This is a genomic window from Pseudovibrio sp. Ad13 (assembly GCF_001623225.1).
Lineage (GTDB): Bacteria > Pseudomonadota > Alphaproteobacteria > Rhizobiales > Stappiaceae > Pseudovibrio.
The window spans coordinates 113,560-171,230 of record NZ_LMCC01000011.1; the positions used below are offsets into that span (position 1 = coordinate 113,560).

Annotated in this window: 53 protein-coding genes (2 of these 53 only partly in view); 23 read left to right on the forward strand and 30 right to left on the reverse strand. The window is 51.7% G+C overall.

What is annotated here, in order from left to right:
* The 9 genes from PsAD13_RS12685 to PsAD13_RS12725 all read right to left on the reverse strand — a co-directional run.
* Positions 1-883, reverse strand: the 5' end (the start) of a protein-coding gene (locus tag PsAD13_RS12685; RefSeq protein WP_063318384.1) for an anthranilate synthase component I. The gene continues 1,280 nt to the left of window position 1, outside the view; only the first 883 of its 2,163 coding nucleotides appear in the window; its start codon is at positions 881-883; its stop codon lies off the left edge, out of view.
* 287 nt (positions 884-1,170) lie between these two features.
* A complete protein-coding gene (gene argE, locus PsAD13_RS12690) occupies positions 1,171-2,325 on the reverse strand; it encodes an acetylornithine deacetylase (RefSeq protein WP_063301882.1) in 1,155 nt (384 codons plus the stop codon).
* Between the two features lie 72 nt (positions 2,326-2,397).
* Entirely contained in the window at positions 2,398-3,330 is a 933-nt protein-coding gene (locus PsAD13_RS12695) for an ROK family protein (RefSeq protein ID WP_063288210.1), read from the reverse strand.
* 67 nt (positions 3,331-3,397) lie between these two features.
* Positions 3,398-4,096: a class II aldolase/adducin family protein gene (locus PsAD13_RS12700; protein WP_057465928.1), complete on the reverse strand. Its 699-nt coding sequence runs from the start codon at positions 4,094-4,096 to the stop codon at positions 3,398-3,400.
* A gap of 72 nt (positions 4,097-4,168) precedes the next feature.
* The gene (locus PsAD13_RS12705) at positions 4,169-5,806 is read right to left on the reverse strand and encodes a dipeptide ABC transporter ATP-binding protein (protein WP_063307166.1); all 1,638 of its coding nucleotides are present in this window, start codon (positions 5,804-5,806) and stop codon (positions 4,169-4,171) included.
* On the reverse strand, positions 5,803-6,687 hold the full coding sequence (locus PsAD13_RS12710; protein WP_063307167.1) for an ABC transporter permease: 885 nt from the start codon (positions 6,685-6,687) through the stop codon (positions 5,803-5,805). The genes PsAD13_RS12705 and PsAD13_RS12710 overlap by 4 nt, the downstream gene beginning before the upstream one ends.
* Positions 6,684-7,631: an ABC transporter permease gene (locus tag PsAD13_RS12715; RefSeq protein ID WP_063307168.1), complete on the reverse strand. Its 948-nt coding sequence runs from the start codon at positions 7,629-7,631 to the stop codon at positions 6,684-6,686. Before PsAD13_RS12715 ends, PsAD13_RS12710 begins: the two co-directional genes overlap by 4 nt.
* Before the next feature lie 197 nt (positions 7,632-7,828).
* A complete protein-coding gene (locus PsAD13_RS12720; RefSeq protein ID WP_063318385.1) occupies positions 7,829-9,340 on the reverse strand; it encodes an ABC transporter substrate-binding protein in 1,512 nt (503 codons plus the stop codon).
* 20 nt (positions 9,341-9,360) lie between these two features.
* Positions 9,361-10,674, reverse strand: coding sequence for an acetylornithine deacetylase/succinyl-diaminopimelate desuccinylase family protein (locus tag PsAD13_RS12725; protein ID WP_063307170.1), 1,314 nt, complete (start codon positions 10,672-10,674; stop codon positions 9,361-9,363).
* Positions 10,675-10,910: 236 nt separating this feature from the next.
* Here PsAD13_RS12725 and PsAD13_RS12730 point away from each other — a divergent pair, with 236 nt between their 5' ends.
* Together PsAD13_RS12730 and PsAD13_RS12735 are read left to right on the forward strand one after the other, a co-directional pair.
* Positions 10,911-12,314, forward strand: a complete 1,404-nt coding sequence (locus PsAD13_RS12730) for a mannose-1-phosphate guanylyltransferase/mannose-6-phosphate isomerase (protein ID WP_063318386.1) — start codon at positions 10,911-10,913, stop codon at positions 12,312-12,314.
* A gap of 109 nt (positions 12,315-12,423) precedes the next feature.
* The gene (locus PsAD13_RS12735; RefSeq protein ID WP_063318387.1) at positions 12,424-13,935 is read left to right on the forward strand and encodes a phosphomannomutase/phosphoglucomutase; all 1,512 of its coding nucleotides are present in this window, start codon (positions 12,424-12,426) and stop codon (positions 13,933-13,935) included.
* 86 nt (positions 13,936-14,021) lie between these two features.
* On the opposite strand, the gene PsAD13_RS12740 is transcribed toward PsAD13_RS12735, so the two are convergent.
* Positions 14,022-14,861: a hypothetical protein gene (locus PsAD13_RS12740; RefSeq protein ID WP_063318388.1), complete on the reverse strand. Its 840-nt coding sequence runs from the start codon at positions 14,859-14,861 to the stop codon at positions 14,022-14,024.
* A gap of 112 nt (positions 14,862-14,973) precedes the next feature.
* Positions 14,974-15,864: a LysR family transcriptional regulator gene (locus PsAD13_RS12745; RefSeq protein WP_063288218.1), complete on the reverse strand. Its 891-nt coding sequence runs from the start codon at positions 15,862-15,864 to the stop codon at positions 14,974-14,976.
* A 190-nt stretch (positions 15,865-16,054) separates the two neighbouring features.
* On the opposite strand from PsAD13_RS12745, the gene PsAD13_RS12750 reads away from it, so the two are divergent.
* Positions 16,055-17,554 (forward strand): CoA-acylating methylmalonate-semialdehyde dehydrogenase, encoded by a 1,500-nt coding sequence (locus PsAD13_RS12750; protein ID WP_057465938.1) that lies wholly within the window; start codon positions 16,055-16,057, stop codon positions 17,552-17,554.
* A 45-nt stretch (positions 17,555-17,599) separates the two neighbouring features.
* On the opposite strand, the gene PsAD13_RS12755 is transcribed toward PsAD13_RS12750, so the two are convergent.
* Positions 17,600-18,100, reverse strand: a complete 501-nt coding sequence (locus PsAD13_RS12755; RefSeq protein ID WP_208980737.1) for a hypothetical protein — start codon at positions 18,098-18,100, stop codon at positions 17,600-17,602.
* Positions 18,101-18,551: 451 nt separating this feature from the next.
* Here PsAD13_RS12755 and cydD point away from each other — a divergent pair, with 451 nt between their 5' ends.
* On the forward strand, positions 18,552-20,357 hold the full coding sequence (gene cydD, locus PsAD13_RS12760; protein WP_063318389.1) for a thiol reductant ABC exporter subunit CydD: 1,806 nt from the start codon (positions 18,552-18,554) through the stop codon (positions 20,355-20,357).
* Complete coding sequence (gene cydC / locus PsAD13_RS12765) at positions 20,354-22,093, forward strand: thiol reductant ABC exporter subunit CydC (protein ID WP_063318390.1); 1,740 nt, start codon at positions 20,354-20,356, stop codon at positions 22,091-22,093. The genes cydD and cydC overlap by 4 nt, the downstream gene beginning before the upstream one ends.
* Positions 22,094-22,190: 97 nt before the next feature.
* Here cydC and PsAD13_RS12770 read toward each other — a convergent pair whose 3' ends face one another.
* Together PsAD13_RS12770 and PsAD13_RS12775 are read right to left on the reverse strand one after the other, a co-directional pair.
* On the reverse strand, positions 22,191-23,312 hold the full coding sequence (locus PsAD13_RS12770) for a saccharopine dehydrogenase C-terminal domain-containing protein (protein ID WP_057465941.1): 1,122 nt from the start codon (positions 23,310-23,312) through the stop codon (positions 22,191-22,193).
* A 243-nt stretch (positions 23,313-23,555) separates the two neighbouring features.
* On the reverse strand, positions 23,556-24,035 hold the full coding sequence (locus PsAD13_RS12775; protein WP_057465942.1) for an Lrp/AsnC family transcriptional regulator: 480 nt from the start codon (positions 24,033-24,035) through the stop codon (positions 23,556-23,558).
* Positions 24,036-24,283: 248 nt separating this feature from the next.
* Between PsAD13_RS12775 and PsAD13_RS12780 the strand changes: the two genes are divergently transcribed.
* Positions 24,284-25,387, forward strand: a complete 1,104-nt coding sequence (locus PsAD13_RS12780; protein ID WP_063318391.1) for a zinc ABC transporter substrate-binding protein — start codon at positions 24,284-24,286, stop codon at positions 25,385-25,387.
* A 205-nt stretch (positions 25,388-25,592) separates the two neighbouring features.
* Here the strand turns inward: PsAD13_RS12780 and PsAD13_RS12785 are convergent, their stop codons facing one another.
* Complete coding sequence (locus PsAD13_RS12785) at positions 25,593-26,093, reverse strand: MarR family transcriptional regulator (protein ID WP_063288222.1); 501 nt, start codon at positions 26,091-26,093, stop codon at positions 25,593-25,595.
* 146 nt (positions 26,094-26,239) lie between these two features.
* On the opposite strand from PsAD13_RS12785, the gene PsAD13_RS12790 reads away from it, so the two are divergent.
* Complete coding sequence (locus PsAD13_RS12790) at positions 26,240-27,118, forward strand: DMT family transporter (RefSeq protein WP_063318392.1); 879 nt, start codon at positions 26,240-26,242, stop codon at positions 27,116-27,118.
* A 68-nt stretch (positions 27,119-27,186) separates the two neighbouring features.
* On the opposite strand, the gene PsAD13_RS12795 is transcribed toward PsAD13_RS12790, so the two are convergent.
* The 5 genes from PsAD13_RS12795 to PsAD13_RS12815 form a co-directional block, all read right to left on the reverse strand.
* A complete protein-coding gene (locus tag PsAD13_RS12795; protein ID WP_057465945.1) occupies positions 27,187-27,423 on the reverse strand; it encodes a hypothetical protein in 237 nt (78 codons plus the stop codon).
* 197 nt (positions 27,424-27,620) lie between these two features.
* A complete protein-coding gene (locus PsAD13_RS12800) occupies positions 27,621-29,111 on the reverse strand; it encodes a hypothetical protein (RefSeq protein WP_063318393.1) in 1,491 nt (496 codons plus the stop codon).
* Positions 29,112-29,413: 302 nt separating this feature from the next.
* Positions 29,414-30,901 carry an NAD(P)/FAD-dependent oxidoreductase gene (locus tag PsAD13_RS12805; RefSeq protein WP_063318451.1) on the reverse strand — a complete coding sequence of 496 codons (1,488 nt, stop codon included), beginning with the start codon at positions 30,899-30,901 and terminating at the stop codon, positions 29,414-29,416.
* Between the two features lie 11 nt (positions 30,902-30,912).
* Entirely contained in the window at positions 30,913-31,383 is a 471-nt protein-coding gene (locus tag PsAD13_RS12810) for a cupin domain-containing protein (protein ID WP_082830661.1), read from the reverse strand.
* A gap of 426 nt (positions 31,384-31,809) precedes the next feature.
* On the reverse strand, positions 31,810-32,094 hold the full coding sequence (locus PsAD13_RS12815; RefSeq protein ID WP_057465947.1) for a putative quinol monooxygenase: 285 nt from the start codon (positions 32,092-32,094) through the stop codon (positions 31,810-31,812).
* Between the two features lie 214 nt (positions 32,095-32,308).
* Here PsAD13_RS12815 and PsAD13_RS12820 point away from each other — a divergent pair, with 214 nt between their 5' ends.
* Positions 32,309-32,665, forward strand: a complete 357-nt coding sequence (locus PsAD13_RS12820) for a helix-turn-helix domain-containing protein (protein ID WP_057465948.1) — start codon at positions 32,309-32,311, stop codon at positions 32,663-32,665.
* Between the two features lie 101 nt (positions 32,666-32,766).
* Here PsAD13_RS12820 and PsAD13_RS12825 read toward each other — a convergent pair whose 3' ends face one another.
* Positions 32,767-33,012, reverse strand: coding sequence for a hypothetical protein (locus PsAD13_RS12825; RefSeq protein ID WP_057465949.1), 246 nt, complete (start codon positions 33,010-33,012; stop codon positions 32,767-32,769).
* A gap of 886 nt (positions 33,013-33,898) precedes the next feature.
* On the opposite strand from PsAD13_RS12825, the gene PsAD13_RS12830 reads away from it, so the two are divergent.
* Positions 33,899-37,543 (forward strand): Ig-like domain-containing protein, encoded by a 3,645-nt coding sequence (locus tag PsAD13_RS12830; RefSeq protein ID WP_193777050.1) that lies wholly within the window; start codon positions 33,899-33,901, stop codon positions 37,541-37,543.
* A gap of 130 nt (positions 37,544-37,673) precedes the next feature.
* Here PsAD13_RS12830 and PsAD13_RS12835 read toward each other — a convergent pair whose 3' ends face one another.
* The 4 genes from PsAD13_RS12835 to PsAD13_RS12850 all read right to left on the reverse strand — a co-directional run bounded on the left by PsAD13_RS12835 (position 37,674) and on the right by PsAD13_RS12850 (position 39,915).
* Positions 37,674-37,976 carry a pyocin activator PrtN family protein gene (locus tag PsAD13_RS12835; RefSeq protein ID WP_244272517.1) on the reverse strand — a complete coding sequence of 101 codons (303 nt, stop codon included), beginning with the start codon at positions 37,974-37,976 and terminating at the stop codon, positions 37,674-37,676.
* Positions 37,973-38,545 (reverse strand): hypothetical protein, encoded by a 573-nt coding sequence (locus PsAD13_RS12840; protein WP_063318395.1) that lies wholly within the window; start codon positions 38,543-38,545, stop codon positions 37,973-37,975. Before PsAD13_RS12840 ends, PsAD13_RS12835 begins: the two co-directional genes overlap by 4 nt.
* A gap of 2 nt (positions 38,546-38,547) precedes the next feature.
* Positions 38,548-38,832 (reverse strand): hypothetical protein, encoded by a 285-nt coding sequence (locus tag PsAD13_RS12845; RefSeq protein WP_063318396.1) that lies wholly within the window; start codon positions 38,830-38,832, stop codon positions 38,548-38,550.
* A gap of 768 nt (positions 38,833-39,600) precedes the next feature.
* Entirely contained in the window at positions 39,601-39,915 is a 315-nt protein-coding gene (locus tag PsAD13_RS12850; RefSeq protein WP_063303685.1) for a helix-turn-helix transcriptional regulator, read from the reverse strand.
* 89 nt (positions 39,916-40,004) lie between these two features.
* Between PsAD13_RS12850 and PsAD13_RS12855 the strand changes: the two genes are divergently transcribed.
* The 3 genes from PsAD13_RS12855 (at position 40,005) to PsAD13_RS12870 (ending at position 41,477) form a co-directional block, all read left to right on the forward strand.
* Complete coding sequence (locus PsAD13_RS12855; protein ID WP_063288235.1) at positions 40,005-40,259, forward strand: hypothetical protein; 255 nt, start codon at positions 40,005-40,007, stop codon at positions 40,257-40,259.
* Between the two features lie 208 nt (positions 40,260-40,467).
* On the forward strand, positions 40,468-40,962 hold the full coding sequence (locus PsAD13_RS12865; protein WP_063318399.1) for a hypothetical protein: 495 nt from the start codon (positions 40,468-40,470) through the stop codon (positions 40,960-40,962).
* Positions 40,959-41,477, forward strand: coding sequence for a hypothetical protein (locus PsAD13_RS12870; protein WP_063318400.1), 519 nt, complete (start codon positions 40,959-40,961; stop codon positions 41,475-41,477). The genes PsAD13_RS12865 and PsAD13_RS12870 overlap by 4 nt, the downstream gene beginning before the upstream one ends.
* A gap of 5 nt (positions 41,478-41,482) precedes the next feature.
* Here the strand turns inward: PsAD13_RS12870 and PsAD13_RS12875 are convergent, their stop codons facing one another.
* From PsAD13_RS12875 to PsAD13_RS28345, 3 genes are all read right to left on the reverse strand, one after another.
* Positions 41,483-42,763 carry a pentapeptide repeat-containing protein gene (locus PsAD13_RS12875; protein WP_063318401.1) on the reverse strand — a complete coding sequence of 427 codons (1,281 nt, stop codon included), beginning with the start codon at positions 42,761-42,763 and terminating at the stop codon, positions 41,483-41,485.
* 140 nt (positions 42,764-42,903) lie between these two features.
* Entirely contained in the window at positions 42,904-43,326 is a 423-nt protein-coding gene (locus PsAD13_RS12880; RefSeq protein ID WP_063318402.1) for a hypothetical protein, read from the reverse strand.
* Positions 43,327-44,109, reverse strand: coding sequence for a hypothetical protein (locus PsAD13_RS28345; protein WP_244275160.1), 783 nt, complete (start codon positions 44,107-44,109; stop codon positions 43,327-43,329). It abuts the gene before it with no gap.
* Positions 44,110-44,142: 33 nt separating this feature from the next.
* On the opposite strand from PsAD13_RS28345, the gene PsAD13_RS28350 reads away from it, so the two are divergent.
* From PsAD13_RS28350 to PsAD13_RS12900, 3 genes are read left to right on the forward strand one after another with little or no spacing between them, the layout of a single operon-like run.
* Positions 44,143-45,579, forward strand: a complete 1,437-nt coding sequence (locus PsAD13_RS28350; RefSeq protein ID WP_244275162.1) for a hypothetical protein — start codon at positions 44,143-44,145, stop codon at positions 45,577-45,579.
* Positions 45,567-46,334 (forward strand): Rha family transcriptional regulator, encoded by a 768-nt coding sequence (locus PsAD13_RS12895; RefSeq protein ID WP_063318405.1) that lies wholly within the window; start codon positions 45,567-45,569, stop codon positions 46,332-46,334. Before PsAD13_RS28350 ends, PsAD13_RS12895 begins: the two co-directional genes overlap by 13 nt.
* Positions 46,331-47,107: a BRO family protein gene (locus PsAD13_RS12900; RefSeq protein ID WP_063318406.1), complete on the forward strand. Its 777-nt coding sequence runs from the start codon at positions 46,331-46,333 to the stop codon at positions 47,105-47,107. Before PsAD13_RS12895 ends, PsAD13_RS12900 begins: the two co-directional genes overlap by 4 nt.
* 2 nt (positions 47,108-47,109) lie before the next feature.
* Here the strand turns inward: PsAD13_RS12900 and PsAD13_RS12905 are convergent, their stop codons facing one another.
* Together PsAD13_RS12905 and PsAD13_RS12910 are read right to left on the reverse strand one after the other, a co-directional pair.
* Complete coding sequence (locus PsAD13_RS12905; RefSeq protein ID WP_153040887.1) at positions 47,110-47,751, reverse strand: hypothetical protein; 642 nt, start codon at positions 47,749-47,751, stop codon at positions 47,110-47,112.
* Between the two features lie 222 nt (positions 47,752-47,973).
* A complete protein-coding gene (locus PsAD13_RS12910) occupies positions 47,974-48,858 on the reverse strand; it encodes a hypothetical protein (protein WP_063318408.1) in 885 nt (294 codons plus the stop codon).
* A 77-nt stretch (positions 48,859-48,935) separates the two neighbouring features.
* Between PsAD13_RS12910 and PsAD13_RS27605 the strand changes: the two genes are divergently transcribed.
* The 8 genes from PsAD13_RS27605 to PsAD13_RS12945 form a co-directional block, all read left to right on the forward strand.
* Positions 48,936-49,178 (forward strand): hypothetical protein, encoded by a 243-nt coding sequence (locus PsAD13_RS27605; protein WP_153040888.1) that lies wholly within the window; start codon positions 48,936-48,938, stop codon positions 49,176-49,178.
* Positions 49,178-50,317 (forward strand): CHC2 zinc finger domain-containing protein, encoded by a 1,140-nt coding sequence (locus tag PsAD13_RS12915; RefSeq protein ID WP_063318409.1) that lies wholly within the window; start codon positions 49,178-49,180, stop codon positions 50,315-50,317. Before PsAD13_RS27605 ends, PsAD13_RS12915 begins: the two co-directional genes overlap by 1 nt.
* Entirely contained in the window at positions 50,314-51,972 is a 1,659-nt protein-coding gene (locus PsAD13_RS12920) for a phage/plasmid primase, P4 family (protein ID WP_063318410.1), read from the forward strand. Before PsAD13_RS12915 ends, PsAD13_RS12920 begins: the two co-directional genes overlap by 4 nt.
* Before the next feature lie 312 nt (positions 51,973-52,284).
* A complete protein-coding gene (locus PsAD13_RS12925; protein ID WP_063288254.1) occupies positions 52,285-53,016 on the forward strand; it encodes a hypothetical protein in 732 nt (243 codons plus the stop codon).
* Positions 53,017-53,131: 115 nt separating this feature from the next.
* Positions 53,132-53,668: a phage tail protein gene (locus tag PsAD13_RS12930; protein WP_063318411.1), complete on the forward strand. Its 537-nt coding sequence runs from the start codon at positions 53,132-53,134 to the stop codon at positions 53,666-53,668.
* Positions 53,669-53,837: 169 nt separating this feature from the next.
* Entirely contained in the window at positions 53,838-54,521 is a 684-nt protein-coding gene (locus PsAD13_RS12935; RefSeq protein WP_063318412.1) for a hypothetical protein, read from the forward strand.
* 16 nt (positions 54,522-54,537) lie between these two features.
* Positions 54,538-56,592 (forward strand): terminase gpA endonuclease subunit, encoded by a 2,055-nt coding sequence (locus PsAD13_RS12940; RefSeq protein WP_063318413.1) that lies wholly within the window; start codon positions 54,538-54,540, stop codon positions 56,590-56,592.
* On the forward strand, positions 56,577-57,671 hold the 5' portion of the coding sequence (locus PsAD13_RS12945) for a phage portal protein (protein WP_063318414.1). 537 nt of this gene lie beyond the right edge of the window; the window shows 1,095 of its 1,632 coding nt (coding positions 1-1,095); its start codon is at positions 56,577-56,579; its stop codon lies off the right edge, out of view. Before PsAD13_RS12940 ends, PsAD13_RS12945 begins: the two co-directional genes overlap by 16 nt.

A 57,671-nucleotide genomic window follows, 5' to 3' on the forward strand; every position in this document is an offset into this window, starting at 1 on the left:
TGAAAAAGGAATAAGGCGAAGGGTTGATCTGCTGCAAACGTCGGGAAACAGCAGATGGTGGGTTTTTGCAAGGCTCATAGAACACTTGACCCGGTACGGTCTCAAAGAGATCACCGCGCTTGAAGTAGTCGACTGCAGAGCGCACCAGATCAGCGTACTCACCCGGCTCATGGTCACCACGCGCTGGAGTTTCAGTCGCAGCCTTATAGGGCGTCTCTTCACCATCACGCGGCAGACCGTCTGTCGTCTTGGCGTTGAACTCAAAATCGTATTCCAGCACATGGGCTTTACGGCCATAGTGGTCAACAATCAGGATTTCATCGGGCAGAAACAACACCATGTCCCGCTGGTCGTCAGGACGTTGCAGCTTCTGATTAATCGGCTCAAATTGGAACGTCAGATCATATCCGAATGCGCCATACAGCCCGAGTTGATCGTCATCACAGGAAAACAGATCAACAAGTGTACGCACTACGGAGAAGGTTGAAGGCTGGCGGGAGCGCTCTTCCTCTGAAAAAGCTCTGTCCGGCGTCTTGATGGTTAGATCAATGCGGTACTCGCCTGCATTGAAATTTGCGATATCCTCGTGACCATCCAATGCGCCATGAACGGCAGGCATCAGCACGCGCCCGCGCTCGTTCAGCGCCTGAATGGTAATCTTGCGATCGTTGGATTCAATCAGCAGCGGTGGGTTGGCCAGTGCCATATCCCAGCGCGTGTAGCGGCCCGGATATTCGTAGGAAGAGGAAAGCACAGCACCGCGTTGACGGTCCAGTCTGTCCATCCATTCGCTTGTACCAGCGGCATAATCAGCATTTCGGCTTTTACGGCGGATGATAACGCCGCCTTTGCTCTTATAAGTCCGTTCTGCCGTAATCGGCATGGTCAATCCTCCGGGTCGTGCACACCTGTTTCCGATGTTTGCGAGGCGGTAGATACAACAAAGCCGCCTGCAGAAAATGCGGCGGCTTGGAAATTACAGGTCAACAAGACATGCGTGTTCAGCCACCGTCACCGGCGCCACCACCACAGCATGTTTTGTGCTTGCATAGTCATCATGCGATTTTCATAACCTAAGGAGCTCATAGGTGCAACTCCTGAAACAAAATTGCACCCAGCAATGAAAAGAAGAGCCCTTCAACCCATCGTGAAGAGCTCCCCATCATCAACTTAAGCACATGCGTGCTGGATAAGGCGGTCTAGGAAACCGTCGCATTTGTCGAGTTCGGACTGTTTGATATACTCGTCCGGTTTATGAGCCTGCTCGATGCTACCTGGGCCACACACCACGGTTGGGACTTTCAAAATGGTCTGGATCAGGCCAGCTTCTGTGCCATAAGCAACTTTTGCGTGGTCGTTGCGACCAGCCAGTTTCTTCGCCAGAACAGTCACATCCGCTTCCACTTCCGTATCCAGTCCTGGGATCTCAGAGTAAGGAATGAGCTCGATATCTGCCTTTTCAGAAACTTTGCGCATTTCAGGAAGAAGCTCCTCCGTGGCATAACGCCTGATCTCATCCATGCAAGCCTGAAGGCTTTCAGTTGGCAGCACGCGGAACTCAAAAATCACTTCGCAGTGTTCCGGTACAATGTTGAGTGCAGTTCCACCTTTCATGACACCTGTGTGAGCGGTGGAGTACGGTAAATCAAACAGATCATCACTAGGACCTGCTGCCAGTTCCCGTGCCATCTCTTCCAGTTTTGCAACAAGGCGAGCACCATAATGCACGGCGTTTACGCCCTGTGGTGCGAGAGACGAGTGGCAGGAAAGGCCGGTAAACACAGCACGGTATGAGGCTTTGGATTTATGTGCCACCACAACCTGCATTTCAGTCGGCTCACCAACGAAACATGCTTCCGCCTGAAACCCTTCGCCAGCCAACTTATGAAGCACAGGCTGAACACCGGTGCAGCCAGTTTCTTCGTCATAAGAGAACATGAGGTGGAACGGCTTGTTCAGCGATGCCTTGAGCATCTCTGGCACTTTGGCAAGAGAGCACGCAACAAAGCCTTTCATGTCACAGGAACCGCGACCGTATAGCAGACCGTCTTCTTCGCGAAGGGAGAACGGGTTACTGCTCCAGTCTTGTCCTTCAACCGGCACCACATCTGTGTGGCCTGAAAGAATGTAACCATCGGTCCCATCTCCACCGATCGTCGCAAATAGGCTCGCCTTCTCACCTGTCTCGTCTGGCAGTATGGAAGAAGAGACCCCCAGATCATTAAGATACTCTTCGATCCACTTGATCAGGGGGAGATTGGTTTTTGCGCTGACCGTGTCAAAGCTAACCAGCTTTGCAAGGACTTCTTGGCTTGTCATTGTCATGGAAATTTCTTTCAGGAAATCGGAATCGTGAGTTCTGACTATAGAAAGAGAAATCCATAAGGAAAAGTACGTTTACGAGCTTTCGTTGACATGCCGCAGCGTTGTTTCGCCTTTACCCCACAGCCATGCCGCTCCGCGCACACCAGAGCTGTCGCCGTGTTTGGCCTTACGGATATCAAAATCATAACCATCAGAGAAAATGTAAGGACGCATCGCAGCAGGAAGATCCTTGTAAATCTCTTCCACGTTAGACATGCCACCAGCGAGTACAAAACAGTCCGGATCTAAAATGTTGGCTGCCATCGCCAAGGCGCGGCCCAAGCGGCTTACATAACGCTGATAGGTGCCCATGGCAGCTTCGTCGCCAGAGCGCATCAACTCAATGATCTCGCTGCCCTTCAGCGGTTTTCCAGTAGCATTCTCATAATCCCACTGGAAACCTGTGCCAGAGCACAAAAGGTCAATCGTGCCGTGGTGTCCGGTCCAATTGAGCGGACCTGGGAACTCGCCTTCCTGCATCCAAGGCACAGTAACGTTGCCCCATTCGCCGCCAATGCCGTTAGCGCCTTTATGGGGGCGTCCATTAATCGCAATGCCTGAGCCACAGCCAGTGCCAATGATGATGCCGTGAACAACTCCGCATCCTGCACCCGCTCCATCAATGGCTTCAGAAACCGCCATGCAATTGGCATCGTTTTGAATGCGCACTTCACGGCCAAGTGCATCTGTAAGATCTTTATCGAGAGGTTTGCCGTTCATCCAAGTGGAGTTTGCGTTCTTAACCAGCCCTGTGCTTGGTGAGATAGAGCCCGGAATGCCAATGCCCACTGTGCCGACTTCGCCAGTGGCTGCCTCCGTTGCAGCAACCAGTCCGATAACAGCTTCTACGCAACCCTGATAATCGTTCTTGGGAGTTGGAACACGTTTGCGAAACAGTTCTTCACCTTCGTTAGAAAGTGCCAGCGCTTCAATTTTAGTACCACCCCAGTCAAGTCCAATTCGCATGTTCCAGTCATTCCCCCATTACAATCATAAAAGGCATTCGCCTCTGTATTCTTTGTTCTTTTCTGGATTAGTCACGTCGCTGGGGCATTTCAAAAGCACCCGCGTCGTTTCCATCCAATGCATCCAGCTGTTTGCCGTAGCTTTTAAATTTTCTCAAAATCTCTTTCATCTCAGTTGGAGAAAGAGGTGCAGGTTCTCCCAGAACCAGCGCAGATAAATACTGATCAGCCAAGGCTTCCACTTCACCGGCAAGCCCAAACGCCTTGTGCAGTGAAGGGCCAAAAGTAATTTGTCCATGATGTGCCAAAAGGCAAGCCTTCCGGTCTTCTAGCGCATTGATCATTGCTTGAGATAGGGCTTTGGTTCCGAACGTGGCGTAATCTGCGCATTTGATCTGATCACCGCCAGCAATAGCTACCATATAATGAAAGGCCGGAATGCCTTTGTTATGGGTTGAAAGCGCAGTCGCTCTGGCTGAATGACAGTGAACAACCGCCTCTGCTTCTTTGTAGTTCCGGTAGATGTCCATATGCATGCGCCACTCGGACGAAGGCAAGTAATCCCCAAAGTATCCGCCTTCAAGATCCATGAAGACAATCTTCTTGATCTCCAGGTCTTCGTAAGGAATGCCAGAAGGGGTGATGAGCATACCGTTTTCATATCGGGCGCTCACGTTGCCGGAGGTTCCATGTGTCAAACCAGTGCTTTGTAAAGCACGCGCCGTTCTTATAACTTCCCGGCGAAGCTGGTTCTCAGCTGTTGTCATAACATGTCTCCGATTGCTGTAGCCTGAGCAAATGCAAGGCTAGCTGCATTGGTTTGCTTCAGGCAATAGCGCTCAATGCGTATCTTTGTTCTCTTTTTCTCTGCGCCTGCGCAAGGCTTCGTTGAGGTCTGGTGCCGCAGAAACAAGGATACGTGTGTAAGGATGTTTGGGATTGGAAAAGACTTCTCCGGTTGGACCTTCTTCAACAATCCGGCCAGCGTTCATCACAATCACCCGGTCAGTGATAGCCTGCACAACAGACAGATCGTGTGAAATGAACAGATAAGCCATACCTAGCCGATCACGCAAATCTGCAAAGAGATCCAGAATTTGTGCTCTGATGGAAACATCAAGCGCAGAAACGGGTTCATCCGCGACGATCAGGCTTGGATTGGTGACCAGCGCACGCGCAATCGCGATACGCTGCCGTTGTCCGCCAGAAAATTCGTGCGGATATTTGTTGGCATCTGCAGAAGAAAGCCCCACGCTTTCCAAAACCTCATGAACGCGTTTTTTACGTTGAGAACGAGACAGTTCGTTGCGCATGAGGTGCAAAGGCTCACCCACGGTACGTTCAACCGTATGCCGCGGATCAAAGCTTCCATAAGGATCCTGGAACACGGCTTGAATACCCAGCTGCAAATCCTGACGGTCTTTTCGTGAAACCGAGTAGGGGTCTTTGCCAAGAAACTGGATATGACCAGCGTTCGGAGGCGTCAGTCCCAAAATAGTGCGTGCAAGGGTGGATTTACCGCATCCACTTTCACCCACCAGACCCATGCTCTGACGCGGGGCGACGTGGAAGGAGACATGTTGCACGGCTCGGTGCCACTGTCTGCGTGTGAAGATGCTGGCGCGAGGGAGAGGATATTCCCGCAGCACATTGCTCACCTGCAAGAGTGGCTGTGTGACCTCGTCAACTGGCTCTTGCCGTGGAACAGGTACGTGGTTGGAGGCTTCAAACAGCTTCTTGGAATAGGGGTGAGAAAGGTTGTCGAACAGCTCGCAAGTCGGGCCGCGCTCAACAATCACCCCGTCTTTCATAATCGCAACAGTGTCCGCCATGTCAGCAACAACTGCCAGATCGTGCGAAATGAGCAGCATGGCCATCTGTTCTTTGCGCACGATGTCTTTTAGCAATGTCAGGATCTGCGCCTGAACCGTCACATCAAGTGCGGTGGTCGGCTCATCAGCAATCAACACCTTGGGCTTACAGGCGATGGCAATGGCGATGACAACGCGCTGCCTCTGTCCGCCGGAAAGCTGGTGAGGGAAACGATCAATCAAACCATATTCAAGACCAAGACCAACCCGTTCCAGAACATCGATGGTCTGGTCCATCGCTTCCTTGCGCGTAAGACCCTGGTGCCAGCGAAGGCCTTCAGCAACTTGCTCGCCAATGGTGCGGGTTGGGTTGAGAGCGGTCAGCGGCTCCTGAAAGACCATAGAGATGTCTTTGCCACGTACATGGGTCATCTCTGTATCTGTAGCGCGCGTGAGGTTCTTGCCCTCAAACATCAGATCGCCAATCTGATGAGCACCCTCTGGTAAAAGCTGCATTGCTGAGAGCGCACTCATGGATTTACCGGAGCCACTTTCGCCGACGAGACCGAGAATTTTGCCCTGCTCAAGGTCAAAACTCACATTGCGCAGGATCGGCTTGCCAGAAATGGAAACGCAAAGGTCAGTGGTGGAAAAAACAGAGGTCACGCAACTCTCCTCCGCATCTTGGGATCCAGCAAATCCCTAAGCCCATCGCCAAGCAGGTTAAAACCAAGAACGGAAAAGATAATCGCAAATCCCGGATAAAGCGCCAGTTGTGGTGCAAAGGCAACCATGGTCTGGGCCTCGTACAACATGCGGCCCCAACTCGCCATGGGTGGTTGCGTCCCCAAACCAAGATAGGAGAGGCCTGCCTCTGAAAGGATTGCAAGAGAAAGCTGAATGGTTGCCTGCACGATCAACAAATTAGCAATGTTCGGAATAACGTGTTCCAGAGTGATCAAAAACGAGCTCTTGCCGGAAATGCGGGCGGCAAGCAAAAACTCGCGTCCTGAAAGAGACAAGGCGCCACCGCGAGCAACGCGGGCAAAAACCGGAATATTGAAGATGCCAATCGCAATTACAGCGTTGATTGTTCCTGGTCCAAAAATGGATGTGATGAGCACGGCGGAGAGCAGAGACGGAAATGCGAAAATCAGATCATTGGTGCGCATCACCAGTTCTTCCAGAAAACCCTTTTGGGCCGCTGCCAGTAGTCCCAATGGCACGCCAATCAGCATGCCGATGCCAACGGCAATCAGCGCTACAATAATGGAGGTGCGGGCGCCAACCATCAGCATGGAGAAGATATCGCGACCATACTGATCCGTCCCAAACCAGAATTCAGAACTCATCGGCTTAAGACGCTTGGAAACATCCAGAACATCGATGGCATAGGGTGTCCAGAAGACGGAAGTAACCCCGGCAATGAGAATAACGAGAGCAAGCACTGCCCCGATAACGAAAGAACGACTGTGAAAGGCTTTCTTCCAGATGGAGATTTCGTCAAAACTGGCAAGCGGCGGATAACTTGGGAGTTCCTGATTCATGCACGTCGCCTCAGTCTCGGATCAATGGCTGCGTAGGCGATGTCGACAAGGAATGTCACAAAGATTGTAAGAGCAACGAGCAACATGACACTGCTCTTCACTACGATCAGATCGCGCTGAGTAATGCCTTGGAAAATCAGACGCCCTAGGCCTGGTAGGTAAAAGAGGTTTTCAATAATCACCGTACCTGCGATCAGGAAAGAGAACTGAAGACCCAGAATAGTCAGGACCGGAATAAGAGCATTGCGTACGCCGTGTCTCCAAAGCGTGGCTTTGTTGGAGAGCCCTTTGGCACGCGCTGTGCGGATATAATCTTCATGCAAAACATCCAGCAAGGCTGAGCGCATCACGCGGGCCAGAATACTCGCTTGGGGGAGAGCCAGCGCGATAACGGGCAACAAGAGCGCCTGCAATGAGCCGAAGAAGCTCACATCCCAACCCGGGAAACCACCAGATGGTAAAACCCGCAGCACGATCGCAAACACGTAAACCAGCAAAATGGCAATCCAGAAGTTTGGGATAGCAATGCCGATCTGGGCAATGGACATAATACCTGTGTCGATGACCTTGCCATGATAGCGGGCAGAGTAAACGCCGATCGGTATAGCAATGATTGTCGAGAGGATCAGTGCGCCAGTTGCAAGCGGAAGGCTGACCTGAATGCGTTCGCCGATCAGTTCAGAAACCGGAACTGAATATGTGTAGCTCACACCAAATTCACCCCGCAACATGCCCAGTAACCAGTTCACATAGCGGGTGGATAAAGGAGCGTTGAGGCCAAGTTCAGCGCGCAGAGCTGCGAGTGTGTCAGGCTGCGCATTCAGCCCAAGCATCACTTCAGCCGGATCACCGGGAATAACCTCAAGCACAACGAAGATGACGAGGCTTGCGGCCAGGAGAGTTGTCAGTAAGCCTATGAGACGAAGGAACGCAAACCAGAGCATCGGACAAATCCGCTAAACCAATCAAACTTGCGTTGCACAAGCAAATTGCACAATGAGAGAAAAGGGTTACCCCTAAAGTAACTGTCAGTTTGGCAACCGCTTAAACCATATAATTTGGAATAGCAATTGAGAAGGACTGCGATTGCGGTTGCAACCGCAGTCCTGTGCAAATATCTACGTGTATTTGCTATGTGTTTTTAGTTATTCGCCCAATAGACCTGCGACAGATCGTTACCCGGTGTAGGGGAGTTTCGCCAAAGCCCCTTCACATTGGCATTCCACACAGCAGATTTCGCCAACTGGAACAGGTAGACGTTCACAGCATCCTCGGAGATGACTTGCTGTGCCTGCTTCAAAAGCTCATACCGCTTCTCTTCGTCAACAGTCACATTCAGCTCTTCAATCAGTTGTTTGAAAGCATCACTGTTGTAGTTGAAGTAGTACTTATCGCGCGCATAGATACCAATATCCATCGGCTCAACATGAGAAACGATTGTGAAATCGTAATTGGTTTCCTTGAAGACCTCGGAAAGCCACTGCGCCCATTCAACAGGCACGATCTTCAAATCAATGCCGATCTTCTTCAGATCGGAGGCAATCAGCTCACCACCACGACGGGCATAGGTCGGTGGTGGCAGTTTCAGCGTTGCGCTGAAGCCATCTGGATACCCAGCTTTGGCAAGAAGCTCTTTCGCTTTTGCCGGATCATAAGGGTAAAGCCCTGTCAGATCATTATAAGCGGGATGGTGCGGAGCAAAGTGCGTTCCAATTGGCGTACCAAGTCCAAACATTGCCCCGTCAATCAAGGCTTGCTTATTGACCGCATGCGAGATTGCCTGACGCACGAGCTTGTTCTTGAGCGGGTCGCGAGTGTTGTTCATCGCAAGGATGGTTTCACCCTCAGTCGTGCCAATAGCAACTTCAAAGCGTGGGTCCGCTTGAAACTGAATAATGGTTTCTGGAGCGGAAAATGTCGGGAACGCATCCAGATCGCCAGAGATCATTGCAGCAAAGGCGGCATTGGGATCAGAGATGAAACGGAAAGAGGCTTTATCCAGCTTCGGTTGTTCACCCCAATACTGGTCGAAACGGGAAATCCGAATTTCCTGCCCCTTCATCCAACGGTCAAACTTGAACGGTCCGGTGCCCACAGGCTGCGTCTTGTTCGTCTCAGCCGTTTTAGGAGATACAATTACCGCATCGCCCCAAGCCAGATTGTAAGCAAGATTTCCGCTTGGCGTAGTGAGCTTGATGTCAACGGTTTGCGGATCTACGACAACCACATCAGAGATCGCTGCAAAGAGCGGCTTCTGGGCATTTACGCTGCCTTCAGCGCGAGCACGATCCAAGGAAAACTTTACGTCATCGGCAGAAAACGGCGTTCCATCATGAAAGAGGACACTCGTCTGCAAATGGAAGCGATAGGTCATGCCATCTTCGCTCACATCCCACGATTTGGCGAGAGAGGGCAGAACACTTCCGTCTGGCCCGATACGTGTCAGGCCTTGAAAAACGTTTTGATAGACCACTTCATCGATAGCAGCTGCAGCCCCTGCAGTTGCATCAAGATGCGGTGGTTCGAGTACCATTCCCAAAGACAGGGAAGATTTGGCTTCAGCAGAACCGTGCGCACCTGTTAGTGCAGCAAGGACGAGGGCCGCGCCTCCGGCAAGGCAAAGCAGCCGGCTTTTTAATGACTTTGCATGCATTCCATTCCGTCCCTTATACTTTAAGAGTGCACGTGATCAGACAGTGTTCTTGTTATTGGTCTTGCATCAGGCTCCGTCAAAAGAGAGTACGCGGCCAGTGCCATCACTTTGGCGCTGTCAACGAGATCCTCAATTCCAACAAATTCGTCCGGCCTATGCGCCATTTCAAGTTTGCCTGGACCATACGCAATACAATCGTGCAAGTGGCCCAATCGTGTTATGTGCTTCTGATCATAAGTCCCCGGAGAGACAACATATGATGCATCCTTTTGAAGCACGTCTTTAATTCCGCCTGCAACAGCGCGAGCGACTGGGGAGTCCTTCTCTGCCATCACGGGGAGAACTTCAAGGAGATCCTTAAGTTCATATTCGAAATTTCTACGTGTTTTACGCAGATTTTCTAATATTTCAACTATCTCTTGTTTCACATCCTCCAGCGGCTCCTCAATCAGGAATCGACGATCCAGTATGATGCGGCAACTATCTGCAACGCAAGGGGAGGGAAGACCATCGTGTCCTTCATCCTGCCCACCATGTAAAGAATTGATATTTAACGTGGATGATCGGGCGCCCGGAGGAATAACCGGCATTTGTGTTTGTTTTTTGCTGAGCGCAGGGTAAAGCTCGTTTTCCAGCACATTCAGGAAAGCACTCATGTGACGAATTGCGCTGTCACCCAAAAACGGCATTGAGCCGTGAGCAATCGAGCCGCGCGTCTCAATTTCACTCCACCATACCCCTCGGTGCCCAAGACAAACCTGATCTTTGTGCAAAGGTTCAGGGATGATCACATGGTCGACACGCGGTTTGGAAAAGTAGCCATGTCTGGCAAGATAAGCCACACCGCCAAGGCCGCCGGATTCCTCATCAACCGTTCCTGATATCTCGATGGCACCACAAAACTCAGGGAAACATTCAATCAGACTCTCTGCCGCGATTATGGAAGAGGCCAGACCGCCTTTCATATCACAGGCACCGCGCCCAAAGACCTTTCCGTCTTTTACCACGCCAGCAAAGGGATCAACCGTCCAGCCATACCCCACCTCGACAACATCAATATGGGAGTTGAAGTGGACACAAGGGCCGGGACCGCGACCTTCATAGCGACAAATGACATTGATACGCGGGTAACGGTCAGAGTCTCCGGGGGTGCTCTCTCCTCTGACATACTCGACAGCAAAGCCTTTACGCTTCAAGCGCTCGCCGATGAACTCTGCACAGGGACGATAAGCTTCTCCGGGAGGATTGATTGTCGGAAAAGCTATCAGGTCACGAGTGAGCGCAACAAGCTCATCCACTTTCCGCTCAACGGATTGGCTTAATTCCTCCCGCATCTTCCCCCCAGAACAAATGCTTAAATGAATTAAATGATATCGTGACCGTTCCCAAATCGACTGAATACCCCTGAAAAATAATGGAGTATCTCGGAGCGCGCAGACTGGTAAAAAGCCTTAATTATTTTCGAGAGAATGTGTGGAACACTGAAACTCCACGTGTTTTGAGGGTTTTGGGCTACAGCATCTAAGTTTACGAATAGTCTATTCGTTTGTTTGAAAGTGATCCTGAAAATATGACTGGCAATAGCATAAGCAAAATCACACCTGTGATTCTGTCGGGTGGGTTTGGATCTCGCCTCTGGCCTCTGTCCCGTAGAGAAAGGCCAAAACAATTCTTGCCAATCTTTTCAGGTCAAAGTCTCTTTCAAAAGACATGTGAGCGTGTCAGCTCCCAGCAGTTCCGTGCACCGCTGGTTATCTCAAATCAAGACCATCGCTTCCTGATCGGTGAGCAAATGGCCGAACTTGGGATAGAGCCACAAGCTATAGTATTAGAGCCATGCGGACGAAACACGGCTGCTCCCGCTGCTCTTGCTGCACTCATGGCGCTTGAAACAGATAAAAACGCAATTGTCCTCCTGTTACCATCGGACCATCTGGTCGCTGATGACAAGGAGTTCTTGTGTGCTGTCGATGCCGCTCATGCAGCTGCTGAAGCTGGTCAGATCGTCACATTTGGTATTGAGCCAAGTGAACCCAACACCGGATACGGTTATATCAAACTCTGCGAGGGGGCGGCATCTGTCCGCAAAGTTGATGCCTTTGTCGAGAAACCGGATCTGGCAACGGCTGAAGAGTTCCTTAAAGACGGCAACTACCTTTGGAATGCTGGCATCTTCATGTACTCCGCAGCTGCCATGCGCGACGCCTTCTTAAAACACGCGCCTGACATCTGGGAGCAAGTTGCTAAGGCCTCCAATAACGCACGACGCGATCTGGACTTCCTGCGGCTTGAAGAAGAAGCCTTCGCTCAGGTGCGCAACATCTCCTTCGACTATGCAATTATGGAAAATGAAGTGAACGTCGCCTGCGTTCCAACTGATCCGGGGTGGAGCGATCTTGGATCATGGCCTGCTATTTGGGAGTCTATGGCGAAGAATGATGAGGGTAACTCCGCTTTGGGCGAAGCGATCTTCGAACAGTCCAAAAATTGCCTCGTTTATTCTGAAGATGCCCTTGTCAGTGTTGTAGGGCTTGAAGACGTTGTGGTCGTCAACACCAAGGATGCGCTTCTGGTTGCCGCAAAAGATAAGGCACAGGACGTGAAGAAGGTGGTGGAGCAGCTGGACAAGGCCAATAGGCCGGAAACCGTACAGCACCGCCGTGTATACCGTCCATGGGGCTGGAGCGAGCGCATCTCTGAAGGTGAGCGCTTCCGCGTCCAGTCCATGATGATTGAGCCCGGCAAGGGGCTGACCTTGCAGCGCCACATCCACCGTGCAGAGCACTGGGTTGTTGTAAGTGGCACGCTGGAAGTGACCATTGATGGGAAAGATGAGCTGATTTCAGAAAATCAGTCCGTGTTTGTCCCGCTTGGCGCAAGGCACAAACTACAAAACCCGGGAAAAATCCCGGTTCGCATGATCGAAGTCCAGTCCGGCGCATACATTGCCGAGGATGATATCCTGCGAGTATAACGTGAATTTGAAAACCGTTGGGTGAGAAACGTCTCACAACCAAACGGAGTTTGATAAAAGCGTCACGTCTCTGCATTACCAGTGACCTGAAGCTTGTCTAGGAGAAATTATGTCAGTTAAGCCGGTTTCACAGCTAACGCCAAACACCTTGGCCTATGAAACGACACCGTTGGTCAAGCCGACCGGTTTTCGCGAGTACGATGCACGCTGGCTCTTTGAAAAAGAGATCAACCTGAAGGGCATTCAGGCGTTGGGCGAGGGACTTGGAACCCTCATTCATGAACTTGGCGTACGTCCTGAGATCGTTACTGGTCACGACTTCCGCGGCTACTCCGCATCCATCAAGATGGCACTGGTCACCGGCCTGATGTCTGCAGGCATCAAAGTGCACGACATTGGCCTCGCTATGTCTCCAATGGCTTATTACGCTCAGTTCGATCTGGATGTGCCATGCGTTGCTATGGTCACTGCTTCCCACAACGACAACGGCTGGACTGGTGTGAAGATGGGTGCAAACCGCCCGTTGACCTTCGGACCAGAAGAAATGGGCCGCCTTAAAGAGATCGTTTTGGAAGGCGCCAGTGACCTGCGTGGTGGCGGAGCTTACGAATACCATCCTGATTTGACTGACCGTTACATCGCAGACCTCACAGAACGCGAAAAGTTCAAGCGTCCAATCAAAGCTGTCGTCGCATGTGGCAACGGCACGGCAGGTGCGTTTGCTCCGCGTATTCTCGAAGCGCTGGGCGTAGATGTTATTCCGCTGGATTGCGAGTTGGATCACACTTTCCCGAACTACAACCCGAACCCGGAAGACATGAAGATGCTTCATGCGATCCGTGACAAAGTGCTGGAAACCGGCGCTGAAGTCGGTCTGGGTTTTGATGGTGATGGTGACCGCTGTGGTGTGGTCGACAACGAAGGCGAAGAGATCTTCGCTGACAAAGTCGGCGTCATGCTGGCTCGCGATATCTCCGCCCTTCATCCGGAAAGCCAGTTTGTGGTTGATGTAAAATCAACCGGTCTGTACCACACCGATCCGGTCCTCAAGGCCAATGGTGCAAAGACTGATTACTTCAAAACAGGCCACTCCTACATCAAGCGCCGCGTAACGGAGCTTGGTGCTGTTGCTGGTTTTGAAAAGTCCGGCCACTACTTCTTCAATCCGCCAATCGGTCGTGGATATGATGACGGTGTTGTCTCTGCGATTGCCATTCTGGATATGATGGACCGCAATCCGGATAAGAGCATGGCTGATCTGCGTCGTGATCTGCCAAAGACCTGGGGCTCACCAACCATGGCCGCCAAATGCGCGGACGAGATCAAGTACGATGTGGTTGATCGTGTGGTTGCGCGCTTCAAATCCATGCATGCTGACGGCGCGAAGGTATCTGGTCAGGATATCGCTGATCTGATCACCGTGAACGGTGTCCGTGTTGTGTGTGAAGATGGAACATGGGGCCTTGTCCGTGCATCCTCCAACAAACCAGAGCTGGTTGTTGTTGTTGAAAGCCCGGTCTCAGAAGTGCACCTGCACGAGATGTTCAAAGCAATGGATGCAGTTCTTCGCGAGAACCCAGAGGTTGGTGACTACAACCAGACACTGGCAGAACTCGCTTAAGACACCACCTAAAAAACAGACTAAAAAACGCCGGTCCAAAAAGGCCGGCGTTTTTTGTTTTAGGCTCTCTGCTTACCTTGGGCAAGTTAGTAGCCAGCGAAGTAGAGCAGGTCCACGATGTATTTGCGCATTGCAGGGCCATGTGGTGCGGGCAGGCCAACAAGAGCATCGTAAAGGCGGACCTCACTATCACACAGCTTTGTATCGGTTGGATCAGCAGCGAAAATGCGGCTTAGGGAATCCATTGGATATACCTTCATCAGCGCATCAAATGCCGGGTTCGCAGGCAGATACAAATCTGCATCAGTCGGCTTATCCGCAGGCTTGCCAATCACACGCACTTTCTTCTGTGCAGGCTCTGCAATGTAATGGATCACGAGCCCATCGTCCTTGGCTTTAACCTGAGCATCCGCGAGCAACTGGAGCAGCGCGAGCCCTTCCTGCGTGCTTTCACTCTCTACCACGGTGTAGCTGTCCAGAAACGCACCAGTGGAACCGGAAAAAACCTGAGCACAAACCAGCTCACCTTTGCTTTTCTTCAGTTTTAAGGTGAGAGCACGTTTGGCCTTGAGGACCGTGATGATCTTATCGTCATCAGCATATTTTAGCAGCGGGCGATAAACTTGAAGTGCGCGGTAAAGTAAGTCATGCAGACGCTTAGCCAGCACGCGCTCATCTGCCCCTGATTGAATCTCTTTCTCAATCTGGCTCTGCAGGTCTTTGTAAAGATTCGGAAATTCAATCTTGATCACAGGCAGGGAAGGGATATCCGGTGCAAGAGTATCCAGAAGAGCCTGCTGATCTTTGCCATCAGCTGCATGGCTTTCCTGTGTGAGGGATCCGCCAAAATCAAAGTAAAGCAGGGTCGCTACAATCGCGACAACAATCATAGGAACGCCAACGAACTCCGCAAGCTTACCAATCATCTCATTTTGCCTTCAAGTTATAGTCGGGAAGTGATGCGCACTGTATATTATAAATTATCAAAAATGACAATTTATAATTTTAAAGGCTTAATTCGGATTCTAATTCAAAGCGTTACAGATGATTTCTAAAGAGATCTTTCTCCTGTTTTACCAAATCACCAATGAAATCAGAAACCGCTTTAATGCGGCGCAGGTGTCGTGCGCTTTCATGGGTAACAAGGTAGTAGCTGCGCGAAATACGACGTTTGGGAAGCACTGGAACGAAATCATCATTGCCATCTGCAATGAACCCGTGAAGGATTCCGATCCCGCTGCCTGCCCGCACAGCTTCGGTCTGGCCGAGTGCGCTGGCACATTCCAGGCGAGACTGCCAGTCCTTGGAAAACTCTGCGGAGTAGTTGAGCGAAGAGGCAAAGATCAGATCGTCCACATAGCCAATCAGGCGATGCTCTTTCAGCTCTTCTTCGTTCTCCGGCAGCCCGTAGCGTTCAGCATAAGCGCGAGAGGCATAAAGACCCAATGAGTAGTCAGTCAACTTGCGGCTCACCAGACGTCCATGTTCAGGCTGACCAACCGTAACTGCCAGATCAGCTTCGCGCTTGGAGAGAGAGAAAGCCCGGTGCAGCGGCACCAGCTGAAGCGTGAGATCAGGATAACGCTCATTCAGTGCACCCAGACGCGGCGCCAGAAAAGCCACCCCGAAGCCATCGGGTGCACCAATGCGCACAGCACCGGAAAGCTCTACATCCGTCCCGCCGATCTCCGCGCGGGCGGAAAGCATCTCCGTTTCCATCGATTCAGCAAACTCGAAGAACCGCTCACCTTCGCTGGTCAACGCACATCCCGTGGTGCGCCGATCAATGAGCTTGGCCTGCAGAGCAGTTTCAAGCGCGGAAAGGCGGCGGGCAACCGTTGCATGGTTGAGGCCAAGGCGCTGTGCAGCGCCCAAAATCTGTCCGGAGCGCGCCACAGCAAGAAACACTCTTGCATCATCCCAGTTCATGATTTTTGATCGCTCCCAGTCCACATGCTGCACGGATCGTGCTTTAATTTTTGCACAACGGTTTCGGATATTATCTCATTGATATGCGAAAAATATAGTTCATGCTAGGGGCATAAAGAAATTCGCTCGCAGACCTGTAAAACGCATGTGTTTGCAGGCCGCAAGAATAGACCTGGAGAGGGAGGACCTCATGGAAGAGATCGGTCATTTTATCAATGGTAAGCGCGTTGCTGGCAAGTCCGGCCGCACTGCAGACGTTTTCAATCCTGCAACCGGCGAAGTAACTGCAAAGGTTGCTCTGGCAACTGCAGCAGAAATGCAGGAAGCTGTCGCCGTCGCTGAAAAAGCGCAGCCAGCATGGGCAGCAACCAACCCACAGCGCCGCGCTCGCGTAATGATGAAGTTCGTGACTTTGCTTCACCGCGACATGGACAAGCTGGCATCCAAGCTGTCTGCTGAGCACGGTAAAACACACCCGGACGCGAAAGGCGACGTGATCCGTGGTCTGGAAGTTGCAGAATTCTGCATCGGCGCACCACACATGATGAAGGGTGAATTCACCGAGGGCGCAGGTCCTGGCATCGACATGTACTCCATGCGTCAGCCACTGGGCGTTGTTGCTGGCATCACGCCATTCAACTTCCCTGCAATGATCCCGATGTGGAAGTTCTGTGTTGCGATCGCAGCTGGTAACTCCTTCATCCTCAAACCATCCGAGCGTAACCCTTCCGTGCCTATGATGCTCGCTGAGCTGATGCAGGAAGCTGGCCTGCCAGACGGCGTTCTGAACGTTGTGAACGGCGACAAAGAATCCGTAGACGCGATCCTTGATGATCCAATCATTCAGGCTGTTGGCTTCGTTGGTTCTACCGCGATTGCTGAGTACGTTTACACCCGCGGTACAGCTTCCGGTAAGCGCGTTCAGTGCTTCGGCGGCGCGAAAAACCACATGCTCATCATGCCGGATGCTGATCTGGATCAGGCTGCTGACGCTCTGGTTGGCGCAGGCTTTGGTGCTGCTGGCGAACGCTGCATGGCGATCTCCGTTGCTGTTCCTGTTGGTCAGGAAACTGCAGACCGCCTCATCGAGAAGCTCATCCCACGCGTTGAAGCTCTCAAAGTTGGCCCTTACACTGCAGGCGACGACGTTGACTTCGGTCCGGTCATCACCCCACAGGCACGTGAGCGCATCCTCGGTCTGGTGAACTCCGGTGTTGAGCAGGGTGCTAAGCTTGTTGTTGACGGACGTGACTTCAAATTGCAGGGCTATGAAAACGGTAACTTCGTTGGTCCTTGCCTGTTCGACAACGCAACCAAAGACATGGACATCTACAAAGAAGAAATCTTTGGTCCGGTTCTGACTGTTGTACGCGCAGAAACCTATGAAGAAGCTCTGAGCCTGCCAATGGATCATGAGTACGGCAACGGCACAGCAATCTACACCCGTGATGGTGACACTGCACGTGACTTTGCAAGCCGCATCAACATCGGCATGGTCGGCATCAACGTTCCAATCCCTGTGCCGCTCGCATACCACACCTTTGGTGGCTGGAAGCGTTCTGGCTTCGGCGATCTGAACCAGCACGGCCCAGATGGCTTCAAGTTCTACACCCGCACCAAGACAGTGACATCCCGCTGGCCTTCAGGTGTGAAGGAAGGTGCAGAATTCTCTATCCCAACAATGGGCTAAGCCTGCGGGTTAACAGTTTGAAAGGCGCTCTTTTGAGCGCCTTTTTTATTCGTTGCTACCAAGAGGATAGGCGCAAGGCGCGGCACCAACCGCGCGGCAGGGTTCATAATAGACAGTGTTGCTAGTGCTTCCGTCATCCCACGTCAGTTGCACTGCAAGGGCTTGCACTGTCCCACCAGGGAACTCCATGACGTACGGCTTATGAATGCTCTGCGCTTCGACACGGAAGGGGTATTCAGGATCGCAATCAGGAATAGGAAAGCTCTTATCCAGATCCTTGGAGTCAATCGAATACTTAATTTCTTTCAGCCTGCAGCGCAGTGACATGATGGGGGCAAAGTTGATGATCTGCTTGTTGTCCAGAGTCTGGAAGGTGATCCAGCCCTCAGGCTCCAGATCACTTGCCATCGTCTTGAAAATGTCCAATGGCGGAATCACATCATCCCGTTCTGCAGTAAATCCAGCTTTTTCAGAGGCAAAAGATGAGGAGGCAAGGCCCAGGCCCCAAATTGCCGCCAGACACAGACGGCGAAAAGAGCAAAACATGGCAGGTTCTCTCCTTTTTGTTGTTATTCAGCAATATCAACTCGTTAGTTCGATGTAGGCTGAGAGCTATAAGAGAACTCGGGGACCTTAGCGGAAAGCAGTTAATATTCCCGAAAACTCGGGGATCCATGAGTCATTTTGATTTTTATCGTGGCAGCTCTTCGGTAAAACCCCGTAAACCTCGGCGAAGCAACGCTCTGCGGGGCACCTATGGTCTCTCAATATGCGCACCTGTGCGCTTATGTCCCATACAAATTGGGGGGGCTTCGCCTCTGAGTTTGTTGCGATTTATTAAAAAACTGGAGTAATTCTAACGAGCGTGTTGCAATCACAGACCGGACGGGTCGATTCCATTGCGCAAGCAAGTCTAGGCAATTGAAGAGTTTTTTCGGAAATTGTCTTTATGAATTACAGGCAGATGCCCCGGCGAAGAGGGAACCGGACAAGCGGAATGACTGAAAACCTAGCAAACGTAACAGAGCTATCTGATGCAGACGTTGCGGAGGCAAATGCCTCCGCCAAGAAACGTGGACGCAAAAAATCCGCGGGTCAGGTTTGGCTGCAGGATGCGGTTCGCCCGGAAATGAAACTGGTGAAACGCGGTGCAATGTTACAAGGCCTCTCGGAACTCCTTTGGATTCCGCAGGCAGCATTATTGGCATTGGCAATCGCTGGCCTGATCGATCCACACGGACCGGGCCTTGATCCATTCTATGCAACAGCCTCTATACTTATCTTAGCCGTGATCCGCCATTTTCTGCGCATCAGGGGCGGTGAGATCGCAGTTCGCGCAGCCTCAAAGGCGCGCCACAGACTGGAAACCAGTCTGCTGAGCAATCTGACCAACCTGTCACCGGCAACCGAACTGCCTGCAAGTGGTAAAATCGCGTCCATCGCGGTGGAGCACATTCAGGCAATCGGCCCTTATCTTGGCCGTTTTCTCCCAATTCAGGCGCGCCTTTCACTCGTTCCTCTCGTCTTGATTGCGTCTGTCGCCTATGTCAGTTGGTTCGCAGCTCTATGTCTGCTGATCTTTGGCCCGCTGGTGCCGGTCTTCATGGCAATCGTTGGTATCAGTGCCAAGAAAGCCAGCGACCGTCAGCTCGGTGTTCTTGCCGATATGGGGGGGCTGCTGCTGGACCGCCTCAGAGGTATGGAAACCTTGCGTCTGTTTGGTGCGGTGAAACGCTCTGAGGACGATATCCGCAAACTGGGCGGTGACTTCCGCACATCCACCATGCGTGTATTGCGTATTGCTTTCCTCTCCAGCACTGCGCTGGAACTGTTCAGTGCCGCTGCAATCGCCATCACTGCAATCTATGTCGGCTTCTCTCTCCTTGGAGACTGGAGCTTCGGTACATATGGCTCACCGCTCACATTGGCCGGTGGTCTGTTCGTTCTGATGATCGTTCCTGAATATTTTGCACCACTTCGCGCTTTTGCGGCAGCCTATCATGATCGCGCCGCAGGCATTGCAGCAGCAGATCATATCGTTGAATTGCAAAAACAGCTGGAGGACGATGGTCAGGCAGATATCATCGGGACCGGCCTCGATGTTGTGCCACTGCCAGCAACCGGTGCACTGACGATCCGAAATCTGAGTGTTTCCCGCGGTCACCGCAAGATCCTCGCTGACGTCAACTTGTCGTTGGGCGAACCGGAGTTAGTCGTTGTCAAAGGCCCGAGTGGGACCGGTAAATCAACCCTGATGGATTGCATTCTCGGCTTTTTGCCAGCTGATCAGGGCCAGATTGCTTATGGCGGACTGCCGCTGACCTCATACGGCTTGACCAACTGGCAACAGTCCATCTCCGTCCTTTCGCAAAATCCTGAGCTGTTCCACGGCACGTTGCGGGCAAACCTGCGCCGCGCTGATCAGTCAGCAGACGATGCGACACTCACACAAGCTTTGAAGCTTGCTGCAGTTGATGAGTTGCTCGCCAAAATCCCGGGAGGCCTCTCAGGCCAGATTGGTGAAGACGGCAAGGGCTTGTCATTAGGGGAGCGTCGCCGCTTTGCGTTGGCACGTGCTGCCCTGCGTGAGGATGCTCGACTGATCATTGCAGATGAACCAACCGCTGATCTCGATGGTGCAACCGCACAAAAAGTTGTCGCTGCACTTAAAAAACTTGCACACAACAAGCCAGTTCTGGTCGCAACTCACGATCCGCGCGTTGTCGGCTCTGCAGACCGCGTACTGACCTTAAAAGAAGGCGTGCTGGATGAGCTGAGTGAACGTGAAGGAGAACAACAATGAGATCGTCCCTTCGCATCATCTGGCTTTTGCAAAAAGAAGAACCGCTCGCATTCTGGGGTGGTCTGTTCCTAGCATTCCTCCCAGCCGCAGCAGGCATCGCATTGCTGGCGGTCTCTGGTTACTTCATCACCGCAACGGCCCTTGCTGGCCTCTCCGCAGGTGCAGTTGCTTTCAATACCTCATCTGCGGCAAGCAGTATCCGCCTTTACGCCTCCATGCGCATCTTCGGTCGCTATATTGAGCGGGTGATCACGCATGACGCGACCTTCCGTTTTCTCGCGAACCTGCGTTCCGGCGTTTTTCGCGGTCTTGTTGCCCGGGAAAGCAATGGCACACTGAGCCAACGCTCCGCAACGGCGCTCTCCCGTGTGGTGAGTGATGTGGACCAGCTCGATGGCCTGTTCCTGCGTCTTGTGGTGCCTCTGGCCTCTGCAACTATCATCACTGGTCTGACACTGGTTATCCTGTGGCAGTACTCACCAATGGCGTCGATCGCTCTGGGGGCAGTTCAGGCAGCAGGCCTTACTATTTTGGCAAAATCAGGCGGTCATCGCCAAAAGGCGCAGGCGCGCAAACTCAATGCAGCGCGTGATGCTCTGCGCGTTCGCGTGTCTGATCTGGTGCGTGGTCGCCGCGACCTCTCCGTCTTCGGCGGTCTGGAGCAACAGCGTGTTGCCGCACTCAAAGCAGTCAACCAACTGGACGATGTGCAAGAGCAGAACGAACTGACAGACATGCGAAATCAGGCTGTGGTGAGCACCATGAGCCAGGTGATGGTCGCTGTTACGTTCCTGTTCGCCGCTTATTCCTATCAGCAAGGCCAGATGGAACTGAAGCATATAGCTCTGTTCGCGTTTGTAGCTCTTGCTCTACCAGAACTGCTCATCTCTCTCGCCAACAGCGCAGGCAGCTGGAGCAAGATGTCTGGTGCAGCTGATCGCGTCCGCTCCCTGCTCACAGTGGGACAGGACAGCGAAGCGCTTCAGAACGCCCGCAGCAATTCTGAAACACCCTCTTTTGAGGTTGGCAAAGATGCGTTGAACCTGAAAGACATCCACTTCGCCTACACACCAAAGGCAGCTGCTATTCTGGACGGTGTAGACCTCGCTCTACCAACTGGCAGCCGTACAGTCGTGATCGGCCCAAGTGGTGCTGGTAAATCCACGCTCGCAGCCATCGTTGCACGCCTGCAAACTCCGCAATCTGGTGCAATCCAGATTGGCGGCGTCGAGCTGAGCGGTATGGCAGAAGATAAATTGCGTGCTGCTTTGACTGTCGTCGGTCAACGCACGCAGATCTTCCACAGCACCATCGCGGAGAACCTGCGCGTTGCCCGTGAAGATGCAACCGATGCAGAGCTTTGGGAAGCACTGGCCCACGCTGGTCTGAAGGAGCTTGTCGAAGGCAGACAGGAAAAACTGGAAACCCGTCTGGGCGAAGGTGGTCTGGGTCTGTCGGGCGGTGAAGGTCGCCGTCTGGCATTGGCCCGCGCCTACTTGCGTAATCCGGAAATCTGGATTGCGGATGAGCTGACGGAAGGACTGGACCACGCAACCGCAGACAAAGTACTCGCATCCTTCCGAGCCATGACCAAAGGTAAAACAGTCCTGATGGTCTCCCACCGCGCCAGCGAGCTGGAAGGTGCTGACCGGGTTCTGGTGCTTGAAGACGGCAAGCTGGGGGAAGTCACCCTGCCATTGTCTGAGGAGATCAAAGGTCGCCTCCGCGACGATTGATCCGGGCAACTGAGTTTAAAAGAAAAGCGCAGCCTCAGAAATGAAGCTGCGCTTTTTTGTTCTCTCAATGATCGCAAAACGGATCAGATAAACAGCATCAAGCTGCGATCTGACGCCCCGGTGTTTCGTGATCAGACCCACCGTTGTTGTAAAGGCCGCCGAAGCGATTGGAGAGGAAGTCATCCAGGTTGATACTTTCCTGCTTCACAAAGCCTTTGGCGTTCAAACTACCATCCATGAGCAGATCCAGCGTGGCACAGATGCTGGCTGCAGTGGTGATCTGAATACCGCTCCAGTGCTTGCCCATGATCTCACGGTCATTGACCACGTGAGAGTAGGACTTCTGCTGGAACCGACCGTCTTTCATGCCTGTGGCGGTGATGAAGATGAGCACGCGGTCCTGCATGGTGACCGGAATGGAATCTTCCATCACTTCTTTCAGCAAGTCACGCTTGTTGATGAAGCCCAAATCCTTCAGCAGCAGCTCCATGATGTCCCGGTGACCCGGATAACGGATGGAGAGATAACGAAGGCTCTGCACCTTGTCCTTCAGCGTCTCAGAAAGAGAGCCTAAGCCACCAGAGGTGTTGAAGGCTTCATAATCAACGCCATCCAGAGAGAAATGCTGCAAACCGGCCAAAGCTGGCACCTTGGTCAACTCACCGTTCTCGATGGCAAGGCATGGATTGCAGTACTCGTTGATCAGGCCATCGGTGGACCATGTCAGATTGTACTTGAGCTTGTTGGTTGGATAACGGGGCAGGGCGCCTACACGCAGATGCAGGTCTTCAAGACTGTCAAACTGCTTTGCAAGATCATACCCAGCAATGGATACAAAACCGGGTGCGAGGCCGCATTGCGGAGCAAACGCCTTGTTGGCGCCTTCTGCAATCTTCTCCACTTCTGCAGTGCTGGCCACATCTTCGGTCAGGTCAAGATAGTGACAGTCTGCATCTTTTGCGGCCTGCGCAATCACCGGCGTCAGGAAAAACGGTGCAGCTGAAATAACTGCGTCGCATCCTTTAAGAGCTTCTGTGAGTTTCCCCAGATCACTCACATCCAGTGCTTCTGTTGTCACATGCGGCACGTCCAGCGCACTCAGCGCTTCCACACTCTGGTCCAGTACCTTGATCTGATAATCACCTGAACCTTGTAACAATGCAGCGATCATCCCACCGATCTTACCTGCACCCACAACAGCAACATGATGTCGGCTCATAAGCCCCTCCAAGCTTGTTTCGATTGACGATAAGTCTACGTGAAAACACTGCCGGAGTTTATGGGGCAACTTGACGAAATGACGTTTTATTTCGTGTAAATGACGGTAACTATGTCATATTGACATTAAAATTGTAAATATGACGATTTTTACGTGCGGTGCTCACACGATTCGTGTTTGAGAAAACATGCGAGGAGTGCCAATTAAATCGAATGGGTGAAGTATACGAATGCGCAGGAGCTGTTATTTCTCAAGGCTATAAGTATTTTGAGGCATGAAAGGCCGTTGCCTCTCAAACTTCTTCGTCAGCACGATAGAGGACCGCGTGCGCTCAACACCTGGAATAGCGGCAATTTCGTCCAGCACGGCATCCAGCTCTTCCAGACGGTCAGGCTCCACAATCAGGCAGAGGTCAAATTCACCGGAAATCGTCAGACAGCTGCGGATTTCAGGGTAGGACTCCAACTGCGCAATCAGTTCGCGTGAGCGTTGCTGCGCTACGGAAAGCATCACAAGAGCTTGAACCCGCTTCTGGTCCTCTTGGTCTCCCAAAATCGCCGTATAGCCGATAATGATGCCTTTGCGCTCAAGCCGGGCAATGCGCTCTTGAACCGTTGAGCGGGCAACGTCCAGCCGCCGTGCAATAGAAGACACCGGTTCCCGAGCGTTTCCCTGCAAGATGGCAATTAGCTTGCGGTCCAGCTCATCCTTAATCTCGGCCATAGAAAGTCCTTTGAATTTTGCGGCAATATAACAGGCATCTCGTTAATTTGGCAGTAGGATCAGGCAAAACTAACAGTTTACTGGCTGAGGGCTGAGCGAACCTGCTGAGATCAATAGGGTATTTACCCCGTCATTTTGAGTTTTGCCAGTCTTGCATAAATCGCAAAAAGGCCGTTGCACTCCAAAATATGTGACGTTATAAAGTAACAAATCGAATGTAATATTATAACAAAGCGGTTGTGGGACGTATGAAGCATCTCTTAGGTTCACTAAGCATTCTCGGTATTCTTGCCGGAAGTGTATCCTTTCCTGCTCTGGCTCAGGCCGAGGTCAACGTGGTGGCATCCATCAAGCCAATTCACTCTCTTGTGGCAAGCGTGATGGAAGGCGTAGGCACGCCTGATCTGGTGGTGGAAGGGGCAGGCTCTCCGCACACTTACAGCCTGCGTCCGTCAACAGCCCGCAAGATCGCCAACGCAGATGTGGTGTTCTGGGTCGGTCCTCAGTTGGAAAGTTTCCTTGAGACCCCGCTTGAGAACCTTGCCGACGGCGCAACCATCGTGACACTGAAAGATGCCCATGGTCTCACGCTCCTGAACTTCCGTGAAGGTGGCAACTTTGAAGGTCACGACCACGGTGATCATGCTGGCGAAACCGCTGAAGAGCATGCAGCACACGCCGGTGATACTGCAGAAGAACATGCAGAACATGCCGACGAAGGGCATGAAGAGCATACCGATCATGACAATGAGAAGCACGAAGAACACGTTGATCATGAAAAGCATGAGGAACACGCTGACCATGAGGCGCACGATGAGCATGGTGATGAAGCCGTAGACATGCACATCTGGCTGGACCCGCAAAATGCGATTGCCATGCTGCATGAGATTGAAGAAACTCTCTCCAAGGCCGACCCTGCAAACGCTGCCAAGTATGCAGCCAATGCAAAGGCGGAAGCAGAGGAGATCACCAAAGTCTCCGAGACGCTGAAGGCTGATCTGAAAAGCAACCGGACCAAGCCTTTCGTGGTGTTCCACGATGCCTACCGTTATTTTGAAGAGGCCTATAACCTCAATGCCGTTGGCTCAGTCACTGTCAGCCCGGAAGTGCTGCCGGGAGCAAAGCGTTTGTCTGAAGTTCGCCAGAAACTGGAAGGTTTGGGCGTCAGCTGTGTCTTCTCTGAAGTTCAGTTCAATCCGCGCATGGTTGCGGTGCTGAAAGAGGGAACAGGCGTCAACTCTGCAGAACTCGACCCTCTTGGATCAACGCTGGATTCAGGCCCTCAGCTTTACACCGAGCTGCTTAAGCAAATGGGTGGTGCCTTCAACACCTGCCTCTCCGGCAACTCATAATTCTAAGAGATAACAAGAACAATAGGTCAGAACAGGCAGTGCAATGTGAACGAGCACTGTCTGTTTTGTATACTCCCAACTCAGCCACAGGCGGCCAGCTCAACTGCAAAGACCTCACCAGTTTTAGCAAGTGCCAGTTTTCGCAAGTGAATGTGCAAGAAGGAAACGTGCGCAGGCAGTTTGCCTGCCCCAAGCTTAAGGCAGATTACATCGTGCCGTTTTCTTCCAGCCTGTGGCTCCATCTTTCCAATATACCCTCAAGCGCGTCCCGATCTTCTGGATCCAGAATCTTGAGCATCTCAGCTTCCATCTCAAAGTGCGCGGCGGCTGCTTCCTCCACCAGTGCGCGGCCTTTGTCCGTTAAATGGATCATCAGAGCCCGGCGATCTTCCGGATTGGGATTACGGCACACCAACCCCAGCTTTTCCAGCTTATCGAGGCGACTGGTCATGGTGCCAGAAGTCAACATGCTGGATTTGGTCAACTCGGTCGGGCGCAGTGCGTAAGGTTCACCGCTTCGCCGCAGCGTTGCCAGAACATCAAAATCACCCGTTGCCAGACCAAACTTTGAAAAGTTTGCAGAAAGATCTTTGTTGATCTGCATGTTGAGGCGCATCATCCGGGCCAGCACATACATCGGGCTGGCATCCACCTCAGGATATTCGCTCTTCCACTGGCGCACGACGCGCGCAACGTGATCAGTCATGGTCACTCTCAATAATCTGGCTTGCAGCAATACAGAGGTATATTGCAGAGGAATTACTTGAGATCAAGATACTTGACGGATCTGCGTATATATCCTAAGCATCAGATTGAATTAATTTGAGATCAAGATAATTGAGGTCGAAGTACATGCTTGTTCAACTGCGCACGGCGCTTACGCCCGCAATTTGGGGCACCACCTACGCCGTTACAACGTTGCTCTTGCCAGCAGAAGACCCTGTCTGGATGGTGGTCTACCGCCTGTTGCCCGCAGGCTTGTTGTTATTGGCGTTTGCTCCGGGCTTGCTTAAAGGTCCTTGGGTCAAGAGAGCGATGACCATCGGTCTGACCAATCTCTCCATGATCTTCTTTGTGTTCATCGCCGCTTTCCGCCTTCCAAGCGGAATGGCCGGAACTCTTATGGCAACACTGCCCTTGCAGATCATCTTTTACATCTGGATTCTGGACGGCAAGACACCGGTTGCCCGCCAGCTCATTGCATCTCTCATCGGTCTGTTCGGTGTCGGCATGCTGCTGCTCGGCGCTGTTGAACTGGACTGGATTGGTATCGGTGCTGCAATGGCCGCTTGCCTGAGCACCTTTACGGGCGTTTATCTCAGCGGCAAATGGGGCAGACCAGATGCAAGCATGGTAACGTACACAGGCTGGCACGTCACATTAGGCGGCCTCTACGCCGTACCAATCGCACTTGTTTTGGAAGGCGCAGCTCCAGTGCCGGACTTGAACATGGCACTGGCATTCTTCTGGATAGGCATTTTGGGAATGGGTCTGGCTTCGGTCAACTGGCTGAAGGGGATCGTGCAGCTCAACCCAACAACCATTGGCTTCCTGTCTCTGGTCAATCCGGTATCCGCGGTTTTGTGCGGTCAGCTGTTGGTTGGGGAGCAATTTGGTTTGCGCCAGTGGGTCGGCATTCTCATCGTATTAGGAAGTATCGTGTTTGCGCTGAAGACACCCAGCGCTGCAAAGGTCGCGGCACAAACCAAAGATGCGGCTGCAACCAGTTAGAGCGCATTCCCGAAAGGCGACTCTGATTTTCAGATAAGAATAAGCGCCCCAAATTGAAAAACTATGGATTAGCGCAGGTAAGCGATATAGGCATCCTGCGCTTTTTGCATGGCCTCAACCTTGTCGTTGACGTCACCTTTGCACACAACACCATTGTGATGCAGCTCCCACCGCCATGGCTTACGGGCTTCATCATCACCTTCGCGATGAACCCGCATGCTCATCTCGGTATTGAGAACGCCTGTCCCTACAGTGTGATCCGGAACATTTCTCCAAAGCTGTCGCCACTGAAACTTCTTGGACATAGTTATCTAACACCCGATGTTCTTCCTATGTTCTCATTGTGAAATGATTCCATTAAAATTCTCCTAACGGATGTTAAGGATTAAATCTGAGAGGGCATGAAAACAGCCCAAACACGGGGTTGGGCTGCTCATTTTTTGATGAAATTTTCTGTGCCCAAACACCACGGCTTAAGCGATGTCTTGCATGGAAAACCAGATTATCTGCTCGGTTTTGGTGGTGCCTTGACCTTACCGTCTGGGGAGACCGTACCTTTGGAACCGCCTTCCAGATCGAAGCGGTAGGCGTCTCTGTTCACGGCATCCTCTTCGGCTGTTTCCAGCTTAGTCTCAAGCTGATCAACAACTGCCTCACTGGAGATCTCAAAGCCCTTGCCCTTGATCGGCTCGGAGAACGGTTCGGTATAAAGATCAGACCCCCATTGAGGCTTCAAACCGTGGTTGGCAGCACCCAGGTTTACCTCAACAGCAGAGTGGTGCTCATCGCCAACCAGATATCCGGTCGCCAGCCATCTGCCCAGTTCCTTCACCTGGTTCTCGGCATTGTCACCTTCCAGCCCCAGTTCCTTCATCACCCCTTTACCCAGCAGGCGAATGCCGGTGAGGAAGCGGTCTGTGGTACCGGACGGACCAGCAACGGTTGGTTTGTTGTGCAGGTCCGCATCCTTGGCAAAGCCTGTGCCGTCTTTAACATCCCAAACAGAAAAACCGGGCTGGTGTTCAACAATAACCTTGTCCTTCGGCATCTCACCGGCTTTGACAGGTTTGTTTTCTTTGAACTGGTAGTCTTCTCTGTCGTGCCGATTACGCGGGTTGGTCTTCGCAAAATTAATCTCGCGTTCTGTCAGGCGTTTGTTCGCTTCCAGATCAGCAGCCGTTGCCCACGCACCATCGCCGCCTTTCTTGCCGCGCTCACGATACTTCCGCTGGTTCGCTGTCAGGCTCTGACCTGCCAGTGCATCATTCTGCGGAACGGGTCCGTCAACTTGGTCACTGCCCGGCACTTCGCCGTAGAGCTCTGGGTTCTCCGAGGCGTTTTGCTTGTTCTCGTTCCGATAAGTGTAAAGCTTCAACTCATCTGGAGCAGTGCTGTCCGGTCCAGCGCCACGAGGGCGGCCAAACTTGAAGCTGTGCAAGTAATCGATGTCGATGATGTCTTTCATCTTCTCCTGAAGTTCGGGGGAGTGATAGATCTTCTCCATGGCCTTTCGGAAAGCGGAGGAGTTGGACAAATCGAAATAGGCCGTGCCTTTTTCGCGGATTGTCACGTCGCTATCTTCTTTGCCCTTCTTGGCACCGTCGACAATCTTGGTAAAACCACCAGCACCCAGCTGACCGACAACACCGTATTTCGGATTGTCGCCCGTATAAGCCTGCATGGCATCCATCATACCTTTGAGCTCGTCGTCACCTTCAAGCCGCGTGAACACGGTCACAATGCTCTTGATCAGACTGTCAGCTGTCTTGTGTGCTGCCGGACTATCAGAAGCAATCTGCGCCATCGATGCTTCAACGGCTTTGTTGTCAGCAACGCTCAGCACATCAGCCTTGGGCATGCTGGCTTCTATTTGCTCAGCCTGCTGCACACTATCAGGAAAATCGATACCAAGATGCTGACATACGCGTTTCGCCCAGCTCAGCTCGTCTTGATTTCCTGAACTCTCAGGTTGTTGTTGTGCACCACCAAGCATCGACACACTCCTCAGACAGATGACCATTTATTCTCATCTCACGACAATGTCTGGGCCGTGTTGCATGGGGTTTAAAATAATCGATAAAATATTGAGAGGAGCGTTCACAAAGATCACAATGGTTATATCGGCATTGTTATGTTGCAAGTGGTTTGATTAAAACGCCGCTGATCACCGTTTAAAGGTGGTTCTCCAGCACCTTCAGCAAAACTGAAGGCACTGGAGAGACATTTAGAGATTATACGCGAGAAACAACCATTTAGCGCTACAGGCTTAACAGATGACGGCGTCTCACGATGTTGTTATTGTGCAAGATACTGCGGAGCTGACTTAAGGTAATTCCCATAGGCTTGCGCATTGGGATAAGAGAACTGCTCCGCAACAGGATTACTGCGCTTGCGTTTGGCCGCTCCAATATCTTCCAGCAGTTCATCAAAATGCTTGAAGTGGAATGGAGCTGAGCACAATCCACCATAAACCTGAGCTGCTGGTCGGTCATCACGTCGCCAATCCAGCATCTCATCAATGTTCTGACGCATTTGTCCATCCGTTGGTTGCTTCTCCAGCTGCCCATCCGCATAGCGCACCAGCCAGTTGGCAATCATCTCTGCAGAAAGCACCGTGCAGAAGCTGGAATTGAAGCCCACAAACCCCATTTCTGGCAGGTCAGGGTTTACAGAAAGACGGTAGGTCCGATACTGCCCGTCCTCTTCAATCAGCTTGTCACGATACTCTTTTGCCAGATACGGAATGCCCAGCTTCCACCCCACAGCAAGCACCGAAACATCACAGCTCACTTTATCGCCGCTCGTCAGTACTGCCTGACCATCTTCATAATGATCAATCGTGCCTTGAACCGGCTTGATAATGCCGCTCTTGAACCCTTCAAACAGCCCTGGGGTGACAATGGGAATCGAGCAGGAGATGTCCTTCTCAATCGGCACCTTCGGTACCATATCCCACTTCTTTAGCCCCAACTGAAGCTTCAGCAACATCTCAAGACCGCGGAAATTCGCCCAGATCAACGGTTTCGCAATCGCAGCCATTGCCTTTTGCAGCGGATTTCTGCCCCAGCTGTTGAACTGCAACTCCTGTGCCCGCATGTAAAGCAGCCGTTTGAAGTTGATGCCACCCACAAAATACGGCACCCGCCACACTGGCTCACGATACACCAATGTTACCTGAGAGGCCCCGTTCTTCGCCGCGTTCACCGCCACATCTGTTGCTGACTTGGACCCGCCCAGCACCACCACCCGCTTGCCTTTAGCAAGGGAAGGGTCGGTATAGTCGGATGAGTGCATGACATGCCCGCCCTGCGTCTCAAAACTGTCCTGTCCCGGATGGCTGATAATGTTCTTTTCAGAAAACTGTCCCGTTGAGATGACGACAAAATCGAAGTCTTCTTTGCGAACCTGCCCTGCCGCATCGAGCGTCAGTGTCCATCCTGGCTGGCCGTCCTCCCGGCGGTCCATGGAAAGGACCGGCGTGTTCAGCTGAAACAACCGATGCAGCTTGTGCTTGCGAGCATAGGAATGCAGATAAGCATGCACTTGCGGCCCCTTGGGCCATTCCGGATATTCCTTGGGCATAGGATGATCCGTATAACAATACAGATCTTTTGGAGACTGGGTCTGCACCCCCGGATAGGATCTGGAAAGCTCCCAGACCCCGCCAAAATCGTGGGTGCGCTCATAGCCGAACACCCGGTGCCCACGTTCGTCAAAGGCTTTGGCAGCCGCAAGACCGCTCACGCCGCCGCCAATGACAGCAACTTTCTTCTTCTTCACCATGTCAGCCACCTTTATTCCGCTGGTGGCGGTAAAAAGTCGACTTCATGCAAGGCAGAGATGCGCACAAGCTCTTCTGGATCTGTTACGCCGTCCAGGGCCTCAAACAGATCATAAAGCTTGCGGGAAGGGGCCACGCCAAACACACAGGTTGCTTCATCGCCGGAGCGGTTGAAGATCCCATGCGCAATTCCGCGTGGCATTCTGATTGTGTCTCCCGGTCCCGCTTTGTGGCAAGCTTCCCCAAACTCCACCTCAAGCGCACCAGTCAAAACTGTAATCCACTCATCCTGCGTTGGATGAATGTGCGGTGGCACAAAGGTCCCGTCCGGAATAGTTGCATGCCAGATAAACACGTTCTCGGTCAGCACTTTAGGTGTGTATGTATGTCCAACAACATTCCAGCTGGTGTTGTCATTAAGGCCTTCCCCCACAAGCGTCACACCTTGCAAAGCACCTTCCGGCATCAAGACTTGATCAGACATAATTCCCTCCTCATCAATAGAATAAAGTGGCTGCTTAGCTCTGATTACTTATTTTGAAAATTTATCAATCTATCTCCGCAATTCCTCCGTCATGAATACATAGAAATACTAGAGATTTAGGCGGCGTTGGTCAGGTTTATCTCGCAGATGCGAGATAAATATTTACCTAGTCTGGATAGATTCTTTTTTAAACTTAAAACAATGATATCTGCGAGGAGAGATAGTTCAAGCTTAAAATGTTATGGGGCTCTACAAACTATCGATTTTGGAGGATGAAATGAAAAGTGTAGAACGCATAGGGAAGGACGTAACCAGCGGGATTTGCTGGGATTAGTCTGAGAAGGTTTCGGTTTTTACAATGTGCGATAAAATTATGCAGAGCCCTCACAACATTGGAAAGACTCTGCAAAATACTCGTAGCAGCTGTTAGATGCGTGTCATCTCGTTTACAGTAAACGCGTCAACGGCGCCCTCTGTTGCCACCATGTAAGCAGCCAGATGCGGCGCATTCATGTGCTCCTGCCACAGCTCACGGGTCTCCCAGTTTTCATAGAACATGAAGTGACCAGAATTTTCATTGTCCACGTGCAGGTCATATTGCAGGCAACCAGCTTCAGCGCGCGTTACCGCAATCAGCTTCTCAAGCTCTGCCTTCACAAGATCTTCTTTGCCCTTAGCGGCATGGATATTGGCGACGATGGTCAAAGTCATAGGAGCAATCCTCTCTTTTGTTTTGCTGGCAGAGAACCTATATAGACGCTATATCAATAACAAGTACGCACAGTTTTGGCCTATAGGTACAAGAAGTATACTAAGGCTTACTCCAGAAAAGTAGTTTCGGTTTTCGGATAAGAGTACGTGCAAAAAAAGACTTAGAGTCTGTTGCTTGAATGCATATGAAAGCAACCTGCTCTCAGGAGATAATATGAGTGATAAAAACCAACGCTTCGAGCAATACAATTGCAGTCAGGGATGTCCAGTAGAAGCTGCTCTGGAACTGATTGGCGGCAAATGGAAGGGCGTTATTCTCTACCATCTGATGGAAGGGACACAGCGCTTTGGTGAGCTGAAAAAACAAGTCGGAACAGTCACTCAGCGTATGTTGACCAAACAATTGAGAGAGCTGGAAACCGACGGTCTGGTCTCCCGCAAAGTCTTCGCTGTGGTTCCGCCTCACGTAGAATACTCACTCACACCAAAGGGCGAAACTCTACGCCCCATTATCACCGCACTGCGCGATTGGGGCATCGATCATGCTGTACGGGAAAAGGAAGAGGCCTGAACGACGAAGAAAGAGCATATCAACCAGAATGAACATGGCGTTCAAGCCGGGATACGCTCAAAAGATAAGACATAGTATGGCACAGACGTAATCTGGCTTCTTTAATGGCCCTCACCAAACGGCCATGAAAATGGCCAGAAAAACGGCCCAAGCCCAACTGTACAGAAAAACAGGAAGTAAGCACCAACCATGCGCACCAGATCCAGTTTATAAAGTGCCAGCGCCGCCTCATAAAACACGTAGGCACTAAACACCATAAACCCAACCCCGAGCAGCACCTGCACGCCCAGGATCACCAACTCCTGAAAAGACCGCGAAGCCTCCGGTTGCGTCACACCACCACCCATGGTTCCAAACCCTCCTCTTCAAAATACGAGCCCAAACCCTACCAGATCCCCCCATCACTCACATCCCACAATGTTGTGTGTGGAGGTATCAATTGTCTTATGTTGCCTTTACTGGGGGAGTAACTCACGTGCATCGATCCATACAGCCTCGGAGGGAATTGCGATTAACCGACCCTGATTATTCTCATCTCTTACCTTAACCATTCATTCCGTCATTGCAGTTCATTCGTACGTTTCTGGTGGGGCTGACTTGCCAATTTGGTGCAGAAAGGGCAAAAGACTGCGACTTGAGGCAGTTTGAGACCGTCGTGAATGACTGAAGCAACAAAAAAACTCTATGATATCAATCAGTCTGTCTTTGCAGTCGCGCCGATGCTTGATGGGATCGATACTTAAAGTTTATTTATATACTACAACGTGTTGTCAGGTGATGGCATTGTAAGTCGTACTGATATTCGTACTAATATCTGAATTTGAGATAGATATTGGTGAGGCCTGAAAATAAAATTACGTTATAGACAGCGGGTGTTTCAGGTCTAAGTCTAACAAACACAGCCGTGAGCTGTCGATCAATCAACTCATCAGTGGTTGGGTCAACGTCCCCTTGGATGCCGTAGCTGTTTCTTTTTGGGTCCTCTATCAGATCTTGATGCAAGACGCGGAACAGGGTGGCTGGTCCACGTTTGGTTCCTCTATGAGAATACAGCCATTCGCGCATTCTATAGAAAATCTAGCTAATTTACGCTTATTGCTTGCGTCTTAAGCTTGTCCTAGCCAACAGCTAATTTACTGCAATCATGAGTATACTTAATTAATGTTTACAATCATAAATATGCATGCGTAGATGTATGATGCAATTATGCATGATGAATCTATGGTATCTCAAATGACAAATTTTGTACCCTCAGCCTATCCTGTTGTAACAGGAGGGGGCGAAAGCTCTTCTCATAAGATCACACCTAGTTTTTACGATAGCGATTCCGCCGATACTCACACTTTCACCGTAGATACCACCAACACGCTTGGCTCGGTCACAATCAATGATGATGGTACGTTCTCTTACAATCCAGCAGGGCAGTTTGAGTATCTGGCTTTGGGCGAGAAAACGACAGATACGTTTACATATACAGTGATCGATAGCTCTGGAGCCAGTTCGTCAGCGACAGTCACTATAGAGCTCTTTGGTTCTAACGATGGTCCTGTAGCTTTTGCTTCGAGTGAAACCACAGATGAAGGCAGTGCAGTTACTATAACGCCGTCTTATTCTGATGCAGACACCACAGACGCCCATAGTTTCACCGTAGATACCACCAGCACGCTTGGCTCGGTCATAATTAATGCTGACGGCACCTTTTCTTATGACCCGATAGGACAGTTTGAATATCTATCGGCTGGAGAAACTGCCACTGATAGTTTTACCTACACTGTAACAGATGAAGCAGGTGAGAGCTCCAGCGAGACCGTTACTGTCACAATTACAGGTCAGAATGATGCTCCGATCGCAATCTCTGTTAACGCAGAGGTGAATGAAGGCGGTTCAACCGTAATTTCTTCTGATTATTCTGATGTCGACACATCGGATACGCATATCGTTAGTATCATTAATACAAACACTTCAGGTGCAGTCATCACAAACGCTGACGGCACATTCAGCTATGACACTGATGGGAAGTTCGATCATTTAGGTGCTGGTGAAACGGCGACAGATAGCTTTTTTTATGTTGTTACTGATGGCTCCTGGGCCAGTGCAGGAGCGCAGGTTACCATCACCATCACTGGTGAAAATGATGCCCCTGTAGCCGCTGAAGTTTCTAGCGAGACTAACGAAGATAGTTCTGTTGTCATTATGCCGTCTTATTCTGATGCAGATACTTCAGACACTCACAGTTTCAGTGTGGATACCACCAACACACGTGGCTCGGTTACCGTGAATGATGACGGTACATTCTCCTATCATCCGCAGGGCCAGTTTGATGGTCTTACAGCTGATGAAACTGCCACGGATACCTTTACTTATACCGTTACCGACAGTTCCGGTGCGAGTTCGACTGAAACTGTTACGATTAAGATCAGCGGTGTGAACGATGCACCTGTTGTTGATGATATTGCAGCAACAACATCTGAGGATGAAAGCGTCTTTATTGAACCAGCTTTCTCAGATGCTGAGGTCTCAGACACTCATACCGTCACCATAGATGCCAGTGAAACAACTGGGCAGGTCTCTCTGGTCGATGGCAGCTTCCAGTACAATCCAAATGGTCAGTTTGAGCATCTTGCTGTTGGTGAGAGTACGACTGACACCTTCACCTACACGGTGGATGACGGCAACGGCGGTGTCGTTACAAAGACAGTGACTATTACCATTACCGGAACTAATGATGCTCCCGTAGCTTCTGAAACTACAGCAAGCACCGGCGAAGATAATAGCATTACCATCAATCCAACTTACTCCGACGTCGATATCTCTGACACTCACAGCTTCAGTGTGGATACCACCAACACACTAGGTTCGGTCGCTGTGAATGATGATGGCACATTCGCTTATGACCCGAATGGGCAGTTCGAGGATTTAGCCGTTGGTGAGACTACAAGTGACAGTTTCAGCTATAGTGTAACAGATAGCTCGGGAGTGACCTCAATAAATACGGTCACAGTCACAATTACTGGCCAAAATGACGCTCCTAAGGCAAGTGCTATAACAGCAAGCACTGGTGAGGGGAGTTCTGTCACCATCGCGCCTTCTTATTCGGATGTCGATACGTCAGATACACATAGCTTCAGTGCTGACACTGCAAACACGATTGGCTCGGTTACAGTGAATGATGATGGGTCATTCTCCTACGATCCAGCTAATCTCGTTGGTTCTCTCGGGCTTGGTGAAACGACAACTGATACCTTTAACTACACGATTACGGATAGCGCTGGAGAAAGCTCAATAGCAACTGCAAGTGTGACTGTCGTGGGAGATAGTGAAATATTGAGCGGGAGTACGGACAAGGATACCTATTCGATCTGGGCAGATAGTGGGTCAACTATGATTGACTACACCACTGAAGTCGATGGCGGTGGGTTTGATACGATTGTCTTTGAAGATTTGTCTCTTGCTGATGTTAAAATTTCGATAGTCGAACACGATGGAGAAAACGGCACTGCTCTCAAGATTTCCTGGGAGGCAGATGGAGATCGCCCAGCTGGTCAGATCCAGATTGCAAACATGGGGGCTCACATAGAGCGTTATGAGTTTGCAGATGGTACAAACTTGTCCAAGATCTCAGTGTTTAGCGATGGGAAGCCTAGGCTTTTTGGTACCGATGAGGCTGATGTTTTCATCGGATCCGATGCCAATGAAGAGATATATGGAAGTGACGGCGCTGATGTAATTGATGGAGGTGGTGGAGACGATACCCTTAATTATAGCGCTTCGACTGCAGCGATTAACGTCAATATGAGCACAGCGGAGTTATCTGGTGGTTACGCCGAAGGTGACCAAATTACCAACATCAAGAGCATTTACGGTTCCAATTTTGACGATGTCATAATTGGGGATGACAACGATAACGGCTTATATGCATCCGATGGTATCGACCACCTAGAAGGTAAAGGTGGTGACGATGTTCTCAATGCTTTTGGTTCGGGAGCTGACTATCTTGATGGCGGTGAAGGGCAGGACACAGTGCGTTACCGCTGGTCGAGTGCTTCTGTGGTGGTGAACCTACTTGATCAGTCTCAAAACGCCGGAGATGCCGAAGGTGACACCTATATTTCGATAGAGAATATTGTTGGCAGCGATCTATATAGTGACCATCTCACAGGGGATGATGCTGATAACTCAATCTGGAGTCACGGTGGAGACGATAAGCTATTTGGTGAGGCTGGCTCAGATCACCTGAATGGAGGCGATGGCCACGATACACTTTATGGCGGAGCCGACAATGATGTGCTTATTGGTGAAGCTGGTGATGACAAATTGTTTGGAGGGGAGGGGGATGACTTCTTAAGAGGCGGCTCAGGTTCTGATTATCTTGACGGTGGGATTGGAACCGATTGGATTAGTTACACAGAGTACGGCGATCTTGGGCAAATTTCAGTTATTGACCTTCTAACAGGCACAGGTAGTGGAGGAGTCGCCGCTGGAGACACTTATGTCTCAATCGAAAATGCCAATGGTAGTGATGGGGATGATCATATTATCGGCACGGCAGGAGATAACATTTTGGGTGGTCGAAAAGGCGATGATACCCTTGTCGGACAAGCAGGGAACGATACGTTGCATGGAGGCAAAGGTAGCGACAACTTTGTGTTTGAGGGCTCGTCATTCGGTAATGACGTAATTACTGACTTTAAAGCTGGAGCTGAGTCAGACGACATTATTTCCTTTGATGCAGATCTATTTGCGAATCTGGAGGCGGTTTTGATGGCTGCAACGGATGATGGGGTCAACACGGTAATCGTGCTTGATGAAGATAACTCTGTGACCCTGACAGGTGTTCTGACCTCTGATCTTCATTCAGACGACTTCCAATTTATCTGATCTTCATTGATTGTGTAACATGGGCCCTCGGTGATATGCGTTACCGAGGGCATTTTGCCTGAGAACAAGTATATTGGGGTGCTTGAGGTTACCCAGTTGAACCTTCTGTGTTTTCCGGCTTTGGATGGTCTTATCTGCCGAACATGGCATTGTTTTCTTTCATAGCTTCCTCCCTCTTTTTGTCCAGGTAATGCGCCAGATCCACGAGGTGGACGCCTCTGGCGCATTTTTGGCTGTCTTCGATCCGGACAATTGGAAGGTCAATCTCGCCGCTGTTGTGCTTGCGAAGGAATTTTTGCAGCGTCAGGTGCCCGAAGAAGTCTTTGCATACTTCCTGTACGGGTATGATTGTTTTTCCAGAATACTGAGCCAGCAAGAGAAACTGGGTGTTCATAGGATTGCCTTCCAGAGTTCGAATTTCAACTTCAGTCATGCTGCGCAGGGCTGCTTCAATGAGGGATGTCTACAGCTTTCTTCCATCGCATCTGCCCAGTCCATTGCTGCCATTTCTGGGCTCTTGGGTTTGATGGTGGAGGCGAGCGGCAAGGTTGGACCTGATACGCATCTGCGAGAGAGTTGGTTGAGGGTGGTCGTCACCGCGGCTCGGCGGATCTCCTCCAGCTTGGCGGTTTCAACCATGCTGATCTGCCGCGGTCGCGGAATGAGTGCTCCAAGCGCTTTTGCAAGCTCACGCAGGCCGCCTTGCGGTTTCTGAAGAGTGGTCTGGCCGCTATCGCAGTCCGTTTCCACATAGGCGAGGTTGGCAAGAATGATCTGAAGGCCGGAGGTCATCATCAGCGGGCGCAACGGACGCGGTGTGAAACGGGAGGCCAGCAGATTGAACTGCGCCTGAGAGATAAAAACATCCGTAAGATTGGGCAGAGCTGCCACACGGCCCAAAACGATGCCCACTGAGCGCCAAGTCAGTCTTGATGAAGCTGGGTGTTGCAGATTGATGTAGCACCGCTCTGGCAATGGAATGAGGCATGTTGTGTCCGTCATTTCTAACCCCGTCCCATCTTGTTCAGTGTTTGCTGGCAGAGCTGCCATCCATCGCGGTAAAAATCCTGCAGGTTGCGGATCTGTGCAACGATCGCCGGTCCATCTTCCGGCGTATCCTTCAAAACCAGCTTCAAGTCCTCGCGCTTCAGAGCGATCTCTCCAAAGCTTGGGGAGATCTGGTCGAGCAGTTTGTGGCCTTGCTGCTCTGCAGCGCTGGCTGTTGTTGCTTGACCTGGTTGAAGCGGCGCAACGGGATCTTGAGTAATCAGCCTCAGATGAGAGCTCATGCAGATATCTCCTGAACCACCGTGAAAAGGATGGCGCGGGTGCATGTGTTGGTGGCAGCACCCGCGCCAGTCACCTGCCACATGAGGGGTTCTGCAGGACAGGTGACTATCAGTTTGAAAATGAATGCTGTGATCCATATTAGAGGCGCTTCATTACACCCAAATCAGATCAATTAAGCACGCCAATTGATGCGTATTATAATCCATATGTCAATATCAAAATGGATTATAATACGCATTCATGGGTGTGAATCAGTATCTCGATCGTTCAGATGGAGCGGCGCGATATGGAAAATTGTGCACATGATGTGTGGACAAGCACTGCGCCCAGGGACGCATAACCAATAATCATTTAGCTGAGCGCAATCGTGCATGGGCTACCCGCCCAGACGGGAAGTTAGCCTTTCAGTGGAAGGGAATAGGTTAAGTGGGGCGCTCTTAAATGAAATCAATTCAGCCTGAATGCAGAAATCGCTCAAATTACTGATTATCAATTAAAATTCGATGTTCTTCAATTTTTCGCCCTTTGACTTGTGTTCCCTGCAAATCGGTAGATAGCCTGTGCAATGAGAGATCCATTCATTGGATTAGTGGAATTAGCACTGGGGCTGTGAAGGCATTGGCTGGACTACAGGAAGACACCAAAAACAAGGACGCTAAGTTCGCTGAGAAAATCAGGACCTTGTCATCCATTGAGCTTGTGAAGGTAGCGATAGAAATTGAGCGCCTGAGGGAAAGATCAAGGGCTGACGGGCAGTCTTAAAGTGCTTACTTTTGGGAGAAGCCGTCAATCATGCGGAGAATGACCTTCTTGTCATCATCGCTTAACTGATTGAAATCCTTAATAAGCTGAGAGTGATCCGGCCCATCGGAGCCATAAAACAAATCACCGACATTGCTGCCCAACTCATGCGAAATTGCGGAGAATACTTCGATAGTCGGCGTGAAGTTCTTCAGCATTTTATTGACGTAATCAGGACTTTTTCCAATGGCCAAGGAGAGGGCGCGTGCAGTTACGCCCTTCTTATCCATCTGATCTTTAAGGTTTTTACGCCAAGTTTCCATACGCGGATAATAATCCATGCATTTCATTTCGTCTAGCGCACAATACTGCGTTGACTTGTTCGCAGTATACTCCATACTGACCTCGATTTCATTGGAGGTGATTTGGTATGCAGACGGAAAGATCCGAGATCAGCGAAGCGGACTTCAAACTTCCCACCAGAGCCGACATTATCAAGCTCATCGACATGGCTTGTAACGAGTTTGACATGACGCCTGCGCAGCTGGGTCAGCGCGCTGTCGGCAATCCTCATCTGCATTTGCGATTGCGCACCGGAGCCGATATCCGGCTTTCCTCACTCAGAGGCCTGGTGCTGTTCATCAAGTTTTGCCGTCAGGAGCGGGTTCATGAGATTGAGCTCTGATCCTTCCGGCAAAACCTCGAGCGAACCGGCATGCGGCGAGGGCGCTTTGCATCTGTCGCCGGCCATGGCCTTGCTGCCGTTCAACATCGCGCTCCAGTTTTTCCAAATTCCATTTCTTTGCCTGCATCAGCTCAGCTCCGCTGCTTTGGATCGGCAGTCTGCAAGACTGCCCCGGCGCTGTCAGCGAAACACTTGAGGATAGTTTTGCATGTCCCGCTCACAAACCAGTCGCACCCTGCCGGAATCTGACTATTCCCGCCTGTTTGCCTACTCCAAAGCTCTGGTGAAGCTGAATGGCGGCGTGGAAGCTGCCAGCATGGTCACCCGCGTCGCACCGTGCCAGCTCTCCCGCTATGGCAACCAGCAGAGCCATGACGCCATGCCGGTGGACGTGATTGCCGATCTGGAACACGAGGCCGCTGATCCCGTGCTCACCCGCATCCTGGCACGCATGAGCGGCCACACGCTGGTCAAACTCCCACGGGAAGCAGCAGAGCCGGATTGGGTCGGCAACATGGGCCAGCTCTCCAAGGAATTCTCGGACGTTCTCTGCCGTGTGGCTGAATGCCTGAAGGATGACGGCAAAGTCACAGCCGATGAAGTGAAACGCCACCACCTGCGCAGAGAAATTGCCGAGCTGATCAGCGTGGCTGTCAAGCTGGACAAAACCTGCGAAGCCATTGAGAGGGAGCCGGCCAGATGATCCAGTCCCCCAAAATCCGGCGCAGAATTGTGCAGCACCACCTCAACAACATGAGCCACCGCGCCATCGCAAGCATCTATGGTTGTTCAGAGGATGACGTGGAGAACGTGATCAAGACAGAGACAGCCGAACGGATCATCCTGTCTGGTGTGCCTGTTTCGGGCGGTGTGGCGCTGTATCCGGTGCAGAGCAGGGATGCTGACCTCACCCCGCAAATCCGACTGTTTAAGGCATTGCCGGAGGACGTCCGGACCTTTGCATCCGGTGTGGCAAAAACCTGCAAGGTGCCCGTGGGCCGCCTGTTCACCTCAAACAGCAAACGAAAGCAGGATGTCTTCTGCCGCGGCTGCTTCTATTACGGCCTCAGCTGCCAATTCCACTGGAACTACGAGCGCATCGCACACGCCTCCGGCGTCAGCGTCCACGTCGTCTGCCGAGCCGTCAACCGCTACTGCACTCAGGTAGGTGCACCTCGTCCGAGTGAGCTGGTGAATGCACGGAGGGCTGTGGCGTGAGGGGATTAGGCGGGTTCGCTACTCGGAGTAAATGGACGTTGCATGGTGTTGCCGTCGCGATCAATGACATTCACAGAGTTCCATTGCTCTTCACTGAAGAGAGGGAAGAACTTTGCTTCAATAAAAGCCCCAAACACTTCTGCGCCTTCAAACCTAGGTACCGTCATGGCATACCCTCCCATTTGCATCAGTTTAGGGAGGAGAAAGTGCTGCCCTATCTGTTTGACCGCATTAGTCGAGTTCAATATTACCTGATTGAAATCGTTGATATAGGTCTGATGGTTTTGGGCTATTCGGTTAAGTTCAGAAACTATCTCGCGTGCAGTGCTTTTATCAGTCAACCGCAAAGTATAACTCTGGATCGCAACCACCATTTCAGTAGCGTGTTCCTCATGCGCTTTATCAATCTGAAACTGGATACTGGAAAACGATTCCATGTACAGCCGGTAGTTAAAGTTAATACTGTCAGTATCAGGCAAGTCTGCTCCGACAAAGTTAGCGCCGACCAACCGGCTTCTACTAAAATCAGTAGCAACGAGCATGCTGGCCGAAAAATCAGCAAGACTAAGGTTCAAGCCGTTAAAGATGCAATTTTCAAGTCGACATTTATGGAAGTTGATTTTGGTGATTTTATTGAACTCAACGCAGTCCATGTTGGTGTTCGCAAAATCAAACAACTTGAGAGAATTTTGGTCTTGGTTATTGCGCAGGTTGATAACCGCTCGAATAGCCACTCCCTGATCGATGAAGAAAGCTTGAATGGGAACTGGTTGATCAGACTTAAACGTACTTCTTTCTATGTTTCGTTTACGGATGTGCTGCTCCAAAAGATCCATAGAAGTATCAAAGTAAGTAGTAGAAGCTTCCATCAAATCCTTGAGCATAATAACGCCTGCACTTGCAGAGGCAGAGTTGTCTTTTCCAAGCAACTCAACAGCCTCTGCAAAACGATCTGTAATGTGTCGCTTTTCTGCGAGAACCAATGTTCGATCTGCGTTCTGCAATTGGCCAAGCGCGATCCCAGCCTGCTTGTTAGATATCTGTGCTTGCCAATGAGCTGTAATGCTTCTCCAGATAATGAAAGGAAAACCGACGAGACCAACAACCAACAATCCAATGTTTCGCCAAATTTCAGCTCCAGATTCGTTGTCGGGGAACCAGAATTTCAAGGGGTTATCTGGTACAAATATGGCGCATACCAATGCGAAAATCAGAACCATCGCGTAAATGCCTGCGCCGATGGGCATCAAAACATTGGTGCTTTCAATGCTACTTTCCTGATCCATCAATCTCAGCTCTCAACACAGCATGCAGTAACTGCCTCGCACCTTAAGATGCGAACCTCTGAGTCTTCAACCAGAGGATGCTGGTCGTCCAATGGCAATTGGAGGGTTGCTGCGTGATGGGTCAGGCGCTCAGAGCAGGATCAACTCTGTCTCACCCAGCTTATGAAGGCGGTGAGGAGGGTTATGGGGATCATGAGGATGTAGACGGCCAGAACCATTTGGGTGATGGTCAGCTGGTTGAGGGCCTCAATCTCGAAATCTGCCAGGCTAACGCGGATGAAGGCGATGGCGGCGAACATCTGCACTTGAAAGAACAGGGTGACCAGCAGGGCTTTGAGCGGGCTGAAAACGGGGTTTATCCGTGTTGCCAGCCAGTAAACGATAACCGCCCCGACAATCCAGAGAAGCCCGGCCAGAAACCAGTCCCGCAACGCGCTACCCTGATAAATCAGATAGACGCCCAGGCTCCACAAATTACCCGCAAAAACAAACCCAAACCCACGCAGTTGAGCTGGCAGGTAGGAGCGGAAAGGTCTCGGGGGAGCAGGGGGCAAGCTGGTCATTTAGCGGTCTTCCAGCTCTTTGTCGGCAAGTTCCATTCGTCTTTTTATTTGCTCAAACTTAGCTTCAATTACCCCACTTGCCCCTTTTCCGACGGACTGACAAACTTGCAGGAAGATGAGAGATGTTCCCATTGCCAACACTCCAATGGCAACTTGCTCAACACCTGTGTCAGCCACGAAAGTGACAAAACCTGTGATGCCTCCCAAAGCTTTGGTCGAAAGATCTTTGACACTGCCAAAGTAAACTACGGCTTTCTGATCATCCAGTGCGATCTTGACCGCTTCAAAACAGACAGTTCGATCTGCCGGAGCAAGCCAGTCTTGCGTGAGAGCATCAAACCAGCTTCCTGTGGCATACTTTGCTTCTCCATCTTCAATAAGTTGGTGCGTGGCCGCTGCAAACAACTCTCCAATTTTATTGCCTTTACCCCAAAATGGTATGGCAACGCTCTCAAGAAAAATTCTCTCCTCACTACCATCAGCTTTGGTGAACGAGATTGGTGTGGTCACTCGCATGACTTGATAGTTTTTAAGGAGGTCTCTGGGCTCTTCTGGAGAGCTGACGCGTGGGGCGACTGGGTAGCTCTCGGAGATTGCATCAGGTGTATCTGCGGGTGCAATTTCACTTTCAGACACAGCCTCAGAGGATGCAGCTTCTGCAATCGTCTCTTTGGTTTTGCTTTTATTAGACGTGCTAGGGTCCTCTTCGCTGCCAAAAACCAGCGGAAATTTATCTACTCCCAATACGCTCGGTTTTTGCTCAGGGCTTTGTTCGTCATTCAAAACCGTTGTCTCATCAGTAATTGCGGCTCTGAGTTGACTTCGTTGATAAATGGAGCCGACGAGATTTGCACCGCGCAAATCGGCGTTAGTCAGATTTGTATCGAGCAGATTGGTATTGGTCAAAATTGCGTTTCTGAGATCTGCATCTTTAAAATTGGTATCAGTGCATGTGGTGTTTTGGAGATTGGCAAATCTGAAGTTTGTGCCTTCAAAATTTGTTTCCGAAAGGTTGGCACCTCTAAGCCGTGCGCGGTTAAAATTTGCCTTTACGAAGTTACAGGAAACGATACGTGCATTCTGCAATTTAGCCATGCGAAACTTGGCTTCAACTCCAGTACAATCTTCAAACACGGCATTGGCCAATCGTGCTTGAGTAAAAACAGGCGAACGAAGTCTGCAATGCGAGAATGTCGTGGCTTCGAAGTTTGCTTTAGTAAAATCGACGTCTTCAAAGGTCACATCATCAAACTCAGCCCGTCTCGCGTCTGCGTTGGTGAATTGAACCTGATGACCTCGCCCACCTCTAAATTGAAAAGCCTCCAAGTTAGCGCGCTCAAGACAGACGTCTTCCAAAGAGACGTTCAAGAAAGTGGAGAAATCGAGATTGGCTTCACTCATGTCAGTTTTGATGAAGCTGGTCTGCATGAACTCAGACTTGCTGATAATTGTTCGGACGAAAGACGCACCGGATATTATGGCTTTTTCAAAGTTTGCATTGCTCAAATCAATCCAAATATTCGTGAAACCTCCTTGAATTTGCTCGACCCAAGAGTTCCACTGCGTTTCATCGTAGTCACGGAAATCCAACGTTTCTGGTGTAACAAGCTGTCTATTAAACATCTAAAAACGCCTCTGGGTCAGTGCTCTAATTACATCTGCAACCTATCCGCGATTCCATCTGCGTTGACAACAGGTACAAATCAGGTCATGATTCCGCTCAGCTGGTGGTTTGCCAGTGAGTGCGTCACACAAAGGCGTGCGGGGATTGGAACCCCTTCCTATTCTACAGGCGCACGCTATGCGCCGCGGCATGTCTATGCCAGCGGCGTTTTGCTTTTATGGCTAGGCGGGCAGGAGCGCTCACGCGCGCCGTTTTCCTGTAGGACGGTAGTTCCAATCCTGTTCGTCTGGCCGCCAGAGATTGGAACCTCCAGCGGTCGGATACAATCTGACTACAGGAGATGTGCCATGGTTGTGCTGGCAGATAACGCGACACGTGCGTGCCGCGAGCTTCGGAATTCCCTTGAAAATATTGATTTAGCTGTGGCCCAGTTCGGCGCGCTTTTGCACGCCATGTCCGCGCTCGGCAACAACCTGCCTCCCCATCAGTGCGAGGCGGTGCAGTCCATTGTGACCCTGCAATCCCTTCTTCTCACCCACCACAAAGAGATTTTCACCCACACCCAATCCGCGTGGCACTCCACCCGCGTGCTTTTGCCAGTCAAAGGAGTTTCGGAATGCAGCATCTGATCAAAATTGAGAATGGTAAGCCTGTTACGGACACACTGGTGATTGCGGAGGTGTTTGGGCGTCGGCATGACGAAGTGCTCAGAAGCGTGCGGGGATTGATTAATGAGGGGACAATAGGACTCCGGGAATTTGCGTCGTCCTCCTACCTCAACGCCCAGAACAAAGAGCAGCCGATGTATCAGCTGTCAGAAAAGGCAGCGTTGATTGCAATGCCATTCATTGGTGGCCGGAAATCAAAGGAAGGTCAACGTAAACTCGTTGAAGCGTTTCTGGAGTATCGGGATCGGCTTGTTTCCAGCAATTATGACCGGGCTCCGCAGGTCATCTCCATTGAAATGGAAATGGCCGTTGCAGAAGCAGCAGGACGGGCGCTTGCCATGTCTGACAGTTCCAAGCTCAAGATGATTGAAACCGTGGCCAACAACCACGGCTGCGCAACCAACATGCTGCCTGACTATGTCAATGAGAGAGCCTGTCTGGCGCTCACAACTCTGCTTAAGGAAATTGGAGAAACCCGCTCAGCCCGCACCGTCAACAAGGTGCTGCTGGACCTCGGCATTTTGGAGGAGCGCACCCGCACCTCCACCAGTGGCAAGGAAAAGCGCTTCAAACTGCTGACAGAAAAAGGCCTGTCTTTCGGCAAAAACCAAGTCAGCCCCAACAACCCGCGCGAAACCCAACCTCTCTACTACATCTCCACCTTCAACGACCTGATGCAGCTGATCGAAGCCGCCGAGCGAGGAGCAGCAGCATGACTGATCTGATCAACATGGATTTTGAAGACAATCTGGTTCGCAGTTTCAGACAGCAAGACGGTACCATTTGCTTCATCGCAAAGGACGTCTGCAACTGTTTGGACGTTAAGCAGGCTTCGCGGGCGCTTGAAAATCTGGATGAAGATGAAAAGGGGGTGACTTCAACTCACACCCCGGGTGGGCCTCAGCAGGTTCTGTATGTCACCGAGAGCGGTTTGTACACCCTGATCCTGCGCTCAAGGAAAGCAGTCACTAAAGGCACAATGCAGCATCGGTTCCGTAAATGGGTCACTAAAGAGCTGATCCCAACCATCATGAGAACGGGCAGTTACCATCATTGGGAACAGGATCCAAACCAGTTTGATGATCTTGGCACTCAGTCAGAGCTCGGTAACAAATCCAGATTGGTTGAGATTGCAAACCGTATCTCCGGCCCACGTGCCGCCTGCGAGCTTTGGCGCAAGCTGGACCTGCCAATGGTGCCGTCATTAGCCCCACGCGGAGGCCTCACATCCAGAAGCATCGTCTCCGGAGCAGAAGAACAGTTGCGCTCCTTCATCGAAGAGGGATGCCAACTGGATCCAGACTACACCATGACCGCCCGGGCCATGTATCTGGCCTACAAAGGCTGGGCTCGCTCAGAAGGCAACCCCATCATTACTGAAACCGCCTTTGGCCGCGCCATGCTCCAGCTCACACAGGACTACAATTTCCTGAAAAACAAAGGCCGTGTGGTGACTTACCGTGGTTTACGGGTGAAGGAGGTGGGGTGATGTTAGCTAGTCGAGCTGTTTTCCATGAAAGTGTTTACTACGCCTTCACGCCATGTATGCAGCTGATCCATCCAGTTATCCGGGAGCTTGTCATTGTAGGCAATCATAGCGTGCTCAAGTTCCAAAAGCTCATCGGCAACAGGATCTTTTTGCTTTCGCGCAAGACATCGAGCTGTCTCGGTTTGGATACTACGGAAAGTATCAAGAGCAAAGTCCTCCAACGGGATTGGGGCTCCATCGTAGCCTTCAATAAGATTCAGTTGGTAGACCCAAAGATTTTTGAGTTTTTGCAAAAACCTCTGTCGTTCCTGATAGGATGTACCAGGGTTGTACTTCGCTGCGTTTATATTGTGGCCATCAAAGCCAGCACAAATCGAGTTATAGTTGATGATCAATCTCCGATAATCATGGAGCGTCAGTCCACGTCTTTTGATATGGCGGACCCATGCGTAGGCTTGATCGACGAGATAGAGCTCTTGAGAGCAAAACTCCATCACACTGGCGATATGCTCTATTTGATTTATTCGATTTGCCTTTTGAGCCTCAGAGATTTGATCTCCAAGTTTTCTGACCTGCTTCATCGCAGAACTATAGGCAATCATGGCTGCTGCAATAGCTGCAACACCAGCAAACCATCCACTCAACACCCCGGCCCACGATCGAACGCACTCCCAGGAGCTCAGAAAGGGCGAGCTTTGACTAGGAGATTGCGAAGAAATGCAGAGCCCAGCTCGATTGACCTGAAAGTCAAGCAGAAGAACTGCGAAAAAGCCACCCAAGAGAGAAGCCAAAACGCAAACTATAATGATGTTCAGGTGCTTATCTTGCATGGAGAAACCTCACCGGATTTTAAGATCGATACCCTATTAACCAGCGACAGGTTTTGCGAGATCTCTAATTCTAGCAACATTTACATCAACCGGTTCAAAAGTTCTCTTGAGGTCGGCAGAGTAATTGTTGATTGCTTCAATCCGTTGATCTTCAGCAGATTTAAACTCATCTGTATTCAAAATTTCATTGAGTTTTACCACAAGATTACTAGCGGTCTCAGTGTCTTTATCACGAATGTGGCTGCCTTGTCTGTTTTGGTTGAGAGCAACTATCGAACTCGCTTGGTCAAACAGTTCGACGTAGCTCTCGTATTCAGTTTCCCAAGTCTTAAGCAAGGTATCGCGCTGGCTGAACACGTCACCAGAAATAAACCGCCCTGCTTCATAGTGATGATCGTTCTTCTGAAAGAGACACGTACGCTCCTCAATAGATCTAATAATCTTTTGGCAGTTTCTTGTGTTTCTTTTTTCAGCCTCATGAGGAGAAGGGTGATCGGGGTCATCCATTGCATTCATGGTAGAAATGAAAGACATCAAAGAGTTCTTGAAAAACTCTACAAGGGATGTTTCTCGTTCCAAGTACTCAATTATTTCGCGTTCTCTAGCATACCAAGTAAAGCTATCTGCAAGAAACGGTTGAAGTGCGAGAAGGTTTGTTTTTTGAGCTTCTTCAATTTGGTCATCAGTTCTTTTGATTTGCTCTTGTACCTTACGACCTGCAAAAAATGCGCCCCAAACTGCGGCTATTGCAGCAGCCCAACCACTTGTCGCACCGATCCATTCTTTGCCACAAGTCCAGCTAAAAGAGTTGCTTGTAGTACAAAGCGCATCCCCGAAAGCCAATCGCGATATTATGAGAGCTGCAGATATAGCAGTTCCAACACATACTGCTATCAAGATCAGCGAAAAAAAACGTTTCATGCTAGTGCCTCAAATTTAAACTTGCTTTGTAGCCGAGTCTCTCCATCCATGCACGCCTCAGTTGAGAGGTGCGCCGCATGACTCTCAGGATTGATCGTAGAAAGACACCTAGAACCACATCCACCGGCCACTCCGAGCACCCTTGCATGGCAGAGGGCTGCGCAAACTGGGGCTCTCGTGGGTACACCGTGGATGATGCCGGCAAGCGGGTGCAGCTGTGGTTTTGCCCCGAGCATGCCAAGCAGTATGAAGCGGATGTTGCGGCTGCCAAGCGTACGCCGCCACCGCCACGATCGCCCAAACAAGGGAGGTTGGTGTGATGCGGTACTCCACTCTCGACTTGTTGCGGTTGAAGCAATCTGCTGATCTGCATGGTCGCATTTGCCGGCACACCACGTTGCGCAAGTCTGGCCGGCTGTATTCCGGCAAATGTCCGTTTCCCGATCATGACGATCGCAATGCCAGCTTTGTGTTTGATCCTGTCAGCAACAGTTTCCGTTGCTATTCCACCGCCTGCGGCCGCTCCGGGTCCATCATCGACTGGATGATGGAGTTTGAGGGCTTTTCCAGCTTTGCTGATGCGGTTGAGGCTCTGGGCGGGGCACAGATTGCCCGTGATCAACGCTGGCAGGACAAACAGCACAAGCTGGTGCAGGACAACAAGGTGCTTGCGGCTGCGCGCACTGCCACCACACAGGAAAAAGCGCGTCAGGCGGCCTACAAGATCTTTTCAGCTGGGACAGAGCTTTCCGGCAGTATTGCGGAAACCTATCTGCGTGAAGCGCGGGGGCTGGGTGACATCCCGTTGCCTGGGGCGGTGCTGCGCTTTGCTGCGGATCTGCCGTACTGGGCAGAGACTGCAAAGGGTCGTTTCGAGATCATCCATCATGGACCTGCGCTGCTGGCGGCCTTTCAAAACAAGCAGGGCCGGTTTTCAGCAGTGCATCAGACCTGGCTGAAGGCGGATGGCAGCGGCAAAATCAAACTAAGCCTTGAGGATGGGCTGCGGTTGCCAGCCAAAAAGATCCGCGGGCCGTATATGGGCGCCAGTTTGCGGCTTGGCCCGCCTGCGCCTGTGATGGGCGTGGGTGAGGGCATTGAGACCTGCCTGTCCTGTGCGCCCTTTGGCCTTTCGTGCTGGTGTGCGGGCTCGCTTGGCAATCTTGTGGGCTCTGGCAAGCCTGACGGGATCTGCGAGCCGCATCCGGTGCGCACCGGTCACCTGTTGCCATCACGGCAACCGGACATGGCCAGTGCACGGGCGTTTCTGCCATTTGAGGCGCGGTCCATGATTGTTTTGGCCGACAGTGACACCAAAGACCTTGAAGCACTCAAAGCTCAACTGGAACGGGCTGTGCGGCGCCTGCGGTTTGAGGAGCGATCAGCGCAGATCTTGTGGCCACCACTGGGCATGGACATGAATGACTGGATACTGGCGAACGGGAGGGATGCAGCATGAGCACCATGAGCCAGGCGATTGAGGGTGCGATGCAGCCAAGTGACGATCCCCTCATCACCCCACTTTCAACCGAGTTTGCGGAAAAACTCTCGCGCTGCGCCCTGTATGACCAGAATGATACGGGCAATGCCAAGCGGCTTCGGGAGCATTTTGGCGAGGAGTTTTTGCATGTGCGGGAGGTGGGGTTTTACACCTTCAAAGGCACCCACTGGGATTTGACCGGTGGCGAGGAAGTGATGACCCGCTATGCGCAGCGCACGGCGGAGCTGATCAAAGAAGAGCTCGACTACCTTGGCTATGAACCCTGGGAGGAGCTGGTGCTGGAAAAAGCCAAGGCGGTGCCACGTTTGGCAGAAGAGGCGGCGCTGACCAAAGAGCAGGAAGCCCTGCTGAAGGATGCGGAGGACGTGAAAAAGGCCCGCTCCGGCAGGCGGACTGCACGCAAGAAATTTGCGGTTTCCAGCGGCAATTCCAACAAGATCAAAGGCATGATTGTGCAGGCGCTACCGCATGTGACCTATGCGCCAGAGGAAATGGATGAAGACGATCTTGTGTTCAACACGCGCACGGCCACGCTGCAGCTGCACCCTGAACCTGATGGAGAAGGCGGGCAGGTGATGGTGCCGGATTCCGTGGCCCACGACAGAGCCATGCGGCTTTCCAAATGCGCGCCGGTGAACTTTGACCCCAAAGCGGAATGCCCGCAGTGGCAGGCGTTTCTGGACTTCTTCCAGCCCGATGTTGGCGTGCAGCGCTTTTTACAGGTGTATGCCGGCTATTGCCTGACCGGGCTGACGGCAGAACAAAAGCTGCTGTTCTTCTATGGCGATGGGGCCAATGGCAAATCCACCTTTGTAGAGGCGATTTGCGGGCTGATGGGCGATTATGCCGGACAGCTGAACCCGGAAAGTGTGACGGGCACAGGCCAGCGGCGTGGTGACCAGGCAACGCCGGATCTGGCAACGCTGGTGGGCAAACGGCTGGTGCGCGTTTCCGAGCTGCCAAAGGGTGAGGCAGTGAAGGAGGAGCTGATCAAGGCGCTGACGGGTGGTGAGCCCATGCAGGTGCGCCGGCTGCATCAGGGCTTCTTTGATATGACGCCAATCTTCAAAGCGATCATGAGCGGTAACGACAAGCCCTTCATCAAAGGCAATGACTATGGCATCTGGCGGCGCTTGCTGATCGTGCCATGGTCCGTGCGCATCAGCGAAGAGCAAAAGCGACCGATGGCCGAGGTGCTGGCCGAGTTCGAGGCCGAGCGATCGGGCATTCTCAACTGGATGCTGAAGGGGCTGCAGATCTACATGGAGGAAGGGCTGGATGTGCCGCCAGCCGTGGAAGGGCTGACGCAGGATTACAAGACCGAGCTGGACCCGATACAGCAATTTGTGGATGCCTGTCTGGAGTTTGCCGAGCCGCCGGGAGAGGACCCGAACGAGCCCTCCATCACTGGCCGCGCCATGTATGACACCTATAAGAAGTGGTCTGAAATCTCCGGCCTAAAGCCTTTCACGGAAACAGCTTTAGGGCGCGAGTTGCCGAAGAAGCCGGGCATGCGCAAGGTGATGACCCGCATCCGCAAGTACGCCAATGTGCGCTTCAACCTGCCAACTGAGATGCGTCCCGAAACGATGAGTTGGGAGCCTATGGGATGAGTGTAACTGAGCCCGCGAGGGTGCGAGGGTATGCGCGAGGGTTGTGCCGTGTGCCTCGCGCCGGATTTCGTAAAGCCGTGAATGGGTTAGAGGATAGCCGCGAGGGCGCGAGGGTATATCGCGCGCCTGCGCATATATAGGGGAATGGGGAATAGCTTTTAAGGAAAAGACTTCTCATATGCGTAATTAGTCAACTAACCCTTGAACCCTCGCGGAGGGTTATAAAAACAATTGATATTAAAAGATAAAATGGCCGCGAGGGTCTGATTTTAACACTCGCGGTACCCTCGGAACACTCGCAGGAGATCAATTATGGTTCAAACGCTGCGCGCATCACCGGAATACATTGGCCGGCTCAAACAAGAGCAGGCACAGCAGAACGAAGTCCGCAGGATTGATCTGGTCAGCTTGCTGGACTGGACCTACGGCGAGCAGAAGGCTCATCTGGATATCGTGAGCGATGATGAGGCACGGCACTTCGATGTCCGGTGTGCGTTGAACTCACTAGAGCAGCTGCTGCATCTGCGCACCTTCGTGGATGGTGGCGGGCGCTCATGTGTGGAGCTGCATCCAGATGCCGAGGCCGTGCATGGCGCGGTGAAGGAGTTTGCAGCTCAGTCCGATGATTGCGCCTATGCCGCTGGTCTGCTGATCTACTACGGCGCAAACCGGACGCAGCCGGAAAAGCCAGCTCTGAGTGGCCGCAAGCTACAGGAAAAGCGCGATAAGACCGGACGCACGGTGATGAGCTACTGGCGGGCTGATGGTGAGGAGCTTTTTGCTCGCCCGGGTACAAAACTGCCAAAGCCTCACGACTATGACGGGCCGGGCTGCCGCGTTGGGCAGGCCTGTGAGCTGCAGGTGGTATCCGTTGAGAGTGATTTGGAAGAGTTTTTGCTGGAAACCTACACCTACTGGTGCGCAGCGCTCGAAATCATAAGCGGTGCGCTACCGATGTTGAAAACTCACAAACTCAAGAAGTTTCAATCACCTGAGTTCGATCGGAAGGCTGTGAGATTGCTCCAAATGAGCTCCGCGACTTGAAATGACCCGCGTCGTTTGACAGCCTGACAGCGGAAAGAAAACCGCCTTGAGGGACAACCTGCAGGGCGGTTTTTTATTGAAAAGCGCCACATCGCTTGTTTCCTAAGGCCTCAACATGTTCACAATTAGCTTTGACAAACGAGACTTGGATGACCTCATGCGTGGGCTTGGCAACTTGCCCGGTGAGATCAAAGGAAAGGCCATTGCTCGCGCCCTCAAACATACGACAGCAATTGCCAAAACTCGGGTAATTCGAAAGTCCGCGGCATCTACAGGAATGCGGCAAAAGGATATTCGCAGTGTAACCATTGCGGTGAACACAGGAGTAGATACTGCCAGTGTGATCATGCGCTCTGGTTGGATACCGCTCTACCAGCTGGGGAGCGCCCGCCAGACACGGGATGGTGTATCTGTTCGCAACTGGGGAACACACCAAGGCACATTCCTTGCCACGATGGCCTCTGGTCATGCCGGAGTGTTCAAACGATCAAGCGCAGCGCGCCTTCCGGTCCGCGAACTTTGGGGGCCAAACCCTGCTGCTGATGTTCAAAACCATGAAGATGAATTTATGGACGTGCTCGAAAGCGTCGCTGACGAAAAGCTGCGGCCTCGGCTGGAACACGAAATCGACCGGCTGCTCCGCTCGCTCTGAGGGCGCGGCGGCGGCTGAGAAAAAAAGGGACCGTACAAAACACCCTTTCCCCGCGGGGGGCGCAGCTCCCGGGGTTTCGTCAGTTTTACAGATTGAAAATTTGAGTTGTCAGGGTTGTTAGAGTTGCCAGCAACCGGTTGCCAAGGTTGCCAGAAGTGGAGGTTTTCAGATGCACGAAGATGCACCACTGGTGATGGCAACATTTGTGCAGGTTGCCGATCGGGACGGGGTCTCCAAATCAGCTGTTTCAAAAAACGTGCGCAACTACGCAGACAATCATAACTTGCCAGTTGAGCGGGATGGGCGCGGGCGGATCACATGCTTTTCGCTTGCCCACTATGATCACATCCGCTCCCGATTTTCTAATCCGCTGAAAACGACCACCAAGCTCCCCGCTGTTCCAACGGCACCAACAAGCCAGCCCTCGACAGAGGGGAGTATGCCGGCAGCACCCGGTGCCGATCCGCAAAGCTTGAACGAAGGTAAGCGTCAGGAAACATGGCTCAAAGTGCTCCGGCTCCGGCTTGCAATGCAGGAAGAGCTTGGAGCACTGGTGCGCCGCGATCTTATGGAAGATGCGCTCGCCAAAATGGGAGGCGAGATTAAATCTGTTGTTTCGCGGCTTCCCAACCGGGCAGATGACCTGGCAGCGCGTGTCACCAAGGATGGTGTCCATGGCCTGCGCCTGGCGCTGAAGGATGCTGCCTTTGAAGTTGCGCAGGAGATTGCCGAAGCAATGGAGGCTGCTTTTCAGGAAGCACCACAGTTTGATGATCTGCCAGAGGGCATGATTGGCACTGAAGCAAGTGCAGAAGAACTGATGCTTGCAGAGGAGCAACAGGAGGAACTCTAACGACAACAGGTGAGCTATGCAGGAAACTTTGGGAAGTTTGCGAGGAGCAAACACAAGAGTTTATGGTGCAGCTCGCCTCGTTACGCGAGTGCTTGCAAGAACGATCCGCCCTAAAAAGCCACTGCCGTTTCACGAATGGCTTCCCAAAAACATTGAGCTGGTGGACGGCCCAAGACGTGGAGAGCTTTGGAATGCAAAAGACGCTCCGTATTTGCCGGAAATCGCCGCGTGTCTGTCTGCTGATCACCCTTGCAACTATGTCTGTGTTCGCAAATCTCAGCAGACCGGTGTTTCCATTCTGGGGCTTTCCTGGAGCATCTACCTGGCGGAAAACGCACCCGACAATATTCTGTACGCTGTGCCAGGCGATCAGGCGCTGAAAGAAACCAATTCCATGAAGATCATGCCTTTGATTGAGGCATGGGAGAAGCGCACTTCCAAGCAGGTGATTGAACCGATTACAAGCCGCAGCGGTAAAGGATCAACCACCTTTGAGAAGAAGTTTCCAGGGGGCGCACTGTCGCTTGCTAATGCCAATTCGGAAATGGATCTTTCCTCCAAGACGATCAAGTATGGGGTGAAGGACGAGGTTTCCAAGTGGGAAGAGACGGACAATGGCGGAGATCCTGAAGAGCTTTTCTTTGGGCGCTTTACCGCCTTTCGCCGTGAGAAGTCCTATAAGATCTTTGCTCTTTCTACCCCGGAACATGATAGCGGTGATGAAGACGGAGAAGGTCCAGGTCATTGCCGTATCGACCGCGATTTCAAACGCTCAGACCAACGGTTTTGGCACATCTGCTGCCCTTCCTGCGACTTTGAACAACGGCAGGACTGGAGCGGCTTTCAGGTAAACCGCGAGAACCCAGAGGAAAGCACCTACCTTTGTGAGGAATGTGGCCACTCCATTACAGAGGCTGAGCGCGTTGTTGCTGTTCGCAAAGGGCAGTTCATTGCTACAAAGCCAGACGAGGGACGCCAGCCGGGTTTCCATGTGGATGCGTTTTGCTCTCTGATGATGAGTTACGGCGATATCGCGCGGGACTTCATCAACGCAGAAAAACGAAGTGAAGCAGCCAAAAAGAACTTCACCAATCTGGTGCTCGCCAAGGCTTACGCCATGCGTGGCAATGCTCCGAAACATGAACGGCTTATGGAACGGCGTGAACAGCTGGAGCGTGGGAAGATCCCGGCTGAAGGCCTGTTGTTTGTGGCCGGCGCGGATGTTCAGCACTACGGCATCTATGTAGAGGCGGTCGCCTTTGGAGATGACCGGCAAAGTTGGTGCGTGGATGCGCACTTTCTTGAAGGGTCAACGGATGACATCAAGGCGGGTGCATGGCTCAAGCTGGATGCGTTTTACAAGCAAGGCTTTAAGGACGCATGGGGCATGGAACGCCGGCTGGATGGTCTGGCGGTGGATGCTGGTGACAGTGGCCGTATGGAGCAGGTGCTGAGTTGGTGCAGAGCAAGGCCAGATACCTACGCCATTAAAGGTCAAGGGGGACGCGGTGTTCCAGCGATCGGGTTACCTCAAAAGAAGTCAGTCAACAAACGGGGCAAGCGCGTAAAGGTGCGTGGCTCTCAGCTTTGGCCGGTTGGAACATGGGGCCTTAAGCATGAGTTCTATGGCAGCTTGCATAAGTCTGGCATGGCAGCTGGCGCTGAGTGTGATCCACCTGGTTATTGTCATTACGGTGTTTGGCTGAATGAAGAATACTTTCTTCAAATCACGGCTGAGTACTTCGACCAGAAACTGGTGAAGGGCCGGTTGCTTGAGGAATGGAAGAAATCCCGGAAAGATAACCACTTCCTTGATTGCCGGATCTACGCCATGGCGATTGCCGAGCATTTGGGCCTGACTTCCAACACTGACAATGATTGGGCGCGGCTGCGAAAGCGGTTGGCGCCTGCAAAGGATCTGGACTTGCTTTCACCTGAAGCAGTCAAGGCAATTCAGGTCAGCACTCCCACCAAAACATCAGAGATAAAAGCAGCTCCCGCTCACGACAACGGATGGGCAGAGAGGCAGCAACGTATCAGGAAGAGGCGCGAGAAATGGCGAAACCGTTAAAAGCGCTTGGTCGGTTGCTTAACCGAGGCGGGAAATCAGCACCACCTGAGCAGGGAACAGGGCAGGTTGCAGTGCGCAGCGTCAGTCGATATCTGCGCGATACTCGCTCTAAGGTTCTGGCAACACGACCAGCTCCGCTCACAAACAGCCGGGATGATATTCGTTTGTCCTGGCGCCGCTGTGCGGGGCTGGCGCGTGACATCATTCAAAACTCAGGGCGGCTTAAAGGCGCTGTGGATCAGGTGATTGCAGATACGGTTGGCTCCGAGCTGCTGCTTAATCCCAAACCGGACTTACACGCTGCAGGCTATGATGCGCAGGAAACTGCTGATTGGTGCCGACTAGTTAAGCAACGTTGGAAGCGGTTTGCCTGGAACCAGGCTGAATGCGACATGCGCGGTAAGTTCACCCTGCCACAGTTGGTTGATTGCTCTTTGAGAGACTACATCACCTTTGGCGAAGTGACGGGCATGCTGGACTATATGGGCAGCGCTCAGCGGGCTCGTTACGGCATTAAGGCCGGAACGAAGCTCTGCCTGTTCTCACCGCAGAAGCTGGTTCAGGACACGCTGGAACATGACCGTTTGTTTCAAGGTGTCTACCATGATGAGAATGGCCGCCCGATTTCCTATCTGATTGAAGAGGCGAGAAACGGTCAAACCGTCAAGACAAGGTATAACGCTCGCGATCTGGCTGGGCGTGCTCAGGTCTTGCATATTTTTGATCCCACCTGTGCAAGCGATGTACGTGGGATTTCCGTTTTAGCGTCTGCCTTTAGAAAGCACATCCAGCACGAAATGCTTGAAGATGCCACGCTGCAAACCGCTATTTTGCAAACCCTGTTTGCTGCTGTTTTGAAGAGTGAGTTGCCATCAGAAGAAGCGTTTGCTGCGATCGACGCGATGCAAGACACCGAAGCCGGCAAGGAGTTCAAAGACTCTTTTTCTGATTATCTCCTAAGCACCTTGGATAAATCAGCAGAAAACTCCGTTCATTTGGGCAGTGATCCTACGGTGTCACATATCGCGCCTGGAGAAGATTTCGAAATCAAGACAGCTGGAACTCCAGGTCCTCATTAC

Bases quoted from the DNA above. Each gene is read 5' to 3' on its own strand.
- argE (WP_063301882.1), bottom strand. From the start codon at position 2,325: ATGACAATGACAAGCCAAGAAGTCCTTGCAAAGCTGGTTAGCTTTGAC.
- PsAD13_RS12695 (WP_063288210.1), bottom strand. From the start codon at position 3,330: ATGCGAATTGGACTTGACTGGGGTGGTACTAAAATTGAAGCGCTGGCA.
- PsAD13_RS12700 (WP_057465928.1), bottom strand. From the start codon at position 4,096: ATGACAACAGCTGAGAACCAGCTTCGCCGGGAAGTTATAAGAACGGCG.
- PsAD13_RS12710 (WP_063307167.1), bottom strand. From the start codon at position 6,687: ATGAATCAGGAACTCCCAAGTTATCCGCCGCTTGCCAGTTTTGACGAA.
- PsAD13_RS12715 (WP_063307168.1), bottom strand. From the start codon at position 7,631: ATGCTCTGGTTTGCGTTCCTTCGTCTCATAGGCTTACTGACAACTCTC.
- PsAD13_RS12720 (WP_063318385.1), bottom strand. From the start codon at position 9,340: ATGCATGCAAAGTCATTAAAAAGCCGGCTGCTTTGCCTTGCCGGAGGC.
- PsAD13_RS12725 (WP_063307170.1), bottom strand. From the start codon at position 10,674: ATGCGGGAGGAATTAAGCCAATCCGTTGAGCGGAAAGTGGATGAGCTT.
- PsAD13_RS12730 (WP_063318386.1), top strand. From the start codon at position 10,911: ATGACTGGCAATAGCATAAGCAAAATCACACCTGTGATTCTGTCGGGT.
- PsAD13_RS12735 (WP_063318387.1), top strand. From the start codon at position 12,424: ATGTCAGTTAAGCCGGTTTCACAGCTAACGCCAAACACCTTGGCCTAT.
- PsAD13_RS12740 (WP_063318388.1), bottom strand. From the start codon at position 14,861: ATGATTGGTAAGCTTGCGGAGTTCGTTGGCGTTCCTATGATTGTTGTC.
- PsAD13_RS12745 (WP_063288218.1), bottom strand. From the start codon at position 15,864: ATGAACTGGGATGATGCAAGAGTGTTTCTTGCTGTGGCGCGCTCCGGA.
- PsAD13_RS12750 (WP_057465938.1), top strand. From the start codon at position 16,055: ATGGAAGAGATCGGTCATTTTATCAATGGTAAGCGCGTTGCTGGCAAG.
- PsAD13_RS12755 (WP_208980737.1), bottom strand. From the start codon at position 18,100: ATGTTTTGCTCTTTTCGCCGTCTGTGTCTGGCGGCAATTTGGGGCCTG.
- cydD (WP_063318389.1), top strand. From the start codon at position 18,552: ATGACTGAAAACCTAGCAAACGTAACAGAGCTATCTGATGCAGACGTT.
- cydC (WP_063318390.1), top strand. From the start codon at position 20,354: ATGAGATCGTCCCTTCGCATCATCTGGCTTTTGCAAAAAGAAGAACCG.
- PsAD13_RS12770 (WP_057465941.1), bottom strand. From the start codon at position 23,312: ATGAGCCGACATCATGTTGCTGTTGTGGGTGCAGGTAAGATCGGTGGG.
- PsAD13_RS12775 (WP_057465942.1), bottom strand. From the start codon at position 24,035: ATGGCCGAGATTAAGGATGAGCTGGACCGCAAGCTAATTGCCATCTTG.
- PsAD13_RS12780 (WP_063318391.1), top strand. From the start codon at position 24,284: ATGAAGCATCTCTTAGGTTCACTAAGCATTCTCGGTATTCTTGCCGGA.
- PsAD13_RS12785 (WP_063288222.1), bottom strand. From the start codon at position 26,093: ATGACTGATCACGTTGCGCGCGTCGTGCGCCAGTGGAAGAGCGAATAT.
- PsAD13_RS12790 (WP_063318392.1), top strand. From the start codon at position 26,240: ATGCTTGTTCAACTGCGCACGGCGCTTACGCCCGCAATTTGGGGCACC.
- PsAD13_RS12795 (WP_057465945.1), bottom strand. From the start codon at position 27,423: ATGTCCAAGAAGTTTCAGTGGCGACAGCTTTGGAGAAATGTTCCGGAT.
- PsAD13_RS12800 (WP_063318393.1), bottom strand. From the start codon at position 29,111: ATGCTTGGTGGTGCACAACAACAACCTGAGAGTTCAGGAAATCAAGAC.
- PsAD13_RS12805 (WP_063318451.1), bottom strand. From the start codon at position 30,901: ATGGTGAAGAAGAAGAAAGTTGCTGTCATTGGCGGCGGCGTGAGCGGT.
- PsAD13_RS12810 (WP_082830661.1), bottom strand. From the start codon at position 31,383: ATGTCTGATCAAGTCTTGATGCCGGAAGGTGCTTTGCAAGGTGTGACG.
- PsAD13_RS12815 (WP_057465947.1), bottom strand. From the start codon at position 32,094: ATGACTTTGACCATCGTCGCCAATATCCATGCCGCTAAGGGCAAAGAA.
- PsAD13_RS12820 (WP_057465948.1), top strand. From the start codon at position 32,309: ATGAGTGATAAAAACCAACGCTTCGAGCAATACAATTGCAGTCAGGGA.
- PsAD13_RS12825 (WP_057465949.1), bottom strand. From the start codon at position 33,012: ATGGGTGGTGGTGTGACGCAACCGGAGGCTTCGCGGTCTTTTCAGGAG.
- PsAD13_RS12830 (WP_193777050.1), top strand. From the start codon at position 33,899: ATGACAAATTTTGTACCCTCAGCCTATCCTGTTGTAACAGGAGGGGGC.
- PsAD13_RS12835 (WP_244272517.1), bottom strand. From the start codon at position 37,976: ATGACTGAAGTTGAAATTCGAACTCTGGAAGGCAATCCTATGAACACC.
- PsAD13_RS12840 (WP_063318395.1), bottom strand. From the start codon at position 38,545: ATGACGGACACAACATGCCTCATTCCATTGCCAGAGCGGTGCTACATC.
- PsAD13_RS12845 (WP_063318396.1), bottom strand. From the start codon at position 38,832: ATGAGCTCTCATCTGAGGCTGATTACTCAAGATCCCGTTGCGCCGCTT.
- PsAD13_RS12850 (WP_063303685.1), bottom strand. From the start codon at position 39,915: ATGGATTATTATCCGCGTATGGAAACTTGGCGTAAAAACCTTAAAGAT.
- PsAD13_RS12855 (WP_063288235.1), top strand. From the start codon at position 40,005: ATGCAGACGGAAAGATCCGAGATCAGCGAAGCGGACTTCAAACTTCCC.
- PsAD13_RS12865 (WP_063318399.1), top strand. From the start codon at position 40,468: ATGTCCCGCTCACAAACCAGTCGCACCCTGCCGGAATCTGACTATTCC.
- PsAD13_RS12870 (WP_063318400.1), top strand. From the start codon at position 40,959: ATGATCCAGTCCCCCAAAATCCGGCGCAGAATTGTGCAGCACCACCTC.
- PsAD13_RS12875 (WP_063318401.1), bottom strand. From the start codon at position 42,763: ATGGATCAGGAAAGTAGCATTGAAAGCACCAATGTTTTGATGCCCATC.
- PsAD13_RS12880 (WP_063318402.1), bottom strand. From the start codon at position 43,326: ATGACCAGCTTGCCCCCTGCTCCCCCGAGACCTTTCCGCTCCTACCTG.
- PsAD13_RS12895 (WP_063318405.1), top strand. From the start codon at position 45,567: ATGCAGCATCTGATCAAAATTGAGAATGGTAAGCCTGTTACGGACACA.
- PsAD13_RS12900 (WP_063318406.1), top strand. From the start codon at position 46,331: ATGACTGATCTGATCAACATGGATTTTGAAGACAATCTGGTTCGCAGT.
- PsAD13_RS12910 (WP_063318408.1), bottom strand. From the start codon at position 48,858: ATGAAACGTTTTTTTTCGCTGATCTTGATAGCAGTATGTGTTGGAACT.
- PsAD13_RS27605 (WP_153040888.1), top strand. From the start codon at position 48,936: ATGACTCTCAGGATTGATCGTAGAAAGACACCTAGAACCACATCCACC.
- PsAD13_RS12915 (WP_063318409.1), top strand. From the start codon at position 49,178: ATGCGGTACTCCACTCTCGACTTGTTGCGGTTGAAGCAATCTGCTGAT.
- PsAD13_RS12920 (WP_063318410.1), top strand. From the start codon at position 50,314: ATGAGCACCATGAGCCAGGCGATTGAGGGTGCGATGCAGCCAAGTGAC.
- PsAD13_RS12925 (WP_063288254.1), top strand. From the start codon at position 52,285: ATGGTTCAAACGCTGCGCGCATCACCGGAATACATTGGCCGGCTCAAA.
- PsAD13_RS12930 (WP_063318411.1), top strand. From the start codon at position 53,132: ATGTTCACAATTAGCTTTGACAAACGAGACTTGGATGACCTCATGCGT.
- PsAD13_RS12935 (WP_063318412.1), top strand. From the start codon at position 53,838: ATGCACGAAGATGCACCACTGGTGATGGCAACATTTGTGCAGGTTGCC.
- PsAD13_RS12940 (WP_063318413.1), top strand. From the start codon at position 54,538: ATGCAGGAAACTTTGGGAAGTTTGCGAGGAGCAAACACAAGAGTTTAT.